The 57,493-nt window shown below is 65.6% G+C and carries 49 protein-coding genes and 1 other RNA gene (2 of these 50 only partly in view); 32 read left to right on the top strand and 18 right to left on the bottom strand.

Annotated features, from left to right (window positions below; genetic code table 11):
- Positions 1–323 carry the 3' end of an HAD family hydrolase gene (locus tag L2Y97_RS18575; protein ID WP_247429581.1) on the top strand. The gene continues 352 nt to the left of window position 1, outside the view, so 323 of the gene's 675 nt are visible here — the last part of the coding sequence; the start codon falls outside the window, past its left edge; the stop codon is at positions 321–323.
- A gap of 15 nt (positions 324–338) precedes the next feature.
- On the opposite strand, the gene L2Y97_RS18570 is transcribed toward L2Y97_RS18575, so the two are convergent.
- From L2Y97_RS18570 to rsmI, 5 genes are all read right to left on the bottom strand, one after another.
- Positions 339–710 carry a YraN family protein gene (locus L2Y97_RS18570; RefSeq protein ID WP_247429579.1) on the bottom strand — a complete coding sequence of 124 codons (372 nt, stop codon included), beginning with the start codon at positions 708–710 and terminating at the stop codon, positions 339–341.
- A gap of 35 nt (positions 711–745) precedes the next feature.
- A complete protein-coding gene (locus L2Y97_RS18565; protein ID WP_247429575.1) occupies positions 746–2,560 on the bottom strand; it encodes a penicillin-binding protein activator in 1,815 nt (604 codons plus the stop codon).
- A 230-nt stretch (positions 2,561–2,790) separates the two neighbouring features.
- Positions 2,791–3,612 carry an IS3 family transposase gene (locus L2Y97_RS18560; protein WP_247429573.1) on the bottom strand — a complete coding sequence of 274 codons (822 nt, stop codon included), beginning with the start codon at positions 3,610–3,612 and terminating at the stop codon, positions 2,791–2,793.
- Positions 3,609–3,935, bottom strand: coding sequence for a transposase (locus L2Y97_RS18555; RefSeq protein WP_247429570.1), 327 nt, complete (start codon positions 3,933–3,935; stop codon positions 3,609–3,611). The genes L2Y97_RS18560 and L2Y97_RS18555 overlap by 4 nt, the downstream gene beginning before the upstream one ends.
- 82 nt (positions 3,936–4,017) lie before the next feature.
- Complete coding sequence (rsmI, locus tag L2Y97_RS18550) at positions 4,018–4,845, bottom strand: 16S rRNA (cytidine(1402)-2'-O)-methyltransferase (RefSeq protein WP_247429568.1); 828 nt, start codon at positions 4,843–4,845, stop codon at positions 4,018–4,020.
- A gap of 159 nt (positions 4,846–5,004) precedes the next feature.
- On the opposite strand from rsmI, the gene rnpB reads away from it, so the two are divergent.
- The 16 genes from rnpB (at position 5,005) to lpxC (ending at position 22,707) form a co-directional block, all read left to right on the top strand.
- Positions 5,005–5,370: RNase P RNA component class A (gene rnpB / locus L2Y97_RS18545), an RNA gene on the top strand.
- Between the two features lie 435 nt (positions 5,371–5,805).
- Positions 5,806–6,252, top strand: a complete 447-nt coding sequence (mraZ, locus tag L2Y97_RS18540) for a division/cell wall cluster transcriptional repressor MraZ (protein WP_247429566.1) — start codon at positions 5,806–5,808, stop codon at positions 6,250–6,252.
- Between the two features lie 50 nt (positions 6,253–6,302).
- Positions 6,303–7,229, top strand: coding sequence for a 16S rRNA (cytosine(1402)-N(4))-methyltransferase RsmH (gene rsmH, locus L2Y97_RS18535; protein ID WP_247436902.1), 927 nt, complete (start codon positions 6,303–6,305; stop codon positions 7,227–7,229).
- Positions 7,226–7,498, top strand: coding sequence for a cell division protein FtsL (gene ftsL / locus L2Y97_RS18530; RefSeq protein WP_247429564.1), 273 nt, complete (start codon positions 7,226–7,228; stop codon positions 7,496–7,498). The genes rsmH and ftsL overlap by 4 nt, the downstream gene beginning before the upstream one ends.
- Positions 7,495–9,300, top strand: a complete 1,806-nt coding sequence (locus L2Y97_RS18525; RefSeq protein WP_247429562.1) for a peptidoglycan D,D-transpeptidase FtsI family protein — start codon at positions 7,495–7,497, stop codon at positions 9,298–9,300. The genes ftsL and L2Y97_RS18525 overlap by 4 nt, the downstream gene beginning before the upstream one ends.
- The gene (locus L2Y97_RS18520) at positions 9,297–10,796 is read left to right on the top strand and encodes a UDP-N-acetylmuramoyl-L-alanyl-D-glutamate--2,6-diaminopimelate ligase (protein WP_247429560.1); all 1,500 of its coding nucleotides are present in this window, start codon (positions 9,297–9,299) and stop codon (positions 10,794–10,796) included. Before L2Y97_RS18525 ends, L2Y97_RS18520 begins: the two co-directional genes overlap by 4 nt.
- The gene (locus L2Y97_RS18515; RefSeq protein WP_247429558.1) at positions 10,793–12,160 is read left to right on the top strand and encodes a UDP-N-acetylmuramoyl-tripeptide--D-alanyl-D-alanine ligase; all 1,368 of its coding nucleotides are present in this window, start codon (positions 10,793–10,795) and stop codon (positions 12,158–12,160) included. The genes L2Y97_RS18520 and L2Y97_RS18515 overlap by 4 nt, the downstream gene beginning before the upstream one ends.
- Entirely contained in the window at positions 12,150–13,232 is a 1,083-nt protein-coding gene (mraY, locus tag L2Y97_RS18510) for a phospho-N-acetylmuramoyl-pentapeptide-transferase (protein WP_247429556.1), read from the top strand. Before L2Y97_RS18515 ends, mraY begins: the two co-directional genes overlap by 11 nt.
- A gap of 4 nt (positions 13,233–13,236) precedes the next feature.
- Entirely contained in the window at positions 13,237–14,457 is a 1,221-nt protein-coding gene (ftsW, locus tag L2Y97_RS18505) for a putative lipid II flippase FtsW (protein WP_247429554.1), read from the top strand.
- A complete protein-coding gene (gene murG, locus L2Y97_RS18500) occupies positions 14,454–15,536 on the top strand; it encodes an undecaprenyldiphospho-muramoylpentapeptide beta-N-acetylglucosaminyltransferase (protein WP_247429552.1) in 1,083 nt (360 codons plus the stop codon). Before ftsW ends, murG begins: the two co-directional genes overlap by 4 nt.
- Entirely contained in the window at positions 15,533–16,972 is a 1,440-nt protein-coding gene (gene murC / locus L2Y97_RS18495) for a UDP-N-acetylmuramate--L-alanine ligase (protein ID WP_247429550.1), read from the top strand. The genes murG and murC overlap by 4 nt, the downstream gene beginning before the upstream one ends.
- On the top strand, positions 16,972–17,943 hold the full coding sequence (locus L2Y97_RS18490; RefSeq protein WP_247429548.1) for a D-alanine--D-alanine ligase: 972 nt from the start codon (positions 16,972–16,974) through the stop codon (positions 17,941–17,943). The genes murC and L2Y97_RS18490 overlap by 1 nt, the downstream gene beginning before the upstream one ends.
- Entirely contained in the window at positions 17,943–18,683 is a 741-nt protein-coding gene (locus tag L2Y97_RS18485) for a cell division protein FtsQ/DivIB (protein WP_247429546.1), read from the top strand. Before L2Y97_RS18490 ends, L2Y97_RS18485 begins: the two co-directional genes overlap by 1 nt.
- A gap of 8 nt (positions 18,684–18,691) precedes the next feature.
- Positions 18,692–19,930: a cell division protein FtsA gene (ftsA, locus tag L2Y97_RS18480; RefSeq protein ID WP_247429544.1), complete on the top strand. Its 1,239-nt coding sequence runs from the start codon at positions 18,692–18,694 to the stop codon at positions 19,928–19,930.
- Between the two features lie 139 nt (positions 19,931–20,069).
- A complete protein-coding gene (gene ftsZ, locus L2Y97_RS18475; protein WP_247429542.1) occupies positions 20,070–21,257 on the top strand; it encodes a cell division protein FtsZ in 1,188 nt (395 codons plus the stop codon).
- 538 nt (positions 21,258–21,795) lie between these two features.
- Entirely contained in the window at positions 21,796–22,707 is a 912-nt protein-coding gene (gene lpxC / locus L2Y97_RS18470) for a UDP-3-O-acyl-N-acetylglucosamine deacetylase (RefSeq protein WP_247429541.1), read from the top strand.
- Positions 22,708–24,007: 1,300 nt separating this feature from the next.
- Here the strand turns inward: lpxC and L2Y97_RS18465 are convergent.
- Positions 24,008–24,466: a DciA family protein gene (locus L2Y97_RS18465; RefSeq protein ID WP_247429539.1), complete on the bottom strand. Its 459-nt coding sequence runs from the start codon at positions 24,464–24,466 to the stop codon at positions 24,008–24,010.
- 31 nt (positions 24,467–24,497) lie between these two features.
- Between L2Y97_RS18465 and L2Y97_RS18460 the strand changes: the two genes are divergently transcribed.
- The 3 genes from L2Y97_RS18460 (at position 24,498) to L2Y97_RS18450 (ending at position 31,111) form a co-directional block, all read left to right on the top strand.
- Positions 24,498–25,412, top strand: coding sequence for a M23 family metallopeptidase (locus L2Y97_RS18460; RefSeq protein WP_247429537.1), 915 nt, complete (start codon positions 24,498–24,500; stop codon positions 25,410–25,412).
- Between the two features lie 132 nt (positions 25,413–25,544).
- Complete coding sequence (gene secA / locus L2Y97_RS18455) at positions 25,545–28,250, top strand: preprotein translocase subunit SecA (protein WP_247429535.1); 2,706 nt, start codon at positions 25,545–25,547, stop codon at positions 28,248–28,250.
- Between the two features lie 1,271 nt (positions 28,251–29,521).
- On the top strand, positions 29,522–31,111 hold the full coding sequence (locus L2Y97_RS18450) for a Fic family protein (protein ID WP_247429534.1): 1,590 nt from the start codon (positions 29,522–29,524) through the stop codon (positions 31,109–31,111).
- A gap of 57 nt (positions 31,112–31,168) precedes the next feature.
- Here L2Y97_RS18450 and L2Y97_RS18445 read toward each other — a convergent pair whose 3' ends face one another.
- The 7 genes from L2Y97_RS18445 to L2Y97_RS18415 all read right to left on the bottom strand — a co-directional run bounded on the left by L2Y97_RS18445 (position 31,169) and on the right by L2Y97_RS18415 (position 38,928).
- Positions 31,169–32,020: a symmetrical bis(5'-nucleosyl)-tetraphosphatase gene (locus L2Y97_RS18445; RefSeq protein ID WP_247429532.1), complete on the bottom strand. Its 852-nt coding sequence runs from the start codon at positions 32,018–32,020 to the stop codon at positions 31,169–31,171.
- Positions 32,021–32,076: 56 nt separating this feature from the next.
- The gene (gene apaG / locus L2Y97_RS18440; RefSeq protein WP_247429530.1) at positions 32,077–32,460 is read right to left on the bottom strand and encodes a Co2+/Mg2+ efflux protein ApaG; all 384 of its coding nucleotides are present in this window, start codon (positions 32,458–32,460) and stop codon (positions 32,077–32,079) included.
- A 52-nt stretch (positions 32,461–32,512) separates the two neighbouring features.
- Positions 32,513–33,292: a 16S rRNA (adenine(1518)-N(6)/adenine(1519)-N(6))-dimethyltransferase RsmA gene (rsmA, locus tag L2Y97_RS18435; RefSeq protein WP_247429528.1), complete on the bottom strand. Its 780-nt coding sequence runs from the start codon at positions 33,290–33,292 to the stop codon at positions 32,513–32,515.
- Positions 33,289–34,284: a 4-hydroxythreonine-4-phosphate dehydrogenase PdxA gene (gene pdxA / locus L2Y97_RS18430; RefSeq protein ID WP_247429526.1), complete on the bottom strand. Its 996-nt coding sequence runs from the start codon at positions 34,282–34,284 to the stop codon at positions 33,289–33,291. The genes rsmA and pdxA overlap by 4 nt, the downstream gene beginning before the upstream one ends.
- 6 nt (positions 34,285–34,290) lie before the next feature.
- Positions 34,291–35,667: a peptidylprolyl isomerase gene (locus L2Y97_RS18425; protein WP_247429524.1), complete on the bottom strand. Its 1,377-nt coding sequence runs from the start codon at positions 35,665–35,667 to the stop codon at positions 34,291–34,293.
- A 30-nt stretch (positions 35,668–35,697) separates the two neighbouring features.
- A complete protein-coding gene (locus tag L2Y97_RS18420) occupies positions 35,698–38,220 on the bottom strand; it encodes an LPS-assembly protein LptD (protein WP_247429522.1) in 2,523 nt (840 codons plus the stop codon).
- A 147-nt stretch (positions 38,221–38,367) separates the two neighbouring features.
- The gene (locus L2Y97_RS18415) at positions 38,368–38,928 is read right to left on the bottom strand and encodes a cob(I)yrinic acid a,c-diamide adenosyltransferase (protein ID WP_247429520.1); all 561 of its coding nucleotides are present in this window, start codon (positions 38,926–38,928) and stop codon (positions 38,368–38,370) included.
- Positions 38,929–38,998: 70 nt separating this feature from the next.
- On the opposite strand from L2Y97_RS18415, the gene ubiH reads away from it, so the two are divergent.
- The 3 genes from ubiH (at position 38,999) to L2Y97_RS18400 (ending at position 42,368) form a co-directional block, all read left to right on the top strand.
- The gene (gene ubiH, locus L2Y97_RS18410; RefSeq protein ID WP_247429517.1) at positions 38,999–40,207 is read left to right on the top strand and encodes a 2-octaprenyl-6-methoxyphenyl hydroxylase; all 1,209 of its coding nucleotides are present in this window, start codon (positions 38,999–39,001) and stop codon (positions 40,205–40,207) included.
- Positions 40,208–40,278: 71 nt separating this feature from the next.
- Positions 40,279–41,415: a UbiH/UbiF/VisC/COQ6 family ubiquinone biosynthesis hydroxylase gene (locus L2Y97_RS18405; RefSeq protein ID WP_247436900.1), complete on the top strand. Its 1,137-nt coding sequence runs from the start codon at positions 40,279–40,281 to the stop codon at positions 41,413–41,415.
- Positions 41,416–41,573: 158 nt separating this feature from the next.
- Positions 41,574–42,368, top strand: coding sequence for a dienelactone hydrolase family protein (locus L2Y97_RS18400; RefSeq protein ID WP_247429514.1), 795 nt, complete (start codon positions 41,574–41,576; stop codon positions 42,366–42,368).
- 62 nt (positions 42,369–42,430) lie between these two features.
- On the opposite strand, the gene L2Y97_RS18395 is transcribed toward L2Y97_RS18400, so the two are convergent.
- Complete coding sequence (locus L2Y97_RS18395) at positions 42,431–43,429, bottom strand: polyprenyl synthetase family protein (RefSeq protein WP_247429511.1); 999 nt, start codon at positions 43,427–43,429, stop codon at positions 42,431–42,433.
- Positions 43,430–43,561: 132 nt separating this feature from the next.
- On the opposite strand from L2Y97_RS18395, the gene L2Y97_RS18390 reads away from it, so the two are divergent.
- Positions 43,562–44,782, top strand: coding sequence for an MFS transporter (locus L2Y97_RS18390; RefSeq protein WP_247429509.1), 1,221 nt, complete (start codon positions 43,562–43,564; stop codon positions 44,780–44,782).
- A gap of 234 nt (positions 44,783–45,016) precedes the next feature.
- Positions 45,017–45,637, top strand: a complete 621-nt coding sequence (gene ssb, locus L2Y97_RS18385; RefSeq protein ID WP_247429508.1) for a single-stranded DNA-binding protein — start codon at positions 45,017–45,019, stop codon at positions 45,635–45,637.
- A gap of 83 nt (positions 45,638–45,720) precedes the next feature.
- Here ssb and L2Y97_RS18380 read toward each other — a convergent pair whose 3' ends face one another.
- Positions 45,721–46,281, bottom strand: a complete 561-nt coding sequence (locus tag L2Y97_RS18380) for a hypothetical protein (protein WP_247429506.1) — start codon at positions 46,279–46,281, stop codon at positions 45,721–45,723.
- A gap of 240 nt (positions 46,282–46,521) precedes the next feature.
- Between L2Y97_RS18380 and L2Y97_RS18375 the strand changes: the two genes are divergently transcribed.
- From L2Y97_RS18375 to L2Y97_RS18365, 3 genes are all read left to right on the top strand, one after another.
- On the top strand, positions 46,522–46,821 hold the full coding sequence (locus L2Y97_RS18375; RefSeq protein WP_247429504.1) for a DUF2251 domain-containing protein: 300 nt from the start codon (positions 46,522–46,524) through the stop codon (positions 46,819–46,821).
- Between the two features lie 113 nt (positions 46,822–46,934).
- Positions 46,935–47,618, top strand: coding sequence for a type 1 glutamine amidotransferase domain-containing protein (locus L2Y97_RS18370; RefSeq protein WP_247429502.1), 684 nt, complete (start codon positions 46,935–46,937; stop codon positions 47,616–47,618).
- A 216-nt stretch (positions 47,619–47,834) separates the two neighbouring features.
- Complete coding sequence (locus L2Y97_RS18365; RefSeq protein ID WP_247429500.1) at positions 47,835–49,193, top strand: epoxide hydrolase family protein; 1,359 nt, start codon at positions 47,835–47,837, stop codon at positions 49,191–49,193.
- Here the strand turns inward: L2Y97_RS18365 and L2Y97_RS18360 are convergent.
- Positions 49,174–50,706, bottom strand: a complete 1,533-nt coding sequence (locus L2Y97_RS18360; RefSeq protein ID WP_247429498.1) for an FAD-dependent oxidoreductase — start codon at positions 50,704–50,706, stop codon at positions 49,174–49,176. The two genes, L2Y97_RS18365 and L2Y97_RS18360, sit on opposite strands and share 20 nt — an antisense overlap.
- Positions 50,707–50,840: 134 nt before the next feature.
- On the opposite strand from L2Y97_RS18360, the gene L2Y97_RS18355 reads away from it, so the two are divergent.
- Complete coding sequence (locus L2Y97_RS18355; RefSeq protein WP_247436897.1) at positions 50,841–51,281, top strand: MarR family winged helix-turn-helix transcriptional regulator; 441 nt, start codon at positions 50,841–50,843, stop codon at positions 51,279–51,281.
- On the opposite strand, the gene L2Y97_RS18350 is transcribed toward L2Y97_RS18355, so the two are convergent.
- Positions 51,237–52,121, bottom strand: a complete 885-nt coding sequence (locus L2Y97_RS18350; RefSeq protein WP_247436894.1) for a LysR family transcriptional regulator — start codon at positions 52,119–52,121, stop codon at positions 51,237–51,239. The genes L2Y97_RS18355 and L2Y97_RS18350 overlap by 45 nt on opposite strands.
- Before the next feature lie 114 nt (positions 52,122–52,235).
- Here L2Y97_RS18350 and L2Y97_RS18345 point away from each other — a divergent pair, with 114 nt between their 5' ends.
- Positions 52,236–53,111: an aldo/keto reductase family oxidoreductase gene (locus L2Y97_RS18345; protein WP_247429497.1), complete on the top strand. Its 876-nt coding sequence runs from the start codon at positions 52,236–52,238 to the stop codon at positions 53,109–53,111.
- A 102-nt stretch (positions 53,112–53,213) separates the two neighbouring features.
- On the opposite strand, the gene L2Y97_RS18340 is transcribed toward L2Y97_RS18345, so the two are convergent.
- Entirely contained in the window at positions 53,214–54,338 is a 1,125-nt protein-coding gene (locus L2Y97_RS18340) for an aminotransferase class I/II-fold pyridoxal phosphate-dependent enzyme (protein WP_247429495.1), read from the bottom strand.
- Positions 54,339–54,461: 123 nt separating this feature from the next.
- On the opposite strand from L2Y97_RS18340, the gene L2Y97_RS18335 reads away from it, so the two are divergent.
- The gene (locus tag L2Y97_RS18335) at positions 54,462–55,337 is read left to right on the top strand and encodes an EamA family transporter (RefSeq protein WP_247429492.1); all 876 of its coding nucleotides are present in this window, start codon (positions 54,462–54,464) and stop codon (positions 55,335–55,337) included.
- A 934-nt stretch (positions 55,338–56,271) separates the two neighbouring features.
- Positions 56,272–57,493, top strand: partial view of a CocE/NonD family hydrolase gene (locus L2Y97_RS18330; RefSeq protein WP_247429491.1) — the 5' portion only. Its footprint extends 683 nt past the window's final position; only the first 1,222 of its 1,905 coding nucleotides appear in the window; its start codon is at positions 56,272–56,274; its stop codon lies beyond the right edge, outside the window.

The following is a 57,493-nucleotide window of genomic DNA, read 5'->3' as shown; positions in this document are numbered from 1 at the left end:
TCCAGCCGCGCAAGATCCGCCGTGCCGGGCTATGGGATGCGTTCCGTGGCGATGTGCTGATCTATGTGCACAAGGAAGAGATGCTGGATCACATGCAGGCGACGTACCCCGCCGACCACTACGTGATGGTGGACGACAAGCCGCGCATCCTGGTGGCGATGAAGAAACTGATGGGCGATCGCGTCACCACCGTGTGGGTGAAGCAGGGCCATTACGCGGCTGCCGCCGGCAAGGAGCTGGAAGAGACGCCGCCGGATATCACGATCGACGGCGTCGGCGAGCTGGCTGCGCTGGGGCGTGAGGCGTTCCTGGCGGCGGCGTAAGCGGCCCGGTGCACCTCAGGCATCGAACGCGCCGCGCACCCATTCAACGGTATCGCCCTCGAACGCCATGACATCGAACCGGCATGGCCGCCCGGCATCCCACGGATGCGCGGCGAACCACACGTGCGCGGTGCTGATCAGCCGCTGCTGCTTGGCCTTGGTGACGGACGCCAGTGCGCCACCGTAACTGCCGCTGCGCCGGTAGCGCACCTCGATGAACACGAGGACCTCGCGCTCGAGCATGACCAGGTCGACTTCGCCGAAGCGGCAGAGGAAGTTGGCCCGCACGAAGCGCAGGCCGTGGTCTTCCAGATACAAGCGCGCCGCGTCTTCGTAACGATCTCCGATGACGCGGCGCGCGAGGGTGGAACGTATGTTTTCGTGCACGCGGACTCCTTTTCCGCGCCGGGGTGGGGGAGGGATTAACCGCCGCCGCCGCTCTCCACGGTCGGCGCGGTGGCCGGCGCTTCGAGTTCAAGGCTACCGGCCACCGGATGGGCCACGCCGTCAGCGAAACGCGCCCAGATGAGTACGCGCCGGACCCGGCCGAACTCATCCGCGACCAACTGCCCCGTGGCGCCTGGCAGGTAGCTGCCCGCGTGGCCGCGCATCCAGTCGATGTACGGCACCAGGCCCCACGCATCCATGCCGAAGGCGAACAGGCGCGCGGCGACACCACGCGTTGCAGGCAATGCGGTGGCGAGGTCGGCACGGCGCGGCAGGCCCGGCTGCGCATCGAACAGCCACGGCGCGTCGCAGAATTCCACGCCTTCCAGGTCGCGATCGGAGGTCGGGTCGTCACCACCGGAGTACACGTGCGAGGTGGCGAACACCGGCAGGTTGTTCTTCGCCAGGCGCAGCTGCGGCAGCAACAGTCGGGCCTGCTGCGGCTTCATGCTGATGAAGATGCCGCTGGTCATGGCGTCTTCTTCGGTCGGCACCGCCAGCGCGGCAAGCTGCGACGCGAAGTCGATGCTGTTGGCATCGAGCGTGACCTGGTTGGCCAGCGTGCCACCGCGTGCCTGCCATTCGGCCTTGAAGGCATTGCCGGCGCGGCGGGCAAAGTCGTCGGTGGAGACGATGATCGTGGCCGTCTTCATGCCCTTGTCGGCCATGTGGTCCGCGACCTGCGCGCCTTCGGTTTCCGGCACCAGGCCGAACTCGTTCGCGCCAGCGGGCGGCAGGTTTTTCGTATCGCTGGGGTAGTTCAGCGTGAGCATGGGTGCGGGCAGGGCACCCTTCGCGAAAATGGCGCTCACGCCATCGCGGTTGAGCGGGCCCACCACGAACTTCGCGCCTTCGGCGACCGCCTTGTCGTACGCCGCCACGGCGTGCGCGGCATCGTTGCCGGCATCGTAGACGACCACGTCGGGACGCGGCGCGTTGGCGTGCGCGGAATCGACATAGTGGGTGAAGAAGCCATCGCGGATGGCGGCGCCTGCACCGGCCAGCGGGCCGGTGAGCGGCAGCAGCAGGGCGACCTTGCCGGGCACCTTGTAGCCTTCGCGCACGCCCTGCGCGCCGGTAACCGTGCCGACCGCCTGGTCGAGCACGGCCGGCCCACGGCTCACGGTGCCCAGCTGGGCCTGGGCTTCGGTGACCCACGGCTTCATGGAGTCGTTGGCGCCCAGGTCGTTGCTGCGCGCGGTGAGTTCGCTGCCGCCGATGCCGGTCAGCAGGGCCAGGATCTCGCGGCGGTTCTGCTCGCGATCAATACCCCGCAGCTGTCCATCGAGTTCGACACGCGTCTGCGCGGCGCTCCACGGATCGCCCGCGGCGGCCTGTGCGCGGGCGCGCAGTTCGGCCAGCCGCTGGTCGATCTGCGGCGAAACGCGCGCGGAGGGCTTGCCGGTGAGCGAGAGCGCCGTCTTCGCATCGTTGTTCTTCAGGGCGATCTCGGCACGCAGGGCATCGAAGCGCAGCGCGTCTTCGCCTTCCAGGTGCGAGCGGCGCACATCGGCGATGGCGGGTGCGGCGCGATCGAGCGCGCCCTCCTGGCGGTAGGCCTCGCCGGCCAGCAACTTGTAGTAGTCGCGGTGGTCGGGGTCCTGCTGGGCCAGCGCAAGATAGGCCTGGGCGGCCTGGTCGAACTGGCCCTTGGTGTACATGGCCTGCGCGGCCTGCGTGGCTTCACCGGAGGGACTGTGGGCCTCGGGGCGCGAGGCGCCCGGCGTAACGCAGCCGGCGAGGGCGGCGGCGGTGAGGACACACAGGGCTGTGCTGCGGATCGATCGCATCGCAAGTTCCTTGGGGCGCAGTGGCGCCGCGCTGGCGCCGAAACGAGGGGATCATAGCCGATCGCTTCGCGAGGCCGGTGTGAGGCCGCGCGCGCCCGCGCGAACGAGAGCCCCCGTAGGAGCCCACCCTGTGGGCGACATCTTTCGCGAAGACGTACCAGGCCCTGTGGCGTTGTCGCGAACGGCGTCGCCCACAGGGTTGTAATGGCCGGCCTATTCTGGACCACCCACTAGGAGCGGATAGCCGCCCGCCGTTCGAATTCGGCGGGCGGAAGATAGTCGAGCGTGGAGTGTAGCCGCTCGTGGTTGTAGTACCGGGCCACGAAGTCGATCACGTCGGCCCGAACCTCATCCCTGGATAGGACGTCCTCCTCAAGCCACTCATGCTTGAGGGACCGGAATATCCGTTCCACGACGGCGTTGTCCCAGCAATTGCCCTTCCTGCTCATGCTTTGGATCGTGCCGCGTGCGGCCAGGTGCGAGACGAACGCATCGGACGTGTACTGACAGCCCTGATCGGTATGAAAAATCAGGCCAGGCGCGGGCTCGCGCGATGCGAAAGCCAAATGACTCGCTTCCAGCGCCAGTCGCGTGTCGGCCACGGTGCTGGTCGCCCAGCCGATGATTCGGCGGGAAAAGAGGTCAACGACAATCGCGAGGTACAGCCACCCCTGCCTGGTGGGGATGAACGTGATGTCCCCGGCCCAGACGACATTGGCGTGGGCAGGATCAAACTGCTGAGCCAGGACGTTGCCAGCCGGTGCGGGTTTGGTGTTGCGGGCATAGTGCTTGAAGCGCCTTTTTCGCCGAGGCAGATCCAGGCGACGCATGAGCGTTGCCGCCTTTTCCCGTCCCAGATCAAAGCCCTTCTCACGCAGGTGCTTGGACATCATTCGTGCGCCCAGGTGGCCGCGGCTCGCGCGATGAATCCTGCGCGCGGCCTTGGCCAGCGCGTGACTCACGGGTGCCGGAGGCCTGGGCTTGGCGTAAAAACTGCTGCGCGGCCAGCCCAGAATCGCCAGCGTGCGTCGAATCGACAGCGTCCCTCTCACCTTCTTGATGACCTGCGCGGCTTCAAGATTTTTGCGAGGTGAGAGGGCAACTGTTTTTTTAGGACATCGCGCTCCTCGGCAAGGACCTCGCGCGCTCTTTCTGAAGCCGCCAGTTGCTCCCTGAGCTCTTCGATGAGGAGCGCCTGGGCGGCTGTCGTGGCCGGGATCGCGGCCTGCTGCTGTCGCCACTCCTCCACCCAGCGCCTTAACGCTGTGGGACCCACACCGGTTATTTGCGCGGCCTGAGGCGCGCTATAGCCCGCCTCAACCACCAGTCGAATAGCCTCAGCCTTGATGGCCGGCGAAATTATCTTGAAACCCATGGATCACCTCGCAGGAAATTTTGCTCCTACTGGGTGGTCCAGAAAAGGCCGGCCATCACAGGTGGGCTCCTACCGGGGCGGGTTATGCGCCGTAGAGTGCCTTGCGTGGGGCGCCGGTAATGGCCGCCGCCATCTTCGCCGCCTTGGCCGGCGGCAGTTCCTCTTTGAGGATGCCGAACACACGCAGCCCCTCGGCCAGCTTCTCGTCCTCGCCCGCCTCGCGCCCCGCGACCATCACCACGAACTCGCCCTTCTGCTGGTTCGCATCGGCCGCCACGGTGCCGACCAGTTCGCCGAGCGGCGCACCCAGCACGGTTTCGAACAGTTTGGTGAGTTCGCGGGCGACGACGGCCTCGCGATCGGCGCCGAACACATCACGCATGTCTTCAAGGCATTCGAGGATGCGGTGCGACGACTCATAGAAGATAAGCGTGCGCGATTCGCCCGCCAGTTCGGCAAGGCGCGCCTTGCGTGCACCGCTTTTTGCCGCGAGGAAGCCTTCGAAGACGAAGCGGTCGCTGGGCAGGCCGGCGACGGAGAGCGCAGCGATCACCGCGCTGGCGCCCGGCACCGGGCTGACCTTGAGCCCCGCGACGCGTGCTGCACGCACCAGCCGAAAGCCCGGATCGCTGATCAGCGGCGTGCCGGCATCGGAGACCAGCGCCACGTCGTCACCGTTGCGCATGCGCTCCACCAGGCCATCCACCGCGGTGCGCTCGTTGTGGTCATGCAGGGCGACCAGCGGCGTATCGATGCCCAGGTGCTGCAGCAACGGCCGGGTGTGCCGGGTGTCCTCGGCGGCGATCACCGCCACCTGGCGCAGCGTGGCCACCGCCCGCGCGCTGATGTCATCCCGGTTGCCGATCGGCGTGGCGACAACGTGCAGGATGCCGGTGCGGGAAGTGGGCATACGTGGGACCGGGTGCGTGGGCAATCGCAGAGTGTACCGCCCCGGTGCCCACCTGTAGGAGCGCGCTCGCGCGCGAAAAGCCGACAGGGCGGGGACGCGGCAAGACCCATCGCGCGCAAGCGCGCTCCTACAGGGGGCCGTGTGCGTATAATGGGAATTGGAGTCGGCCGGGCAGTCGCGTCGCGCCTTGTGCGCGTCGAGGAAAGTCCGGGCTCCACAGGGCAGGGTGCCAGGTAACGCCTGGGCAGCGTGAGCTGACGGCCAGTGCAACAGAGAGCAGACCGCCGATGGCCCCGCAAGGGGATCAGGTAAGGGTGAAAGGGTGCGGTAAGAGCGCACCGCGTACGGGGCTAACGTCGTACGGCACGGTAAACCCCACCCGGAGCAAGACCAAATAAGGGGACTATGACGCAGCCCGTGTCGTCCCCGGGTAGGTTGCTAGAGCCTGGCGGTGACGCCAGGCCGAGAAGAATGACTGCTACGCCGCAAGGCGCACAGAACCCGGCTTACAGGCCGACTCCATCTTCTTCGCGCTGGCGCGCTGCGCACCCGGCCAGGTGTGCAGCGCGCGCTGTCGGTAGGAGCCCACCCTGTGGGCGACAGCTTTCGCCTCGCGTTACAGGCCCTGTTCCGCTCTCGCGAAAGGATGTCGCCCACAGGGTGGGCTCCTACGAAAAGGGTGGCCGTGGGTTCCTGCGACAAACCCCCTGCGCGTGAATGTGAATTCAGTCACGAAGCCTGATTCCGCCCTCAGGCGCCACCTGACGCTATGCGTCACTTCACAAAAAATCCCTGCGATTCAACCACCTTGCGTGGATTGCTCAGAAATGGCTGGAATTAGTGATGAACAGGAGCTTTCTCCCTGATTCACAAGGAAAAATTCCTTGACAGTCTCAGACCCCGAGACTATCGTGGGCCCCAGTGTGAAATCGTGGGATTTGGTGGGGCGGGCAACCAGACATGTTCCAAGGCGAAACAGCCATCACGGTCGACGACAAGGGTCGTCTGACGATTCCGACCTCGTATCGGGATCAGGTGGCTGACGTCTGCAAAAACCGTCTGGTCGTTACCTATAACCCCTTCGAAACCGGTTGCCTGTGGATCTTTCCTTACGAGGAATGGGAACGGGTACGCGATGACGTCAACAAGCTTCCTTCCGTCAAGGCCGTGCACCGCAACCTGCAGATGAAGCTGGTAGGCGCCGCCGCCATCGTCGAGCCCGACGGTGCGGCACGCATCCTCCTGCCAGCGAGCCAACGCGCGGCGGCAGGCATAGAGAAAAAAGCCGTGCTGCTCGGCATGGGTAGCAAGTTCGAGCTTTGGAGCGAACAGGCCCACCTCGCGAAGATCCGCCAGACGATCACCGAGGATGAAATCAGCGACGACATGGCGGATCTGCGGTTGTAACGAACATTCATAAGAACAGGTTGTAAGTGGAACGGGAGCGGGATGTGGCGATGGCGGGGCGCGATGTGCACATCCCGGTGATGCTCGACGAAGTGGTGGAGGGCCTCGCCGTGCGCGAGAACGGGCGCTACCTGGATGGGACATTCGGCCGCGGCGGTCACGCCAGGGCGGTGCTTTCCCGTCTTTCGCCCGAAGGCCGCCTGTTCCTGATGGACCGCGACCCCACCGCCATCGCCGTGGCCGAAACAGGCCTCGCCACCGACCCGCGCGTTTCCCTGCGCCACGATAATTTCGCCACCATGGGCGAATGGGCTGAGCTCGCCGATGGCGGCCTCGACGGCATCCTGCTTGACCTGGGCGTGTCGTCGCCGCAGCTCGACGATGCCAGCCGTGGCTTCAGCTTCATGGCCGATGCCCCGCTCGACATGCGCATGGACACCACCCGCGGTATCAGCGCGGCCGATTTCCTGCGCGACGCGGAGGAAGCCGAGATCGCCGACGTGCTGTGGACCTTTGGCGAAGAGCGCTTCAGCCGCCGCATCGCCAAGGTGATCGTCGAGCGCCGCGCCACCGCGCCGATCACCCGCACCGGCGACCTCGCCGAGCTGGTGGCGCGCTGCGTGGGCCGCCGCGAGCCGGGCAAGAACCCTGCCACGCGTACGTTCCAGGCGCTGCGCATCCGTGTGAATGAAGAACTGACGTCGGTGGAGCGTGGCCTCGATGCCGCGCTCGAACTGCTCAACGTCGGTGGCCGCCTCGCCGTCATCAGCTTCCACTCGCTGGAAGACCGCATGGTGAAGCAGTTCATCCGCGGGCACGAAGGCCGCGTGCAGGGCAGCCGCCGCGCACCGCCGAAGGAAGCCCCGGCCGCCCGCCTGAAACCGGTGGGCAAGGCGATCTTCGCCTCCGATGCCGAAGTGGCCGCGAACCCGCGCTCGCGTTCCGCCGTGCTGCGCATCGCGGAGAAATTGGCATGAAGACCTTCGGCGCGATCTGCCTCTCGCTCTTGCTGCTGGCGGTGATCGCCAGCGCGATCGGCGTGGTGTGGACGCGCCACGAGAGCCGCGTGCTCTTTGTCGAACTCTCGCGCCTGCAGACGCAGAAAGACGACCTGGGCGTGGAATACGGCCGCCTTGAGCTGGAGCAGGCAACGTACGCCGAGCCCAGCCGCATCGACGGCGACGCGCGCGAGAAGCTCGGCATGTTCACGCCGAAGCCGCAAGATATCCAGTTGGTGCGCCGATGAGGGCGCGCCCGGGCAAGCTCGTCGTACCCAGCCGCCGCCGCGGCCAGGGCCCGAGCCCGCGCAAGCGCATGACCGTGATGGTGGCCGTGCTGTGCGTGGCTGCCTCGGGCCTGCTCGTGCGCGCGTTCGACCTGCAGGTGGTGCGCAAGCAGTTCTACCAGGACCAGGGCGATGCCCGCTTCCTGCGTGAGATGCCCATCGCCGTGTCGCGTGGCACGATCTTCGATCGCAACGGCGAGCCGCTCGCCGTGTCGACACCGGTCGCCTCGATCTGGGCGAACCCGCCGGAGCTGCTCGAGAACGCCGACCGCATCCCGGACCTGGCGAAGGCGCTGCACGTCGATGCCGACGACCTGAAGTCGAAGATCGAAGCGCGCGCCGACAAGGAATTCATGTACATCACCCGCCAGATGCGTCCGGAAGACGCGCAGGCGATCATGGACCTGAAGATCCCGGGCATTAACTCGCAGCGCGAGTACCGCCGCTACTACCCCTCGGGCGCGGTGAACAGCCATATCCTGGGCTTCACCAATATCGATGACCACGGCCAGGAAGGCCTGGAGCTGGCGTTCGACGCATGGCTGGCCGGCAAGCCGGGCGCCAAGCGCGTCATCCGCGACCGCATGGGCCACGTGGTGGAAGATGTGGAACTGGTGCGCGAGCCGCAGCCGGGCCGCGACATCACGCTGTCGATCGATCGCCGCATCCAGTACCTGGCGTACAGCGCGCTGAAGGATACGCTGGACAAGAACAAGGCCGATTCCGGCAGCATCGTGGTGATGGACGTGCACACCGGCGAAGTGCTGGGCATGGCCAACCTGCCTTCGTTCAACCCGAATGCCGTGCGTGGCAGCAGCCCGGGCGACCGCCGCAACCGCGCGGTCACCGACGTGGTGGAGCCGGGTTCCACCATGAAGGCGTTCACCATGGCCGCGGCGCTCAGCAGCGGCAAGTACACGCCCACCGCGCCGCTGATCGAGACCTCGCCCGGCACGTGGATGATGGGCGGCCACCCGGTGCGCGATACGCATAACTGGGGCACGCTCACCCCGACCGGCGTCATTACCAAATCCTCCAACGTCGGCGCGGCGAAGATCGCGATGACGCTGGATACCGACCAGATGTACGACATGTTCAAGTCGTTCGGGATCGGTAACAGCACGGGCAGCGGTTTCCCGGGCGAAGCCTCGGGCTACCTGCCGGTGGGCCGCACGTGGAAGCCGATCGAGAAGTCTCGCATCGCCTACGGTTACAACCTCAACGTGACCCCGCTGCAGCTCGCCACGGGTTACGCCGCCATCGCCAATGGCGGCCAGTACCGCGCACCCAGCTTCATCAAGGGTGCGGATAACCCGATCAACCAGGTGGTCTCCCCGGAGATCGCGCACGAGCTCGTGCGCATGCTGGAAACCGTGGTCGCCCCGGGCGGCACCGGCTTCGGCTTCGCCTCGGTGGCCAACTACAGCGTGGCCGGCAAGACCGGTACCTCGCACAAGAACTCGGTGGGCGGTTACTACTCCAACAACTATATCTCGCTGTTCGTCGGCATGATCCCGGCCAGCAACCCGCGCCTGGTCACCGTGGTGGTGATCAACGATCCGAAGGGCGGCCGTTACTACGGCGGCTCGGTGGCCGGCCCGGCGTTCGCCAATGTCATGACCGGCGCAGTGCGCCTCCTCGATATCCCACCCGACAATGTCGGCCGCTGGTACGCCGGCGGACCCAGCCAGGGCGGGATGATCGGAACGACCAACGCACCACCGGCCGCCGACGATAGTGCGGCGGAAGAGGTGGTGCCATGAGCAGCATGAACCTCAACGAACTTCTACAAGGTTTCGCCGACGCCCAGGGTGCCGGCGAAATTGTCGTTTCCGGCCTGGCGCTGGATTCGCGCGAGATCGCCGAAGGCAACGCCTTCGTGGCCCTGCGCGGCACGAAAGGCCACGGCATGGATTTCGCGGCGAAGGCCGTGGAAAACGGCGCGGCCGTGATCCTGGCCGAGGCCCCGTTTGATGCGGCCGACCCGGGCGTGCCCGTCGTGACGGTGAAGAACCTGCGCGAGCACACGGGTGCCATCGCGGCGCGTTTCCATGGCGAGCCGACGAAGGCGCTGGACGTGGTCGGCATCACTGGCACCAACGGCAAGACCTCCACGGTGCAGCTGCTGGCGCAGGCGCTGGCGTTCCTGCAAAAGAAGCCGGCCACGGTCGGCACGCTGGGTGCCGGCATGCATGGCGCCATCGTGGAAGGCGAGCGCACCACGCCCGATGCGATCAGCATGCAGGGCCTGTTCGCCGGTTTCCGCGACGCTGGCGCGACCCACGTGGCGATGGAAGTGTCCTCGCACGCACTGGAGCAGGGCCGGGTGAATGCGGTCGCCTTCGATGTGGCGGTGTTCACCAACCTCACCCGCGATCACCTCGACTACCACGGCACGATGGAAGCCTACGGCGCCGCCAAGGCGAAGCTGTTCGCCTTCGATGGCCTGCGCGCCGCGGTGATCAACGTCGACGATGCCTTTGGCCTGAAGCTGGCCAAGGGCCTGCCCGAGGGCGTGCAGAAGCTGCGCACTTCGATGGCCCATGAGGCGACCGAGAAGGACGCCGAAGTCCGCGCCGATATCATCGTCACATCGGCCAAGGGCCTGTCGTTCAACCTGAACACGCCGTGGGGCATGCGCACCGTGCGCAGCGCGCTGCTCGGCCGTTTCAACGTCGCCAACCTGCTGGCTGTTGCCGCGGTGCTGGGCGCGCTGGGCGAGCCGTTCGAGCGCATCCACGCCGCGCTGGAAGCGCTGCAGCCGGTGAACGGCCGCATGAGCCGCCTGGGCGGCGATGGCAAGAAGCCGCTGGTGGTCGTCGATTATTCGCACACGCCCGATGCCCTGAAGCAGGCGCTGCTGGCGCTGCGTTCGCACACCAAGGGCAAGCTGATCTGCGTGTTCGGCGCCGGTGGCGACCGCGATGCGGGCAAGCGCCCGATCATGGCCGGTATCGCCGAGCGCCTGGCCGATGTGGTCATCGTGACGGACGATAACCCGCGCACCGAGAACGGCGACGATATCGTCGCGCAGATCGTCGCCGGCTTCGTCCACCCGGAAACCGTGGCCGTGGAGCGCGACCGCGCCAGGGCCATCGCACTGGCACTGAACGGTGCGAAAGCCGACGATGTGGTGCTGATCGCCGGCAAGGGCCATGAGACTTACCAGGAAGGCCCGGACGGCAAGGTGCCGTTCGATGACCTGGCCGTGGCGCAGGGCCTCATGGCCGCGCCGGCAGCGAAGGGGGCACGCGCATGATGCGTCTCTCCGCCGTCGCCCTGTGGACCCGCGGCCGCCTGCAGGGCGCCGACACCGAGGTCACCGGCTTCGCCATCGATACCCGCAAGCTGCAGAAGGGCGACCTGTTCGTCGCGCTCCCGGGTGAGCATGTCGATGGCCACGATTACGTCGCCGCCGCCGCCGCGAAGGGTGCCGCCGCCGCGCTCGTCACCCACCCGGTGGCCGTGGATCTCCCGCAGGTGATCGTCAACGACACGCAGCTGGCACTGGGCGACCTGGCCAGCGCCGTGCGTGCGCAGAACAACAAGGTGCGGGTGATCGGCATCACCGGCTCGAACGGCAAGACCACGGTGAAGACGCTCACCACGTCGATCCTGTCGCGCCACGGCCGCACCCACGTCAATGCCGGCAATTTCAACAATGAGCTGGGCATGCCGCTCACGCTGCTGGCCATGCCCGACGACACCGAATACGCGGTGCTAGAAATGGGCGCCGGCAAGCCGGGCGATATCGATTACCTGGCTGCCATCGCACGGCCCGATATCGGCCTCGTGAACTCCATCGCCGCCGCGCATCTTGAGCGCATGGGCACGATCGAAGGCGTCGCCGAAACCAAGGGCGCGCTGTACCAGTCGCTGCCCGCCGATGGCGTCGCCATCATCAATGCGGATGACGAGCGCTTCGCCGGCTTCTTCACCGGCCTGGCCGGCTCGCGCCGCGTGCTGCGTTATGCGCTGGAACACCGCGCGGACATCGGCGCCGACATTATCGAAGAGCGCATCGACGGCACCCATTTCGTCCTGTCCACGCCGCATGGCGACGGCGATGTGCACCTGCCCCTGGCCGGCCGCCACAACGTCGCCAACGCGCTGGCCGCCGCGGCCATCGCGACCGCGCTGGATGTGCCGGTGGAGACGATCGTGGAAGGCCTGGAACAGGTGCCGCATGTGGCCGGCCGCCTGAATCTCGAGCCGATGCCCGGCGGCTGGACACTGATCGACGACAGCTACAACGCCAACCCGGGTTCCGCCGCGGCCGCGATCGATACGCTGGCACTGGCGCGTGGTGAGCGCTGGCTGATCCTGGGCGACATGGCCGAGCTCGGCAACGACACGCTGAAGCTGCATGCCGGTATCGGCAAGCTCGCGCACCAGCGCGGCATCGAGCGCCTGCTCGCCACCGGCGTGAAAAGCGCCGAAGCCGCCAACGCCTTCGGTGCCGGCGCACAGCATTTCGCCACGCAGGAAGACCTCATCGAGGCGGCGTGCGCGCAGATCCACGAGGGCGTCACCGTCCTGGTGAAGGGTTCGCGATCCTCCGGCATGGAGCGGGTGGTCGCGGCGATGAAGAAGTACGCTGAAGGAGCATCCCATGCTGCTTGAACTGGCGGAATGGATGGCTCGGCACTTCACGTCGCTGCATCTTTTCCAATACATCACGTTCCGCGCGATCATGGCGGCGCTCACCGCGCTGGCCGTCTCACTGCTGCTTGGTCCCGCGCTGATCCGCAAGCTGGCCGCGCTGAAGGCCGGCCAGGTGGTGCGCAGCGACGGCCCGCAGACCCACCTTTCCAAGGCCGGTACCCCGACCATGGGCGGCACGCTGATCATTTTTGCGATCGGCATTGCCACGCTGCTTTGGGCCGACCTGAACAACCGCTACGTCTGGGTGGTGCTGCTCGTGACGCTGGCTTTCGGCGCCATCGGTTTCTACGACGACTACCGCAAGCTGGTGCTGAAGGACAGCCGTGGCCTCGCCAGCCGCTGGAAGTACTTCTGGCAATCGGTGTTCGGCCTGGCTGCCGCGCTGTTCCTCTACTACACGCACCAGCTGCCGGCGGAGACCGCGCTGTACGTGCCGCTGTTCAAGCAGGTGGCGCTGCCGCTGGGCCTGCTGTTCGTGGTGATTGGTTATTTCATCATCGTGGGCTTCTCCAACGCGGTGAACCTGACCGATGGCCTCGACGGCCTGGCGATCATGCCGAGCGTGCTGGTCTCCGGTGCCTTGGGCATCTTTGCCTACCTCGCCGGCAACAAGCTGTTCTCGGAATACCTCGGCATCCCGTCTATTCCGGGCGCGGGCGAGCTGGCGGTGTTCTGCAGCGCGCTGGCCGGCGCCGGCCTTGGCTTCCTCTGGTTCAACACGTACCCGGCCCAGGTGTTCATGGGCGACGTGGGTGCGCTGGCCATCGGCGCCGCGCTCGGCTGCGTGGCGCTGATCGTGCGCCAGGAAATCGTGTTGCTGGTGATGGGCGGTGTGTTCGTGATGGAAACCGCCTCGGTGATGTTGCAGGTGGGCAGCTTCAAGCTGCGCGGCAAACGCATCTTCCGCATGGCACCCATCCACCACCATTTTGAACTGAAGGGCTGGCCCGAGCCGCGGGTCATCGTGCGCTTCTGGATCATCAGCGTCGTGCTGGTGCTTATTGGTCTTGCTACGTTGAAGGTGCGCTAAGCAGATGTTCGGCTTCGGCAACAAGCAGGCACAGCGCCGCCAGGGCCCGCGGGGGAGTTTCGACATCCCGCTGCTCGTGGCTGCGCTCGCGCTCGCGGCGATCGGCGTGGTCATGGTCACGTCGAGCTCCATTGCCGTGGCCGATGGTTCGCATGTCGGTGCCTTCTACTACCTCAAGAAGCACATTGGCTTCCTCGTGGGTGGTTGCATCCTGGCCGGCATCGCCATGCGCACCGAGCTGAAGCTGATCGAGAAGCACAGCACGCTGCTGCTCCTGCTGGGCGTCGTGGGCCTGCTGCTGGTGTTCGTGCCCGGCTTCGGCATGCGCATCAATGGCGCGCGCCGCTGGATCAACCTGTTCGTCACCAGCTTCCAGCCGGTGGAAGCCATGAAGGTGATCCTGGTCGCTTACCTGTCCAGCTACCTCGTGCGCCACCGCGAAGGCGTGGAATACGAACTGTTCGGCGTGGTGAAGCCGATCGGCGTGGCGGGCTTCATCGTGCTGTTGCTGCTGGCCCAGCCGGACTTCGGCTCGGCCGCGCTCGTGGTCGCCACCACGGTCGGCATGGTGTGGCTGGCCGGTGCGCGCATGCGCAACCTTGTGCTGCTTGCGCTGCCGCTGGTGCCGCTGCTGATCTACGCGGCGACCGCCGAGGATTACCGCATCAAGCGCCTCACCTCGTTCCTGGATCCGTGGAAGGATCCGTTCAACGACGGTTTCCAGCTGACCCAGGCCTTGATCGCCGTGGGCCGTGGCGAATGGCTGGGCGTAGGGCTGGGCTCCAGCGTACAGAAGCTGTTCTACCTGCCGGAGGCGCATACCGACTTCATCCTGGCCGTGCTCGCCGAAGAACTCGGCCTGGCAGGCATCGCCACCGTCATCGGCCTGTACGTCGTGCTGGTGGGCCGTGGCCTGTACATCGGCCTGAAAGGCGTGGAGCTTGGCCACCGCTTCTCTGGCTATGTGGCCTACGGCATCTCGCTGATGCTCGGTTTCCAGGCCATGGTCTCCATTGGCGTGAACCTGGGCGTGCTGCCGACCAAGGGACTCACCCTGCCGCTGATCAGCTCGGGCGGCTCGTCGGTGCTGATGACCTGCTGCATGGTGGGTGTGCTGCTGCGCGCCACCTTTGAAATCAACCGCGCCGAGGATGCTCGCCAGACGGCGGTGCGCAACCCGGCTGCCGCCGTGCCCACGGCCAACGCCATCGGGGGGATCGCATGAGCGGCCCCGTGCTGATCATGGCCGGTGGAACCGGCGGCCACATCTTCCCCGGCCTGGCCGTGGCCGATGAGCTGCGCGCGCAGGGCGTGCCGGTCGCGTGGCTGGGCGCCGAGGGTGGCATGGAAACCCGCGTGGTGCCGGCGCACGACATCGCGCTGCACACCGTGAAGGTGGGTGGCCTGCGTGGCAAGGGCCTGAAGACCCGCGTGCTCGCGCCGCTCATGCTGGTGCGCGCCCTGTTTGATTCGCTGGCGCTGCTGCGCAAGCTGCGCCCGCGTTGCGTGCTCTCGATGGGCGGGTATGTCGCCGGCCCCGCCGGTGTCGCCGCGCGCCTGGCCGGCATCCCGCTGGTGGTGCACGAGCAGAATGCCGTGGCTGGCTTCACCAACCGCAAGCTCGCATCGTTCGCGAAGCGCGTGCTCACCGGCTTCCCCAACGTACTGCCCGGCGCGGAGTGGGTGGGTAACCCGGTGCGCGCCTCGATCGCTGCGCTGCCGGCGCCGGCCGTGCGCTTCCACCATCGCCAGGGCGCGCCGCGCCTGCTGGTACTCGGCGGCAGCCTGGGTGCGCGTACGTTGAACACCAGCGTGCCGAAGGCGCTGGCCCTGCTGGCTGCGCACGATGTGCGCCCGGAAGTCGTCCACCAGACCGGCGAGCGCGGCTTGCAGGAAGCGGTGGATGCCTACACCGCCGCCGGTGTCGCTGCCAACGTCGTGCCGTTCATCGAAGACATGGCCGGTGCGTACGAATGGACCGACGTGGTGCTCTGCCGTGCCGGCGCGCTCACCGTGGCCGAACTGTGCGCCGCCGGCCTCGAAGCCGTGCTGGTGCCGTTCCCGCACGCCGTGGATGACCACCAGACGGCCAACGCCCGCGCCATGGTCGATATGGGCGGCGCGCGCATCATCACCGATGCCTCGCTCAACGAGGCCGAATCGCCGCGCGTGCTCGCGCAGCTGCTTGTCGATCTGTTCGCCGATCGCGAGCAGATCCTTTCCGCCGCGAACGCCTCGCGTTCGCTTGCCAAACCCGACGCTGCATCAACGATTGCCCGTCACTGCATGGAGGTTTCCGCATGACGCCCGGTCGTTTGCGCGCCCACGATGATTTCATGACCTCGTTCCGCCGCGTCCATTTCATTGGCGTGGGTGGCGTGGGCATGAGCGGTATTGCCGAAGTGCTGGCAAACCTTGGCTACAGCGTGTCCGGTTCCGACCGTGCGCCGTCGCCCACCACCGAGCGCCTGGCCAAGCTGGGCGTGGAAGTGCACATCGGCCACGAAGCCAGCAACATCGATGGCGCCGACGTGGTGGTGATCTCCAGCGCCATCCGCCAGGACAACCCGGAACTGGTCGCCGCGCGCGCGTCGCGTATCCCGACCGTGCCGCGCGCCGAGATGCTCGGCGAGCTGATGCGTTTCCGCCGTGGTATCGCCATTGCCGGTACGCACGGCAAGACCACGACCACCAGCCTCGTCGCCAGCGTGCTGGCCGAGGCCGACTACGATCCGACCTTCGTGATCGGTGGCCAGCTCAACGCCGCCGGCGCGAACGCGCGCCTGGGCACCGGCCAGTACCTGGTGGCCGAAGCCGATGAATCCGATGGCTCGTTCCTGATGCTCTCGCCGGTCATGGCCGTCGTCACCAACATCGACGCCGACCACCTCGAGAACTACAACGGCGATTTCGCCCAGGTGAAGAAGGCCTTCGGCGATTTCCTGCACCGCCTGCCGTTCTATGGCGTGGCCGTGCTGTGCATCGATGACGACGAAACGAAGAAGCTGGCCGAGGACACCTCGCGCCGCCTCATCACCTACGGTATCGACAACGCCGCCGCTGACGTGACGGCGAGCAACGTGCGCCAGGTCGGTTTCCAGATGCATTTCGACCTGCACCTGCCGGGCCTGGTCGACGCCGTGGCGGTGACGCTGAACCTGCCGGGCCGGCACAACGTGCAGAACGCGCTGGCCGCGGCGGCCGTGGGCTGGCAGCTCGGTGTCGAGCCTTCCGCCATCGCCCACGCGCTCGCGGGTTTCGAAGGCGTGGGTCGTCGCTTCCACCGCCGTGGCGAGATCGCGCTGGACCAGGGTTCCGCGTTGCTGGTGGACGATTACGGCCATCACCCGCGCGAACTCGCCGCCGTGTTCGCCGCCGCCCGTGGTGGCTGGCCGGATCGACGCCTGGTCGTGGCATTCCAGCCGCACCGCTACAGCCGCACGCGCGATCTGCTCGACGACTTCGCCAACGTCCTGGCCGAAACCGATGTGCTGGTGCTGACCGAGGTGTACCCGGCCGGTGAATCGCCGATCGCGGGCGCCGATGGCAAGGCCCTGGCCCGCGCTATCCGTGCGCGCGGCAAGACCGACCCCGTGCTGGTCGACCACCCGCGCGACCTGCGCGCCACGCTTTCCGCGCTGGCCCGCGATAACGATCTGATCCTGCTGCTCGGCGCCGGCGATATCGGTGCCGCGGCGGTCGAGCTTGGCAACAGCGGCAACCTGAGGACCTCGAAGTAATGAGCAGCACCCGTTTCCCCCGCCGAGTGACCGATGCCGCCGATTTCGGCCGCGTCGCCGTGGTCATGGGCGGCAATTCGGCCGAACGCGAGGTATCGCTGAACTCCGGCAAGGGCGTGCTCGAGGCACTGAAGGGCGCGGGCGTGGATGCCCACGCGATCGACGGCATCCCGGCGCTGCTCGATGCCGTGCGCTCGGGCCACTTCGCGCGCGTGTTCAACATCCTGCACGGCGCCGGTGGTGAAAACGGCGAGCTGCAGGGCGCGCTGCAGTCGCTGGGTATCCCGTACACCGGTTCCGGCGTGCTCGGCTCCGCGCTCTCGCTCGACAAGGTTCGCGCCAAGCAGGTGTGGATCGCGCTCGGCCTGCCCACCCCGAAGTTCAAGGCGCTGCCGCGCGGTGCCGATGTGCACGCCGCGGCGCGCGAGATCGGCTTCCCGCTGATCGTGAAGCCGGCGTGGGAAGGCTCGAGCGTGGGTGTCACGCGCGTGTTCAAGGAAGAAGACCTCGATGAGGCGGTCGCGCTCGCCCAGCGGTACCCGGGCGACATGCTGATGGAAACGCTGATCGAAGGCGACGCGAACGAAGGCGGTGAGTTCACCGTCGGCGTGGTGGGCCGCGAAGTGTTGCCCACCATCAAGATCGTGCCGGCCGGCGAGTATTACGATTACAACGCCAAGTACATCTCGGATGAAACGCAGTACCTCTGCCCGGGCCTTTCCGGTGCGGCGGAAGATGAGATGCGTACGCTCGCGCTGAAGGCGTTCGATGCCCTCGACTGTTTTGGTTGGGGCCGCGTCGATGTCATGCGCGATCGCCATGGCAAGAACTGGCTGCTCGAGGTGAACACCGCCCCGGGCATGACCTCGCATTCGCTGGTGCCGAAGGCCGCCGCCGTTGCGGGCCTGGATTACCCGGGCCTGTGCTGGCGCGTGCTGGAAACCTCCATGGAACGGGAGGCCGTGAAGTAATGAAGGGAGCCGCCGCCACGCGGATCGTCGCATGGGCTATCGCCATCACCCTGGTGGCGTTGCCTGTCGTGGGCGTGATGCAGGGCTGGTTCGCGTCGGGCCGTTGGCCGGTGACCCAGCTGAAAGTGGAGGCGGAGTTCACCCATGTGAGCGCTGAACAGATTCGCAGCGCCGCGATCCCGCACCTGGGCAAGGGCTTCTTTGCCACGGACCTGGAAAGCGTGCGCAAGGCGATCGGCGGCCTGCCGTGGGTGGAATCGGTGGAAGTGCGCAAGCGCTGGCCCGATACGTTGCTGGTGCGTATCTACGAACGCCAGCCATTCGCGCGCTGGAACGAGGATCGCCTCATCAGCCGCCAGGGCCAGGTGTTCGATGCACCGGGCGCTGACCAGATGGGCGACCTGCCGCGGCTTTCGGGCCCGGACTCGCGCCTGGCCGAAGTGGTGAGCTTCTACGCCCAGGTGCGCAAGTCGTTCGAGGGCAGGGCGGGTATGTCGGTCACCGGCGTATCGCTCACCCAGCGCGGTAGCTGGAGCGTCATCACCGATAGCGGGGCCGAGATCGTGATCGGCGACCGTGAACAGGCCGATCGCCGCCTCGCTCGCTTCCTTGATGTGTACCCGCAACTCATTGCCGGTCATCGTGGCGGTTTCGCCTACGCCGACCTGCGTTACACCAACGGATTCGCCATCCGGTGGCCGCCATCGGACAACACGGCCACACCCAAGGTCGGAACCTGAGCTAGAACATGAGAAACAAGAACGACAAACAGCTCGTCGTCGGCCTCGACATTGGCACCTCCAAGGTCGTCGCCATCGTGGGCGAATACGAGCCGGGCGAGCCGATCGAAGTGATCGGTATCGGCACCCATGTCTCGCGCGGCATGAAGCGCGGCTCGGTCGTGGATATCGAATCGACGGTGCATTCGATCCAGCGCGCGGTGGAAGAAGCCGAGCTGATGGCCGGCTGCGATATCCGCTCGGTCTACGCCTCCATTTCGGGCAGCCACCTGGAAACCCGCAACTCCCACGGCACCGCGGCGATCCGCGACCGCGAAGTGATGGCGGGCGACCTGGAGCAGGTGCTGGAAGCCGCGAGCGCGGTGGCCATCCCGGCCGACCGCAAGGTGCTTTACAAGGAATCGCAGGAATACCGCATCGATGGCCAGGATGGCATCCGCCACCCGGTGGGGATGAGCGGCGTGCGCCTGGAAGCCAGCGTGCACCTAGTGACCGGCGCGGCGAGCGCGGTGCAGAACATCTCCAAGTGCATCCAGCGCTGCGGCCTGTCGGTCGATGAACTGGTGCCGGCGGCGGTGGCCAGCGCGAAGTCGGTGCTGACCGAAGACGAACTCGAACTGGGCGTGTGCCTGGTCGATATCGGCGCGGGTACGACCGACATCGCGATCTACACGCAGGGTGCCATTCGCTACACCAAGTCGCTGCCGGTAGGCGGTGACCAGGTGACGAACGACATCGCGTATGGCGTGCACACACCTACCGCTCACGCGGAAGAGATCAAAATCAAATACGCGTGTGCGCTGGCCCAGCTCGCGCATGCCGAAGAAACGATCCAGGTGCCGAGCGTGGGCGATCGTCCGCCGCGTCGCCTGGCCCGCCAGGCCCTCGCCCAGTCGGTGCAGGCGCGCTACGAGGAAATCTTCGAGATGGTGCAGGACGAACTGCGCCGCTCGGGTTACGAGAGCCTCGTCGCGGCCGGCATCGTGCTCACGGGTGGCGCGGCGCGCATGGAAGGCGCGCTGGAACTGGCGGAAGAGATTTTCCACAAGATGGTCCGCGTCGGTGTGCCCCAGCACGTCTCCGGCCTGGGCGATGTCGTATCCAGCGAACTGCATTCCACGGGTGTTGGCCTGCTGCTGCACGGCGCGCGTGCCAGCAGTGGCGGCGCGCGGCATAGCAATTCGCCGGTAGGCAATGTGGGTAGCGTCGTCGAGAAGTTCCGTAGCTGGTTTACCAAGAACTTCTGAAGCAACACAGGATTTTCGATCGGTGCCCGATGGAAGGGGGGCGCCGGGGCAAGAGGAAGGCCCGCCACCCATGGTCGACAGGAGTTGTCGCCCACGGGACATAAACCAAAAAAACTACAAGTTCTGCGGAGGACGGGAAATGTTTGAACTGATCGAAAAACTGGCACCGAATGCGGTTATCAAGGTGATCGGCGTGGGCGGCGGTGGCGGCAATGCCGTGGCGCACATGGTGAACTCCAACATTGAAGGCGTCGAATTCGTCGTCGCCAATACCGATGCACAGGCCATGAAGACCTGCGGCGGCCGTACGCACCTGCAGCTTGGTGGCAATGTCACCAAGGGCCTGGGCGCGGGCGCCAACCCGGAAGTGGGCCGCCAGGCCGCACTGGAAGATCGTGAGCGCATCGAGGAAATGCTCGAAGGCGCCGACATGGTGTTCATCACCTGCGGCATGGGTGGCGGCACCGGCACCGGCGCTGCGCCGGTGGTGGCACAGCTGGCGAAGGAGAAGGGCATCCTCACGGTCGCCGTGGTGACCAAGCCGTTCCCGTTCGAAGGCCGCCGCCGCATGCAGGTCGCCCTGAAGGGTATCGAAGACCTTTCGCAGCACGTGGATTCGCTGATCACCGTGCCGAACGAAAAGCTGCTCTCCGTGCTGGGTCGTGAAGTCACGCTGCTGAACGCCTTCAAGGCGGCCAACGACGTGCTGCTCGGCGCGGTGCAGGGCATCGCCGACCTGATCACGGCCCCGGGCCTGATCAACGTCGACTTTGCCGACGTGCGCACGGTCATGAGCGAGATGGGCATGGCGATGATGGGTTCGGGCACCGCCCGCGGCGATGACCGCGCGCAGGCTGCCGCCGAATCCGCCATCAACAACCCGCTGCTGGAAGACGTGAACCTGGCCGGTGCCTGCGGCATCCTGGTGAACGTCACCGCCGGCCCGAACCTGACCATGCGCGAGTTCGACGAGATCGGCCGCGTGATCCACGATTTCGCTTCGGAAGACGCGACCGTGGTGATCGGCACCTCGCTCGACCCGGACATGCAGGACGACGTGCGCGTGACCGTGGTCGCCACCGGCCTGAACCGCGGCGTGGCTGCCAAGCAGCCGGTGCGCCAGCCGGTGCAGCAGCAGGTGGAAATGCGCCAGCGTCCGCGTCCGGTCGTGCTGCGTACGGGTACCGGCAACGAAGTGGTCGACTATGCCCACAGCGAGCCGGTTCCGTCGGTGCGCAGCGAGGCAGCGCCGGCCCCGGCGAAGAGCAGCGAGCCGGCGATCGATTACCTCGATATCCCGGCCTTCCTGCGTCGCCAGGCCGACTAAGCGGCACTAACGCACTGAACCAGGCACGTTAAGGAAGACGTGGGGACGACCCGGCACGATGCCGGGCCGCCCGGGTACCCCGCCGCCGTTCCCGTCCGGGCGGCGGGGTACCCCCGTGCCGCCGACGGGAGGCCGCCCACCTGGGCTGGCCCGGGAACTTATGCACGACGTACACGGTCCTGTTATCAGCCTGTTACGGGCGAGGTGGTCCGCTGTATGTGTTCGACCAGCGCTACCCACTAAGGAAGGGGGCCATGCGTGGCGTTTTATGGCTTTGCCGGGGGTACCGGCTGTGCCGCGTTTTGTAGGAGCGTGCTTGCGCGCGATTTCCTGCGGAGCGTGGAAGCCGCTTTCTTTCGGTCAACCACCCGGCTTTCCAGCCGTTTGGTCTCTGTCCAGATGAGAACGGATCTCAGCTGTTTCTGAAGGCTTGGTGAAAGCAATGCTGAACTGTACCAATCGGTTTATTTATTCCGAGGTTAAGACTGTGTTAGCATCTTCAATACACCTGGCTGCTGCCACCAAGGTTTGACCCATCATGATCAAGCAGCGCACCCTTAAGAACGTCATTCGCGCCACCGGCGTCGGCCTCCACACGGGCGACAAGGTGTACATGACGCTCCGCCCCGCCGCCCCTAATACGGGCATCGTGTTCCGCCGTACCGATCTCAACCCGCCGGTTGAGCTGAAGTCGCGTCCGGAAAACGTGGGCGATACCCGTCTTTCCACCACGCTTATCAATGGCGATGTCCGCGTGTCCACGGTCGAGCACCTGCTCTCGGCGATGGCGGGGCTCGGTATTGATAATGCGTACGTCGACCTGTCGGCTCCCGAAGTGCCCATCATGGATGGCAGCGCCGGCCCGTTCGTGTTCCTGATCCAGTCCGCTGGTATCGAGGAGCAGGAGGCCCCGAAGCGCTTTATCCGGATCAAGAAGCCGGTGGTGGTTCGCGACGGCGACAAGTGGGCGAAGCTCGAGCCGTTCGACGGCTTCAAGGTGGGCTTCTCGGTCGAGTTCGATCACCCGCTCTTTAATAAGCGTAATTCGCAGGCCGAGATGGATTTCTCGACCACGTCGTTCGTCAAGGAAGTCAGCCGCGCCCGCACCTTCGGTTTCATGCGTGATATCGAGGCCCTGCGCGAGCGCAACCTGACCCTGGGCGGTTCGATGGATAACGCGGTGGTGCTGGATGACTACCGGGTGCTGAACGAAGATGGCCTGCGTTACGACAATGAGTTCGTGAAGCACAAGATCCTCGACGCGATCGGCGATATCTACATGCTCGGCCACAGCCTGATCGGTGCGTACAGCGCGCACAAGTCGGGTCATGAGCTGAACAACAAGCTGCTCCGCCAGCTGATGGCAGACGCCACGGCATGGGAAGAGGTGAGCTTCAAGGATCCGGCCAAGGCCCCGATCAGCTACGCCCACCCGGCGCAGGCTGTCTAAGCCACCCGGTTACCTGATACGAAACGAAAAGGCCGCGAGCGATCGCGGCCTTTTCTTTGTCTGGCGCTCACGATACGGCTCGCCTTCGGCCTCGCGGGGCTCGGCTTCGCCATCGCGTCCTACACTTGAGCGTTGAGTCAGCGAGCCTCCGGCGCCCACCCTCGCGTCGATGCCGCGGCTGCGCCGCCGTGTCTTTGATTCGCGCACAAGGTGCGCTCCTACAACCGCGGCTCCGTCAGTCGGCAATGGCCCAGTACGATCAAAGGCTGGCCTACGGCCGCGAACCGGGTGCCGAGAGGGGCTTTTCGACGAGACATCCGTGTCTCGTCAAAAAGGAACGGCCATCCATGGCCGTCCCCCCTGCGGGGCTGTTCCCTCCCGTCCCCCTCGCCTCCGAAACTCGCCTCGAGGGTGGGCGCCGAAGACTCGTTTGATCACTGAGGTGAATTGGCAGGAGAGCGAGGGTGTGGCGCGATGCCTTGCCCGGCCAGCCACCACGCAACGCCCTGTAGGAGCCCACCCTGTGGGCGACATCTTTTAGCGAGCACGCCACAGGCCCTGCTGCGGTGAGGCGAAAGCTGTCGCGCGCAAGGCGCGCTCCTACAGAAAGAAGGTCATCGCATGGCCTCAGATTGACGTGCGCACCCGTGTGGCCTGAAAAGCCGCGCACAGCGTGAACGTATGCCGAGACAAGGTGTGTCGTGCCACCACGCCAGGCGTACCGGCTCGTCCATCAACCCACCTCATGGGTCAAAAGAGCCCTCGGTGCCCACCCTCGAGGCGAGTTTCGTAGGCGAGGTCGACGGGAGGGAATAGCCCGCAGGGGGACGGCCATGGATGGCCGTTCCTTTTTGACGAGACACGGATGTCTCGTCGAAAAGCCCCTCACGGCGGCCGGTTCGCGGCCGTAGGCCAACCTTTGATAGTACTTGCCCATCGCGGGCTGACGGAGCGGCGGTTGTAGGAGCGCACCTTGTGCGCGAATCGAAGACACGGCGGCGCAGCCGCAGCTTCGACGCGAGGGTGGGCACCGAGGGCTCTCCGCCTCAAGGCTCAAGTGTAGAACGCGATGGCGAAGCCGAGCACCCGCGAGGCCGAAGGCGAGCCCTCTCGAACCCCACCTAAGTACCTCTACGTAACGTCTTAACCGGCAATGCCCGCAGCACAGGTGACCGCCGTCACGATAGTGAACTTTACGTGCACTTTAGGTGTTCCTTACCCTCATGCGTGCTATAAAGTCCGCCCACCACGGTTCCGGTGGTGCTTACGCAATCGGCAAGGGCCACGCGTAAGTAGCGGATTACTCAGGCTTATCGGCCACGGAGGCCAAATCAAGGAAGAGATCCCGCAACGTGGGATCGGAAAGTGACGCCGCGGCAGCCCGCAGATGACGGGCCGCGCCGGCGGAAAGCGGTTTAAGCGGGTCAGGCCCTGGTGGCTCGACCGGCAGGGGGGCCACTTTCACGGCAACCGAGTAGGCCTTGGCGCCCATGGCGTTAGCGGCTTCAAGGATCTGCGCCTGGTACAGGCGCACCCGCGAAGCCCAGGCAGACGAGGGCGCAAGGAAGACGAGCCGGCCATTGCGAAGGTCCGCAAAGCGGACGTGGTCTCGCAACGGCGCAGGAAGCGTCGAGCGCAGCTGGCGGTCCAGCGTGTCGAGCTCGCGAGCCCTATGGGCAAGCTTGGCGACAGGCCCGACATCCGCGATGGATTTCAGTCCACGCGTACGAGGGCGAGAGTGCTGGGACGGCGGTGGCATAGACCGACTGAACTTATTCGATGAAGAACGTATGCAGATCATACTCGTACCACGCGGCCATAAAGGCCCCAAAACGCTAGACCTGGCCTGCCGGCGCATGCGCTGCAAGGTCGCGGTCATGGCGGTGGCCGGTGCCATCGGCATCGCCGGGGTAGGCGCCGCGCTCGCGCTGGCCATTACCGGCCCGCGCCACCCCGTCGCCGCGGCGGCCACCGATGCCGACGCCCGCGTCGCAAAGATCAAGGCCGATGCGCAGCGCGACATCGATGCCCTCGCCGTGAAGCTCGGCCAGCTCCAGGCCCAGTCGGTGCGCCTCAACGCCCTCGGCGAGCGGCTCACCCAGGTCGGCAAGCTCGACGATGGCGAGTTCAACTTCGACGAAGATCCCGGCCAGGGTGGCCCCGAGCTCACCACCGGCAAGGACGAAGGCGCCATGGCGCCCGCCGCGCTCAACCAGGGCATTGACGACCTGGCCGGCCAGTTCGATGTGCAGCAGGCCCAGCTCCAGGCCCTGAACGACCTGCTGCTCGATCGCAAGATCGAATCCAGCCTGCGCCCCACCGGTATGCCGGTGAACGGTTACATCTCCTCCTTCTTCGGTGGCCGCCCCGATCCGTTCAGCGGCCACAGCGCGCGCCACACCGGGATCGATATCGCCGCCCCCAAGGGCACCCCGGTCACCGCCGTGGCCGAGGGCATGGTCACCTTTGCCGGCCAGCGCAACGGCTATGGCGATGTGATCGAGATCGACCACGGCAACGGCTACATGACCCGTTACGCCCACAACAGCAAGCTCGTGGCCACCGTGGGCCAGCGGGTCCACGTGGGCGATGTGATCGCCCAGGCCGGCTCCACCGGCCGCTCCACGGGATCCCACGTCCATTTCGAGGTCTGGTACCACGACCGCGTGGTGAATCCGCTGGCGTTCGTTCGCAGCCACCGCTGAGACAGCCTTGAACGGCGGCAACCCGCCGCCATTAAAAGGCAAGTTGAGGGGCGCCCGTAGTATGATCGTCCCTTCGTGCCGGTCGGGTTTACCCGCGCGGCAGTCCCCTTTTGCTTCAGATCCGGATGATCGATGTTCAATCGTGCCCTGACGAGTATTTTCGGCAGCCGTAACGACCGCGTGCTGCGCGACCTTTCCAAGACGGTCAAGCGCATCAACGCCCTCGAGCCGGAGTTCGAAAAGCTTTCCGACGATGCCCTGCGCGCCAAGACGGACGAGTTCCGCCAGCGCATTGCCGCCGGTGAATCCCTGGACAAGCTGCTGCCCGAGGCCTTCGCGGTGACCCGCGAGGGTGCCAAGCGCGTGCTCGGCATGCGCCACTACGATGTGCAGATGATCGGCGGCATGGTGCTGCACAGCGGCCGTATCGCCGAAATGCGCACGGGCGAGGGCAAGACCCTGGTCGGTACGCTGCCGGTGTACCTGAACGCGCTGGAAGGCAAGGGCACCCACGTCGTCACCGTGAACGACTACCTGGCGCGCCGTGACTCGGCGCAGATGGGCAAGCTCTACAACTTCCTGGGCCTGACCGTGGGCGTGGTGTACCCGGGCATGGACCACGCCGACAAGCGTGGCGCCTACGCCGCCGATATCACCTACGGCACCAACAACGAGTTCGGCTTCGATTACCTGCGCGACAACATGGCGCTCAGCCGCGACCAGCGCTACCAGCGCGGCCTGCACTACGCCATCGTCGACGAGGTGGATTCGATCCTCATCGACGAAGCCCGTACCCCGCTGATCATCTCCGGCCCGGCCGAAGATTCCCCGCAGCTGTACATCGCGGTGAACAAGGTGGTGCCGCACCTCACGCGCCAGGAAACCGAAGAAGCCGCCGGCGATTACTACGTCGACGAGAAGCAGAAGCAGGTGCACATGTCCGAAGAGGGCATGGAGCACGCCGAGCAGCTGCTGCGCCAGGCGGGCGTGATCGATCCGGATACCGGCCTGTACGATTCGAAGAACCTGGCCGTCGTCCACCACATGAACGCGGCGCTGCGCGCCAACGCCATCTACCAGCGCGATGTGGATTACATCGTGCGCGATGGCGAAGTCATCATCGTGGATGAGTTCACCGGCCGTACGCTGGCGGGCCGCCGCTGGTCCGATGGCCTGCACCAGGCGGTGGAAGCGAAGGAAGGCGTGCCCATCCAGCGCGAAAACCAGACCATGGCAACGGTGACGTTCCAGAATCTGTTCCGCATGTACAAGAAGCTGGCCGGCATGACCGGTACGGCCGATACCGAAGCCTACGAATTCCAGTCGGTGTATGGCCTGGAAGTGGTGGTCATCCCCACCCACAAGCCGATGGTCCGCAAGGACAACCCGGATATGGTGTTCCTCGGCCCGGATGCGAAGTTCAAGGCGGTCATCGCCGACATCAAGGAATGCTTCGAGAAGGGCCAGCCGGTGCTCGTGGGTACCGCGTCCATCGATGTGTCCGAGCTGGTGTCGGGCCTGTTGAAGAAGGAACGCATCCCGCACGAAGTGCTCAACGCCAAGCAGCATGAGCGCGAAGCGCACATCGTTGCCCAGGCGGGCGCGCCGTCGGCTGTCACCATCGCCACCAACATGGCCGGCCGCGGTACGGATATCGTGCTGGGCGGCAGCCTGGAGGCGGCACTGACCGCGCTGCCGGCCGAAGCAACCGATGCCGATCGCGAAAAGCTCCGCACCGAGTGGAAGAAGCGCCACGAACAGGTGCTCGCTGCTGGCGGCCTGCACATTATCGGTACCGAGCGCCATGAATCGCGCCGTATCGATAACCAGCTGCGTGGCCGTTCGGGCCGCCAGGGTGATCCGGGCTCGTCCCGTTTCTACCTGTCGCTGCAGGATAGCCTCATGCGCATCTTCGGCGGCGAGCGTATCGGCCGCTGGATGCAGATGTTCGGCATGAAGGAAGACGAGGCGCTGGAAGATCGCCTGATCACGCGCCAGATCGAGAAGGTGCAGCGCAAGGTCGAACAGCACAACTTCGATATCCGCAAGAACCTGCTCGATTTCGATGACGTCGCCAACGACCAGCGCAAGGTGATCTACGCGCAGCGCGATGAACTGCTCGATGCGGAAGATATTTCCGACATGGTGGGCGATATCCGCGCCGACGTGATCGAGGGCCTGGTGCGCCGCTTCGTGCCGGCCGACAGCATCGATGACCAGTGGGATATCGCTGGCCTCGACCGCGAGCTGGCGAGCGAGCTGAACCTGCGCCTGGATGTGGCCCACTGGCTGGAAGGCCAGAAGGACGCCGACGCCGAGGCCATCTTCGAGCACGTGCGCACCGCCGTGGACCAGATGTTCGTCGAGAAGGAAGCCCAGGTCGGCGCCGAGACCATGCGTTCGCTGGAGAAGCACGTGATGCTCTCCGTGGTCGATAACGCCTGGAAGGAGCACCTGGCGAGCATGGATTACCTGCGCCAGGGCATCTACCTGCGCGGTTACGCGCAGAAGCAGCCGAAGCAGGAGTTCAAGCGCGAGTCGTTCGAGCTGTTCTCGGAGATGCTTGATCGCATCAAGACGGAAGTGGTGCAGATGCTTGCCCGCATCCGCATCCGCAGCGAAGAAGAAGTGGCGGCGATGGAAGCGGAGCAGCAGCGCGCGGCGGAAGCCCAGCGCCTGCAGTTCCAGCACGCTGATGCGCAGGCACTGGGTAACAACGCGGTGGCTGAGCAGGCGGTGCCGACGACGGTGGCGGAAGGCCCCAAGGTCGGCCGCAACGATCCATGCCCCTGCGGCTCGGGCAAGAAGTACAAGCACTGCCACGGTCAGCTGACCTGATAAAAACCCGGCGAAAGCCGGGTTTTTTTATGTCTGCCCGATAAGGCTCGCCTTCGGCCTCGCGGGGGCTCGGCTTACGCCATCGCGTTTTACACCTGAGCCTTGGGGCGAAGAGCCCTCGGTGCCCACCCTCGCGTCGATGCCGCGGCGGCGCCGCCGTGTCTTCGATTCGCGCACAAGGTGCGCTCCTACAACCGCCGCTCCGTCAGCCCGCGATGGGCAAGTACTATCAAAGGTTGGCCTACGGCCGCGAACCGGCCGCCGTGAGGGGCTTTTCGACGAGACATCCGTGTCTCGTCAAAAAGGAACGGCCATCCATGGCCGTCCCTCTGCGGGCTATTCCCTCCCGTCGGCCTCGCCTCCGAAACTCGCCTCGAGGGCGGGCACCGAGGGCTCTTTTGACCCATGAGGTGGGTTGATGGGCGAGCCGGTACGCCTGGCGTGGTGGTACGACACGCCTTGTCTCGGCATGCGTTCACGCGGTGCGCCGTTCGGTGCGCCGTTCGTTGCGCCAAGCCGGTGCGCCTGTCAACCAGAGGCCATGCGGTGACCCGCTCTGTGTAGGAGCGCGCCCTGCGCGCGACAGCTTTCGCCTTACCGCAGCAGGGCCTGTGGCGTGCTCGCGAAAAGATGTCGCCCACAGGGTGGGCTCCTACAGGGCGTTGCGTGGCGCTTGGCGGGGGCATGCATCGCGCCACGCCCCAGCTCTCCTGCCAATTCACCTCAGTGACCAAACGAGTCTTCGGCGCCCACCCTCGAGGCGAGTTTCGGAGGCGAGGGGGACGGGAAGGAACAGCCCCGCAGGGGGGACGGCCATGGATGGCCGTTCCTTTTTGACGAGACACGGATGTCTCGTCGAAAAGCCCCTCACGGCACCCGGTTCGCGGCCGAAGGCCAGCCTTTGATCGTACTGGGCCATTGCCGACTGACGGAGCCGCGGTTGTAGGAGCGCACCTTGTGCGCGAATCAAAGACACGGCGGCGCAGCCGCGGCATCGATGCGAGGGTGGGCGGCGAAGGCTCGCTGACTCGAGGTTCAAGTGTGGAACGCGATGGCGAAGCCGAGCCCCGCGAGGCCGAAGGCGAGCCGTATCCTGAGCACCAGGACTAAGAAATCTGCTTTCGCCGGGTTTTGCGTGGATCGGCGGGGACAGGGTTCACGTAGAAAAAAAGTTGATCAAAAGCCCGTTTTGTAAAGAAAAAGCAGGCGGCGTAGGAAAAAAGCGACTGGATGGCGGCTTTTGACGACTTTTGACCGCTTGACGTTTCTGGGTGTGTAAAGAAAAATCGCCGAAATGTCGATTTTGTAAAGAAATCACAGCCAGAGACAAAAAAATGTCGGTCGGGTACGCATTTCTTAAAGAAAAGTTGGGGCTGTCGGCGTTCGATCCTTCCCGACCCGCTCTTATCAAGCCTACGACCCGCCTTGAGCGAAACGTGGACCATCTGGCGGTGCCGGCGCGGATTGCTCCGAAATCCGACCACCCCGTCGACCACCTGCTTTTCGCCCTCAAGCATGAAGACATGGAGCTGGCCTTGCTCATGGAGGCCATGCGCAAGGTCTCCGGGAACGATGTGCTGGCCGAAGTTACCCGCACGCCCTCGGGTCAGTACACGCGCCAGCTCGGCTTCTTCTGGGAAGAGGCGCATGGGCGGCGGCTTGAAGGAGCGCCCGTAGCTACCGGTGCCGTCGTCGATATTTTCGACCCGAAGCGCTACGTGACGGTGCCGGGCGCCGCGTCCATGCCCTTTTGGCGGGTCCGCTGGAACGGACTTGGGACGACGCGCTGGTGTGCCACCGTTTCGCGTACGCCACTGATCGAGCGCGCGATGGCATCCGACTTGCCTGGGCGCGTGCGCGCGTACGCAGAGGGCCTGACCGGGGCCGTCAGGGAGCGAGCGCTGAGCTTCGCCTACCTCAGTGAGACCCGCTCAAGCTTTGCCATCGAAAACGAAGTGCCCAGCGAACAACGGCAAGCGGCGTTCGTCGCGCTGCTACACGCTGCCCACAAGGAGAACCCGCTCACCGAGGCGTACCTCACCGACCTGCAGCAGGCCACCATTTCGAACGTGCTGGACCGGGCCCTGGGGTTTCGGATTGAGCAGAACTACCTGGCGAACTCACTTCCAGGCGCGGCAGGCGTCACTTACGTTCCGCCACCGCCCGGCGCGGTCGGCGACCTGATGGCCGAGATGATGTCCTTCGCGAACGCGATGCCTGCCGCGATCGATCCGATCATCGCGGGAGCCATCAGCGCGTTCGGCTTCGTTTTCATCCATCCTTTCATGGACGGAAACGGAAGGCTCAGCCGCTTTCTTATCCATCACGCCTTGTGCCAGTCAGGCGCACTGAACAGCGGGCTGATCCTTCCCATATCCGTTGCCATGAAGAAGCACGAAAACGAATACCTTGATGCACTCAAGGCGTTCTCCGTGCCTGCGCGTGAGCGTTGGAACGTGACCTGGCTGGATGGCGACGACTTTGAATTCGAGTACCTGGGCAGCGATGGCCTGGAGTTGTATCGCTATTGGGACGCGACGCGCGCGGTAGAGTTTACTTACCAGATGGCTGAGCAAGCCCTGGCCGTCGAGTTGCGCACCAACGTCGAATACCTTGAGCGCTACGACTTTGTCAGCCGCAAGGTCAATGAGCTTGTCGATATCCGCGGTAGCGACCTGGCCGTGCTCATCCGCGGTGCCCTTGAGCAGCAAGGTGCGGTGTCGAAGCGGCGACGCGAGCAATTCGGTAGCCGCGTCGAAACCAAAGCCTTTGACCTGATCGAAGATTTTGCGAAGCAGGCGCTGGCACGAGATCCGGAAGCGTTGGCGGATGAGCCCGGAGACGACATGCCAGAAGGCTGACGGACTCACGCGCTGCTAGCCCAGCGCGCTTCTGCGAGCGCCGCCGGGCATGCACGTTCAGTCGCCGCCGCCCTTCGGCTTCTGCCTGTGCGGCTCGGCCTGCACGGTGATGTACTGCGGTTCTTCGCTATCCAGCCGCATGGCCGTGAGCTGGCCGCCCCACACGCAACCGGTATCGATTGCGTACACGCCCAGGCCCGCGAAGCGGCCCAGTGCGGACCAGTGCCCGCAGACGATCTTCGTCTCGCGCTTGCGCATGCCTGGTACTTCAAACCACGGGTACATCCCCGGTTTCTGAGTACCCGGCCGATCCTTGCCTTCGAAATCGATGCGGCCATTCACATCGCAGTAGCGCATGCGCGTAAGCGTATTGATCGTGGCGCGGTGCCGCTCCACACCCTGCAGGCGGTTGTTCCATGCCGCCGGGCGGTTGCCGAACAGGTTCTTCAGCAGGCGCTGGTGGCGCGGGCCGCCAAGCTCGCGTTCCACTTCCAGTGCGGCGCGCTGGGCCTGGCGCAGGGTCCAGATGGGCGCCATGCCGGCGTGGATCATGGTCCAGCCAAGGGTCTCGTCGTGGTGCAGCAGCTTCTGCATGCGCAACCACTCGAGCAGCACGGGTGCATCCTCGGCGAACAGCACTTCGCGCAGCTCGGGGTTCACCCGCTGCTGGGCGTCCTCACGGCGCTGGCCGATCGCCAGCAGTGACAGATCGTGGTTGCCGAGCGTGATGATGCTCCGCTCGCGCAGCGAGTGGATAAGGCGCAGCGTAGCGAGCGACTCGCCGCCGCGGTTCACCAGGTCGCCGCAGAACCAGAGCTGGTCGGCGGCGGGATCGAAGCGGATCTTCTCGAGCAGGCGCTGGAGTTCGGGGTAGCAACCTTGCACGTCGCCGATCGCGTAGACGGCCATCAGGTTGCTCGCTTCATGTCGCCCCACCGGGCATTGGCGCTATCCATGCGTAATTCCTAGTGCAGCGTGCGGGGGATGGAGAGGACGAACGCGGGGATCGGCGCATCGAAGTGCGTGCCATCGTCGGCGACCATGCGGTAACTGCCGGCCATGGTACCGACGGCGGTTTCAAGTACGGCACCCGAGGTGTACTCGTAGGTATCGCCCGGGCGCATCCACGGCTGCTCGCCGACCACGCCATCGCCGCGTACTTCTTCCACCTTGCCGTTCGCATCGGTGATGACCCAGTGCCGCGCGAGCAGCTGCGCGCCGGTCACGCCGGCGTTGCGCAGCGTGATCGTGTAGGCGAACACGTAGCGGTTATCACCGGGTTGCGACTGGTCGGGAACGAAGCGGGTTTCGACCTCCACGTCGATCGTGTGGGGAATTTTCGAGTTCATGCAGGGATTGTGTGGGACGCGGAGGGGGTGGGCAAGTATGCCCGCATCTTGTTCAGGTCGCGTTCGCGAGCTTCACGAAATCCCCCGGTGCGAGCGTCTCCGCGCGGGCCTTCGGGTCAATCCCCAGTTCGCGAATGGTGGCCTCGTCGACCAGGCCCTTCAGCGTGTTGGACAGTGTCTTACGCCGCATGGCGAAGGCGGCCTTCACGACGGCATGGATTTTCGCCGGATCGCCCTTCGGCAACTGCTCGGGCGGCAAGGGGACCATGCGCACGACGGCCGAATCGACCTTCGGTGGCGGCCGGAAGGCGCCGGGCGGCACCGTAAACAGCGGCGTCACCTTGCAGGCGAGCTGCAACATGACACTCAGGCGCCCGTAAACCTTGCTGCCGGGTTCCGCGGCCATGCGGTCCACCACTTCCTTCTGCAGCATGAAGTGCATGTCCTGGATGGCGGCCGCGTGTTCCACGCAGTGGAACAGGATGGGGCTGGAGATGTAGTAGGGCAGGTTGCCGGCGATGCGCAGGCGCTCCGCACCCAGTTCCTTCGCCAGCGCGCTGAAATCCACCTTCAGCACATCCGAATGCACGATGCGCAGGTCGCCGATCGGCGCGGCGCGTTCCTGCAGGCCCGGGATCAGGTCGGTATCGAGCTCGATGGCGGTCAGCTTCTTCGCCACGGCCAGCAGTGGCAGGGTCATGGCGCCCTCTCCGGGGCCGATCTCTACGACGGTATCGCCGTCCTTGGGCGAAATCGACGACACGATGCGCTCGATATAGCGCTTATCGTGGAGGAAATGCTGGCCGAAGCTCTTTTTGGGGCGTGCGTTCATACGGTGGCCCGCGGGCGGGCAAGCTCGATAGCGAGGCGCGTGGCGGCGAACAGGCTGGCCGGATCGGCCCGGCCGCTGCCGGCCAGGTCGAGCGCCGTGCCGTGATCGACGGACGTGCGGATGAAGGGGAGGCCGAGCGTGACATTGACGGTGCGGTCGAACGCTTCGCTCTTGAGCACCGGCAGGGCCTGGTCGTGGTACATGGCCAGCACCACGTCGTAGCGCGGCCGCATGGCCGGCACGAAGGCGGTATCGGCGGGCAGGGGCCCAATAAGGTCCATGCCATCGGCGCGCAGGCGCTCCAGCAACGGGATGATCGTATCGAGCTCTTCGCGGCCCATGTGCCCACCTTCGCCTGCGTGCGGGTTCAGGCCCAGCACCGCAATGCGCGGGTGGGCGATGCCGAAACGGCTGCGCAGCGCGCCATGCACGATGCCCAGGGTGCGTTCCAGCAGTGCAGGGGTGATGGCGGCGGGGACCGCCGACAGGGGCAGGTGGGTCGTCGCCAGCGTCACCCGGAGTTCCGGGCTGGCCAACATCATCACCACCTCGGCGCCGGCACGCTCGGCGAAGAACTCGGTGTGTCCGCTGAAGGGGACGCCTGCCTCGTTGATGCTGGCTTTCTGCACGGGGCCGGTCACGACGGCATCGAAGGTGCCATCCAGGCAGCCATCAGCCGCGATGCCGAGCATGTGGAGCACGTGTTGGGCATTCGCGGGATCGGGGGCGCCGAAACGCACCGGTGCGCCCAGCGGCACATGGCGGATGCGTACGTGGCCGGCCGGCCGGTGGGTGATGCCCAGGCCGTCGTCATCGGCGATATGCAGCGTAACGCCGCACGCTTGCGCGGCCTGCCTGAGCAGGTCGCGGTCGGTGATGGCGATGATATCGGCGGCCAGGTCGCTGGCCGCCAGGCGCGCAACGAGTTCGGGACCGACCCCGGCAGGCTCACCGGCGGTAACGGCGAGCCGCGGCAGGGTCGTCGCGTTCATGCGGCTTTATTTCGGCTGGAGGGCCGAAGCCTGCTTGTCGTCCGGGTCGCGCAGTTCCGGCACGCGGATGTCGACGAACGAGGACGAGCGCATTTCACGCAGGTAGCTCTCGTAAGCCTCGTCAGCCTTGCGGTTGCCGATGGCCTGGCGGGCCTGGTTGCGCTGCGATTCGTCGGTGACGTCGCTCTGGCGGGTGCCGAGCAGCTGCATGACGATCCAGCCGGCATCGGTCTGGAACGGCTTGGAGACCTCGTTGTCCTTCAGGCCATCGAGCTGGCTGGAGATGGCCTGGCCCCATGCGTCCTTCTGGAACCAGCCCATGTCGCCGCCGGCATTGGCAGTGGTGGTGTCCTTGGAGTCATCCTTCGCCAGCTTGGCGAAGTCTTCCTTCTTGTCGGTCACCTTGGTGTAGATCTCTTCCGCCTTCTTCTCCGCCTGTTCCGGCGTGACGATTTCGGACGGTTTGATGAGGATCTGGCGAGCGTGGTACTCGGTGACCACCTGGCGGCCCGGCTGGCGCGTTTCCACCAGCTTCAGGATGTGGAAGCCGGTGGGGCCGCGCAGCGCCGCGGTGGATTCGCCCGGCTTGAGCGAGCCCACGGCATCGGCGAACGCCGGCGGCACTTCGTCCAGGCGGCGCCAGCCCAGGTCGCCGCCATCGAGGGCGTCGGGGGCGTCGGAGTACTGGATGGCGACCGCGTTGAAATCCTTGCCGGCCTTGATGTCGGCAATGGCCTTCTCGGCCTTGGCCTGGGCCGCCGCGATATCGCTGGCGCCGCCTTCGGCCGGGGTGCTGATCTGGATGTGGGCCAGGTGCACTTCACCCGCCTTGTAGGTGGGGCTGGCCAGCAGGTTGTTCACTTCGGCATCGGTCACCGTGACCTGGTCGCGCACGACGCTCTCGTGCAGCTTCTGGGTCAGCAGCTGGTCGGAGATCTGCTGGCGGAAGCCCTGCCAGCTCATGCCGTCCTGGGTGACCGCCTGCTGCAGCTGTTCGGCGGACATCTTGTTCTGCTGGGCCACGTTGCCCACGGCCTGGTCGATATCCTGGTCGGTGACGTGGATATTCTGGTCGTTGGCGCGCGAGACCTGGAGCTTCATCAGGATGAGGCGATCGAGCACCTGGCGGGCGAGCACATCCGGCGGGGGCAGCTGGCCCGGGTTGGCCGCGTACTGCTTCTGGATGGCGGCGATGGCCGCATTCAGCTCGCTCTGGAGAATGATGTCGTCTTCCACCACCGCCACGATGCGGTCGAGCGAACCGTTGCCCATGGCGGCGCCACCGGCGGCCGGCTGGGCCTGCGGCATGAGCTGCGCGTGGGCGGTGGGCACCACTGCCAGGATGGCGGCGGCGAGCATGGAATAAGCGAGGATCTGCTTCATCGAATAGGGAGCCCGGGGCACCTGCCCCACTTATTGATAGCCAAGGATAGCACGCCGCAGGTACTCACCCGATTGGGGGTTCAGCGAGCCTAGCCCCTTGAATTCCAGCTCAAACATGATCGCGTTGTTCGTCCGCCGGGTGTAATCCATGACGTAGTGGCGGCCAAGGATCCGGAAGGCGACGCAGCAGCTGTCGTATTCGACGCCGGCGGCGGCTTCCAGGGTCCGGTGGGAGAACGTGAACGTGGTGAAGCTGGCACCGTTGTCGAGGGTGACCGGCACGATATCGCGGCGGGCGAACACCCAGCGCGCCAGCGCGCGCCAGCGCTCGGACACGGGGTAGACCACGGACGTGTCGAATTGTTCCATGACGTTCCGGCGGTACCGGTACGAGAAGTTGAAGATGCCGTCGCCCTTGATGCGGCGCTGGAAGGCGACGGTCGCCAGGTCGGTATCGTGGCCCTGGAGGCCGTACTGCCCGGTATCCGGGTCCGGGTACACGCGGGCCTTGTCGTTCGGGTTCCACTGGTACGAACTGTTTACACGCCACTTGTCGTTGAGCTGCACGGCGAACTGGGCAACGTAATCCGAACCGCTGTAGTCGGTCGGGAGAACGCCGTACATCTGGACCTTCTGGTCGCTCAGGTAACGGATCTGGCCGATGCTCGCCGACACGCGCTCAACGCCGTTATCGTCGAGCAGGCGTGTCGTGAGCGCGGCGGTGACGTTGTTCGCGTCCATCTGGCGATCGGCGCCCGCGAAACGGTTAGTGGTGAACAGCTGCCAGAAATCGAACGACATTTCGTTGGTGTCGAACGTGGGTAGCTTGTCCTGATTCCTGTAAGGCACATACAGGTAATACACGCGGGGCTCGAGGGTCTGCGTGTAATCGGTGCCGAACAGGTGGGTCGCCCTGTCAAAAATCAGGCCCGTATCGAAGCTGGCGATAGGAACCGATCGTGACGGCGTGCGGTCGGGAAACACGGACTTGTAGTAATCGTTCTTCAGCTGGTAGCCCGTGAACCGGTATTCGATGCGGGGCCTGGCGAACCAGAACGGGCCGCCGAAGTCGCCCGCCAGATAGGGCGCCAGGTCCAGGCGGTTGCCGTCGAGCTGGCGGCCCGTCGTATCCCGGTCCGACTTGCGGAAAGCCACCGCTTCGGAATCGATACCGGCATCGAGCCACGAATTGAGCGGGATTTCGGAGTTGAAGGTGGCGCGCGGCCAGCGCCTGTAAGGCTCGACGTAATCCGGCAGGCCCGGATCCATGTTCTGGTAATCATCCACGCCCAGCGAGGCGCTCCAGTACTTGCCGCCCTTGGAGATATAGGCGCTGGAAGTGAGGATGCCGACCGAGGAACTGTAGAGATCGTTACCGAAATCGCGGAAGTATTCGTTATCCGAGGCGCGGTTGATGTTCACGCTCAGGTTGAAGCCATCGCCCAGGTTGGTGGCATTGGTGATTTTTGCCAGCCAACGCTGCTTGGAGCCGTCTCGGTCGCCGTACTGCAGGAATTCCGGATCTTCCGCGCCGCGATCGTGGCTGAGGTAGTTGATATCGAACGTACCGTTCGATTTCGGCAGGAGGTAGCGGAACTCCGCGCCGAGCATGGGGCCACGCTCGGTGTAGTAGCTGGGCGTGATCGTCGCATCGTAATTAGGTGCGAGGTTCAGGTAGTACGGCAGCGTGAGGTACGTACCCGAATGGCTCGATGAGCCGAAGGTCGGGTACAGGAAGCCGCTCTTGCGCCGGTCATCCAGCGGGAAGGTGAAGTAGGGCAGGTACATGAACGGCACGCCCTTGAAGCGCATGGTGCCGCTGTGTGCCGTACCGACGCCGGTGTCCTTGTTCAGGTCCACCGTCTTCGCGCGGAACTCCCACTGGTGCTTGCCCACGTCGCACGTGGAATACGTGGCCAGGCGCATGCGGCCGTGGGTCGGGTCGGTGATCTTGGCGTGGTCGGCCACGCCGTTGCCGCGCGATTGCAGCAGCTGGTAGGTGACATGGTCGGCATCGCCCTGGTTGGGCGTGGTCGTGCCGGTCATGCGATCGGCGCGCAGGAGCATGCCGGCTTCCTGGTAGCGTACGTTGCCCTGGGCATCGTACGCCGTGGAATCGGCGTTATAGGTGACGTCCTCGGCTTGCAGCACCTGGTCCGCACGCTGCAGGCGGACGCCGCCGGTCATGTGGTAGATGTTCGGTTCGGGGCTCTCGACCTTCACGCCTTCGGTGCCATTGATGTTCGACACCGTATCGGTGACCGCCGTGTCGCGCAGCGTGGTGTCCTTCGTGATCGTGGGATCGTAGAAGTCCAGCATGGCATTGGGGCTGCACAGCAGGTAGCTGACGGGGCGGGGTGCGCAGATGAACGAGCCGAGCTTGCAGGTCTCGACTTCCGATGCCGGATGGCCGGTGGTTACCGCGGGTGTCGGCGCTGTGCTGGCGGCCGGCGCGGACTGGGCCTGGGTTTGCCAGGCGGTGCCGGTGACGACGAGGGCGACGGCGGTCGCCAGCAGGCGGCGTTTAGGCAGGATGCTGTTGCGGGGCGTCACGGGCGGGGTCTTGTCCGTTCGAAAGGCGGCCAACTTAGCAGAATCACCGCCTGCATCGCACGATGGCACTCCACGCATAAGCTCCAACCCCTGGCGAGGGCACGGCGGCGATCGCCGGGCCAGTGCCCTTGAGCTTACACCGCCCGCTCAGCCGCGCGGGCGGCGCTCGTGCTGCCACAGCACTTCGCCATGGCCGCTGCGCCGCGCCAGGACGCGCGCGAGCACGAACAGCAAGTCTGAAAGCCGGTTCAGGTAACGCTGCGCTTCAGGGCGCACTTCCTCGACGCGGCCCAAAGCCACCACCTCGCGCTCGGCGCGGCGGCACACGGTGCGCGCAAGGTGGCAGGTCGACGCGGCCATGCCGCCGCCCGGGAGGATGAAGTCCTTCAGCGCGGGCAGGTCGGCGTTGAACGCATCGAGCACCGTCTCGAGCCGGTCGATGTCCTTGCCCTGCACCATGGCCATGCCCGGGATGCACAGTTCGCCGCCCAGGTCGAACAGCTCGTGCTGCACCTGGACCAGCACCTCGCGGATGTCCTCACCCACGCCGTCGCTGGCGATGACCATGCCCAGCGTGCTGTTGAGCTCATCGACCGTGCCATAGGCGGCCACCCGCAGGGAATCCTTGCCGGTGCGGCTGCCATCGCCCAGGCCGGTGCTGCCGTCATCGCCGGTACGTGTGTAGATCTTCGAGAGTCGGTTACCCATCGGCCGATTCTAGCGTGCGGCGGGCCGCCGCACCCACGGCGCCTGCACCTTGCGGCGTTATCATCGGCGGATGAGCCCTGCATCTCCCATCCTTATTGTCGGCGGCGGCCTGGTCGGCGCCAGCCTTGCCATCGCCCTGGATACCGCCGGCATCCCCGCCATGCTGGTGGAGGCCGCCGCACCCCGGGTAGGCGACCAGCCCAGCTACGACGAGCGCAACCTCGCGCTCGCGCGGGCCACTGTGAACGGCCTGGCGTCGATTGGCGTGTGGGACCTGGCCCGCCAGCGGGCCACGCCCATCACGCATATCCATACGAGCCGGGCCGGGGATTTCGGCAGCGTGCGCATGGATGCCGCCGCCGAAGGCGTGGATGCGCTGGGCTGGACCTTGCCCGCCCGCGAATTGGGCGAGGCGTTGCTGAACCGGCTGGCCACGTGCCGCCTGCTGGTGCGCCGCGCCCCGGCGCGGGTGGAGCAGATCGAGCCGGTGGACGGCGGGTGGCGGGTCACCATCGCAGGCCCGGAGGGCACGACGCAGGTCACGACGCCTTTGCTGGTCGGTGCCGACGGCACCACCTCGGGCATTCGCGCGCAACTGGGCATCGGCACGCGTGAACACGATTACCAGCAGGCGCTGTTCGTGAGCACCATGACCCCCGAGCGAGATCCGCGTGGCCGGGCGTTCGAGCGCTTCACCGATGACGGCCCGGTCGCGGTCCTGCCGCTGGCCGAGCGGCGTGTTGGCGTGGTCCTCACGGTGAATGCTGAGCGCGCCGACGAGGTGGCCGGCATGGATGACGCCACGTTTGCGGCCTTTGCCCAGAAGCGGTTCGGCTGGCGGCTCGGTCGTCTTACCCGGCCAGGCAAGCGTGTGCCGTACCCCATCCGACGAGTCGCGGCGGAGGCCCTCACCGGCCCGCGCGCGGTGCTGGTAGGCAATGCCGCGCAGACCGTGCATCCGATTGGCGCCCAGGGCTTCAACCTGGGCCTGCGCGATGCGCTCACCCTGGCGGAGCTTGTCGCCGCGGGTGGCGACCCGGGCGATGCCGGCCTGCTTGCTGAGTACGTACGCCGCCGAACCCCCGATCGTGAGGGCACCATGGCGATGAGTCACGGCCTGGTCCGGTTGGCCTGCCTTGACCAGCCCCTGCTGGGGCCGTTGCGTTCGCTGGCCATGCTGGCGCTGGACCGTGTGCCGCCCCTTCGCCATGCGTTGAGCCGCCGTGGCATGGGCTTCCGCGCGAACGCGCCCTTTGCCGTGCGGGAGAAGACACCGTGAGCGATGCCTGGGCCAACGAAACATCCCGTCGTCGTGGCGGCTTGCTCGATGTCGCCATCGTGGGTGGTGGCATGGTCGGTGCGGCGGCCGCGCTTGCGCTGGCCCGTGCCGGCTTCAGCGTTGCGTTGGTCGATGCCCGTGAACCGGCCGCATGGGCCGCAGCCCATGACGTAGACCTGCGCGTGGTCGGGCTGGCCCCGTCGTCGATCCAGTTGCTGGACCAGCTGGGTGTCTGGCAGCGCATTCGTGAAGGCCGTGCCTCGCCGTATGAGCGCATGGTGGTGTGGGATGCCGAAAACGGCGCGACCCTGCATTTCGACGCGGCCGATGAGGGCCGCGACGTGCTCGGCTACATCGTCGAGAACAACCTGGTTCAGGCAGTGCTCTGGCACGCGCTCGATGATGCCGGCGTACGCCGCGTGGTACCCGCCGAGGTGACCGGCTACAGCATGCGCGAGGATCGCGCGCAGCTGGAGCTGGCCGATGGAGAGGTGCTTGCGGCGAGGCTGGTCGTGGCGGCGGATGGCGCGGAATCGCCACTACGCGCCATGGTCGGCATCGGTACGCATGGGCGCGATTATGCGCAGCGCGGCGTCGTGGCCCATGTGGGTACCGCGCGCCCGCACGAACGCACGGCATGGCAGCGTTTTCTTCCCGGCGGCCCGCTGGCCTTCCTGCCCTTGGCGGACGGGCGCAGTTCCATCGTGTGGTCGCTGCCCGAACCCGAGGCGCAGCGTGTGCTGGCGCTGGATGATGACGCGTTCCGCGCGGCGCTCGGCGTCGCCAGCGATTTCCGCCTGGGTCCGATCGAAAGCGTCACCCGCCGCGCAGCATTCCCGCTGCGCCTGAAGCTGGCCGATCGCTACGAAGTGGGGCGGCTGGTGCTGCTGGGCGATGCCGCCCACGCGGTACACCCGCTCGCGGGGCAGGGCGTGAACCTGGGCCTGCGCGACGTGGCCGAACTGCGCGACACGCTGGCCGAAGCGCGTGCCGCCGGCCGGGACTTCGCCGCCACCCATGTGCTGCGCCGCTACGCCCGCCGCCGCCGTAGCGCCGATGAACTGGATGCTCGCTCCTTCGATGCGCTTGCGCGAATCTACAGTTGGAGCGCGTCACCGCTCGTCACCGCCCGCGGCCTGGGCGTACGCCTGCTCGACCGCCTGACGCCCCTGAAACGCAAACTGTCCCAACACGCCGCCGGCCTCTAGTTAAGTCGCAACCGATCGCAGGAGCCCACCCTGTGGGCGACATCTTTTCGCGAGGCGAGCAGGCCCTATGGCGGCGATGCAAAGGGCAACGCCCACAGGGTGGGCTCCTACGCACGCGTTAGCTATATGCTTCGGCCACTTCCTGAAGGAGAACGCCGATGCGCCGTACGTTGCTTGCCTTGTCACTCCTCGTCATGGGCGCCGCGGGTAGCGCCCACGCAGCCATGGTCGCCAAGCCGGTCCAGTGGACCGAGGGCGGCGTGACCTACAAGAGCTTCCTCGTCTACGACGACGCGGTGAAGACCAAGCGCCCCGGCCTGGTCATGGTCCCGAACTGGTACGGCATCAACGATATGGCCGTGGCCAAGGCCAAGGAGATCGCCGGCAGGGATTACGTGATCCTGCTGACCGACATGTACGGTGGTGATACGCGGCCGAAGAGTGCTGACGAAGCCGGTGCCGCGGTGAAGCCGCTTTACGGCGATCGCAAGCTCATGCGCGCCCGCGTCACGCGTGCGCTCGATGAATTGAAGGCGCAGGAGAAAAATGCGCCGATCGATCCCGCCCACCTCGCGGCGATCGGCTTCTGCTTCGGCGGTTCCGCCGTGCTCGACCTGGCCCGCACCGGTGCGGATGTAGCGGCGGTGGTGACCTTCCACGGCCTGCTTTCCGATGACTCGAAGCTCGGCTCGAAGATCCAGCCCAACACGCACGTGCTGGCGCTCAATGGCGCCGATGATGCGAACGTGCCGCCGGAACAGCGCGCCGCCTTCGAAGCGGAAATGCGCGCCGACAAGATCGACTGGGCCTCGGTGGACTATGGCAATGCCGTGCATTGCTTCACCGAGAAAGAAGCTACCGACGCCACGGGCAACTGCCGCTACGACGCCAAGGTAGCCACACGCGCCTACGCTGCCATGAAAGCCTGGCTAACCGAAGCCTTCAAGAAATAACCACCGACGTCGCCGGGTGGGCTCCACCATGGGTAGGAGCCCACCCTGTGGGCGACATCGGCTTAGAACCGGCGCTCGACGGAATAATCCGCCAGCGTCGCCAGCGCATCGCGGAATGCGGATGCAGGCAACACGGCCAGCGCTTCACGCGCGGCCACCGCATGCGAAACCGCCTTCTCGTGCACGCGATCCAGCGCACCCGAATCGCGAATGGCCGCAATGATGCGATCCAGTGAATCCAGCCCACCGTGCTCAATGGCATGGCGCAGCGACTTCAGCTGGTCCGGATCCGCCGTCTGCATCGCGTAAATAAGCGGCAGGGTCGGCTTGCCCTCCGCCAGGTCGTCGCCAATGTTCTTGCCCAGCGTATCGGCATCGGAGACGTAATCGAGCAGGTCGTCCGCGATCTGGAACGCGTAGCCCAGCTCCATGCCGTAGCGGCGCAGCGCGGCCACCTGGTCATCGGGCAGCCCGCCCAGCACGCCGCCCAGCTCGGTCGCCGCGGCGAACAGCACGGCGGTCTTGCGTTCGATCACGGCCAGGTACGCCGCTTCATCCACATCGGCATTACCGATATTAAGCAGCTGCAGCACCTCACCCTCGGCGATGGTGTTCGTGGTGTTGGCCAGGATGCGCATGATCCGCATGTCGTCCAGCTCCACCATCAGCTGGAACGAACGCGAATAGAGGAAATCGCCGACCAGCACGCTGGCGGCATTACCCCACAGCGCATTGGCGGTTTTCCGGCCGCGGCGCATATCCGATTCATCCACCACATCGTCATGGAGCAGGGTGGAGGTGTGGATGAATTCGATAATGGCCGCTAGCTTGGCGTGCTCGATGCCCTGGTAACCCGCGGCGCGGGCCGCCAGAACGTGCAGCATGGGCCGCAGCCGTTTGCCGCCACCGGCAATGATGTGTTCGGCGATCTGGTTGATCAGCACCACATCGGACGACAGCCGGTGCCGGATGAGTGCATCCACCTCCCGCATGTCGTCAGCGGCCAAGGCGCGGACGCTGGCGAAATCAATAGGGGTCTGGCTTTCGGCAATGGATGGCATGGGCCCGTCATGGATGCGGCAAATCAGCCCATATTATGAAGGATGCGGCGGTGCTTTGAATCGTCACGGTAGCGCGATCCGTATAATCACGCCCGGCACTGGCCCCGGTGCCGCCCTTGGATCGAACCGTCGGTGCCCCAGCTCAGTCCCCTGGAACGTCGTAGCGCCCTGACCCTGGCCCTCGTGATCAGCCTCCGGCTGTTCGGCCTGTTCCTGATCCTTCCCGTGTTTTCCGTGTACGCCCGGGCCATGCCCGATGCGACCCCGTGGCTGGTTGGCCTGGCCTTGGGCGTGTACGGCATCGGCCAGATGCTGCTCCAGGTGCCACTGGGCATGCTCTCCGACCGCATCGGCCGTAAGCCGGCCATCACGCTGGGCCTCGTCGTGTTCGCGGCGGGCGGCCTCGTGGCTGCGACATCGCATACCCTCATGGGCATTGTGCTGGGCCGGGCCCTGCAGGGTATGGGCGCCGTGGCAGGCGCCGGTACGGCGTTGGCCGCCGACCTGACGGCCGATGCGAACCGCAGCAAGGTCATGGGCATCATCGGTGTATCCATCGGCCTTTCATTCCTGTTGGCGCTGATCCTCGGGCCACCGCTGGAATCGGTGGCTGGGCTGGGCGGCCTGTTCGGGCTGACCTCCGTGCTGGCGCTCGTGGCCATGCTGATGCTGTGGTGGCTGGTACCGACCCCGACCCCGGCGCAGGCCGTTCGCCCGGCGACCGGCACCTTCCGCGACATCCTGGCCATGCTGCGCGACCGGCGCATGCTGGTGCTCAATGGCTCGGTGTTCTTCCTCCACGCGCTGCTCACCGCCAGCTTCGTCGGCCTGCCCATCCTGCTGACCGATACCTTTGGCGTGCCGGTGGCGCGGCACTGGACCCTGTATCTGCCGGTGATGGTGATCGCCGCGCTGGTCATGGGGGCCTTCATGCCGCGCATGCGCGATACGGCCCGCAGCGCTCGTGTGGTCGTGGGTTGCGTGGTGGCGCTGGGCCTGGCGATGGCCGGGATGGCCCTCGCGACCACCCATGAATGGTTGTTGGGCTTGGCCGCCGCGGTGTTCTTCTCCGCCTTCAACCTGCTCGAGGCGGCGCTGCCCAGCCTGGTCTCCCGCATCGCCCCGGCCCACCTGCGTGGTGCGGCCATGGGCGCGTACTCCACCAGCCAGTTCTTCGGCGCCTTCGTCGGCGGTGCCATCGGCGGCCTGGCGCTGGGCGCCCTTGGCCTGCACGGCGTCTTCGGCGCCGCCGCCGCGCTCACACTGGCCTGGCTCCCTCTGGTCCTCTGGAACGCCAACGCCCTTGTAGGAGCGCGCTCGCGCGCGATCGGCGACGCGCCGGCATCGGACTGAGCGGGTACCCCTAATCGCGCGCAAGCGCGCTCCTACAAGGGCATCTCAGGCGATGCGACGCCCGACCGGCAGGATCGCGGCGGGTGAGACGGGCGCCGACATCAAGTCGCGGCGCCGACCGCTTGCTACATGATTGCCGAAGGCCGCACCATCGCCCACACTATCCGGTCCGCTCTTCCGGTGGCCCCCTGGCTGCCTGGTGCGAAGGGCGCATCACGTACTCGAGGAAAATCAATGGCACGCGGCATCAACAAGGTCATCATCGTCGGCAACCTCGGCGCGGATCCGGAAACCCGTTACACCGGCAGCGGCACGGCGATCACCAGCCTGCGCATCGCTACATCGGAAGCCTGGAACGACAAGCAGAGCGGCGAGAAGCAGGAACGCACCGAGTGGCACCGCGTGAAGCTGTTCGGCAAGCTGGCCGAGATCGCCGGCGAATACCTGAAGAAGGGCCGCCAGGTCTATATCGAAGGCTCGCTGCGTACCGACAAGTACACGGATAAGGATGGCGTCGAGCGCTACAGCACCGACATCATCGCGAACGAAATGCAGATGCTCGGCGGTCAGGGCGGCGGCGAAGGCGGCGGTGGTGGCGGCTTCGGCGGCGGCAGCCGTCCGCAGCAGGCCCGCGGCGGCCAGGGCGGCGGCAACTACGGCGGTGGCGGCGGTGGCGGCGGCAACTGGGGCGGCGGTGGTGGCGGTGGCCAGCAGCGCGGCGGCCAGGGTGGCGGCTACGGCGGTGGCAACCGCGGCGGCGACGACTACGGCCAGCAGCGCGGTGGCGGCAACGCCCCGCAGCGTTCGGCCCCGCCGGTCAACGAAGGCTTTGATGACGACGATATTCCGTTCTAGACAACCAGCACGTGCACGATGTGGCCGGGATTGCGACGAAGGCGGCATCGCACTAGCGATGCCGTGCCCCGCTCCGCTTCCGACTACTGCGCGGCTGCGGACAGTTTCGATCGCACCGTCGTTCCGAACGTGGCGTCGGCAGGGGAAGGATCGAGAAGGATCTTACCGTCCTCCGCCTTGTTCGCTGCGGCAAGGAAAGCTGCGCCGATAGCGCCACCGGCCTGCATGGCATCGCCGTAATTATCGTTATCGCCACCATAGTGGTACATGCGTGGCGACTTTGATGCATCACGCGGCAGCCATATGCCTCCCGTGTGGTGCCAGGTCGGCCCCTTGGGATCACCCATGTGCACGGCGACCGAACCGGGCGGCCCCCGGAAGTATGTACCGCCGGCGTCTTCCTTCTCGGCGGTATACACGCCTGGCTGCAGTGTGTAGCTCCATGGCACTTTAAAGAGCCCGGCCAGAACGGTGTAGCTCGCCACCTCGGTCAGCGTGACCCTATCGGCGTGAGCGGGCGTCCTGAGCGTGGCGGGCGACAGCCCGGTGGCGCATCCCGTCAGCGCAAGTATTGAAATCGCCAGCGACGCGCGTAGCGCGCGAAAACCGCCAGATAGACTGTGGCGCAAGATGTTCTTCTCCATTCCCCACATAAGGCCCCCTGAGCCCGTCCATTGGTATTTGCGCGGATTGTAGGGGGGACCCGTGCATCAGGGGAACGGGTCCGCCCGCCGGATCAGGGCGCGGCCCGAAAACGCACTGGGCGGAGGCATCGAATCCGTGAAGACGGCGTAGGACGAACGCATCCCTGGATCAGACGCACGATCGCGCCAACATCATCTACGGCGGGTCGCGCTGGACTTACTTTCATCCGTGGTCATTCGATGGCAACCAACGATATCTTTGAGTACCGGGCAAACTCGGATGGAAGTCTCGCTGGAGTGTATGAGCATGACGACGATGCAGGCTACTTCTACCTCTATGATCTCAGACGTCACGAAGGTCAGAGAATCATCGGTGCAGTGCGTGTATTCGTTGGTCCGTTTCGATACGACCGTCACGATCTGGCTATTCGATGGAGCGGCGATGAACGTGTCGTGGAGCTGATCGTGAATGGCATGATTCGCGCGGCATTTGATGTGAGTGGTCAGCAGGAGGCGGCACCCTCGATCCCCTCGAACTAACACACGCCAAACTGCCGCGGCAAAAATTCGCAAGTACGCGTGAAAATCGGCAATCCACTGGCCGGGTGGGAGGCAAACGATTCCGCTTCTCCTTCCTGTGACGAGGTGCGCCCATGAAAATCCTGATGGTGATCACGTCCCACGACCAGCTTGGCAACACCGGCAAGAAAACCGGCTTCTGGCTGGAGGAATTCGCCGCGCCGTACTACGTGTTCAAGGAAGCGGGCGTGGAGATGGTGTTGAGTTCGCCCAAGGGTGGGCAGCCACCGTTCGATCCGAAGAGTGACGAAAAGGAATTCCAGACCGAGTTGACCACGCGCTACAAGCAGGACAAGGAAGCGCAGGCGGCGCTGGCCAATACCGTGAAGCTTGCGGGCGTGACCCACGATGGTTTCGATGCGGTGTTCTATCCCGGCGGCCATGGGCCGATGTGGGACCTGGCGGAAGACCCGGATTCCATCGCGCTGCTGGAGGCGTTCTACGCTGCCGGCAAATACCTTGCGCTGGTGTGCCATGCGCCCGGCGTCTTGCGCCATGTTAAGGCGCCCGATGGCAACTGGCTGGTGAAGGGTAAGAAGGTCACCGGCTTCACCAATACCGAAGAAGAAGCGGTGCAGCTCACCAAGGTCGTGCCGTTCCTGGTCGAGGATGAGCTGAAGGCGAAGGGCGGGGTGTTCTCGAAGGCCGATGACTGGAAGCCCTACGTACTCATCGACGGCAAGCTGGTGACAGGCCAGAACCCGGCTTCTTCCGGGCCCGGCGCCACCGTATTGCTCGCGCTGCTGCGTTCGCGTTAAGGCCAGGAACTTGCCTTTTATTGCGCGTTCTTGCGCCATCGTGTCGGCCTTACGGCGTAGTGTCTCGCCTGTGCACCGCGCCTAGACTCGTGAGTTACTGCCGCCCATGCACGGATGCGCAGGGGTTACAAATCACGGAGGGATTGCCTCTATCGACGATGCACCGCCGGCCAGGCAGGGCGGGTGCATGAGGGTTCCACGATGATGCACGGGGCCATGGGTTCGAAACGTGGGGTGCTGTTGGCCCTTGCGGGGTTGCTGGGCGTACTGATGACCACGCCGTTGCTGGCGCTGGGCGGCTCTGCGCCGGCAGGGTACGCGGCGGATGCGTCACCGCCATCGACGCCAGCGGCAGAACCGGGCGGCAGCGGCATGCTGCTGGACATGACCGACGATGCGTCGATCCGCCCGTTCCCCGGGCTGCACGTATCCGATGACGATCTGGCCGACCTGATCCGCCGGGTGAAGGCCACCAAGTGGCCCGACAAGGAAATCGTCGCCGACGATACGCAAGGCGTGCAGCTGGCCACGATGAAGAAGCTCGCCGAGTACTGGGGTACGAGCTACGACTGGCGCAAGTTCGAAAAACGCCTGGACGCGATCCCGATGTTCGTCACGACCATCGATGGCGTGGATATCCAGTTCATCCACGTGAAGTCGAAGAACAAGAACGCGCTGCCGTTGATCATTACCCACGGCTGGCCCGGTTCGATTGTCGAGCAGCTGAAGGTGATCGATCCGCTCGTGAACCCCACCGCGCACGGTGGCAAGGCTTCCGATGCGTTCGATGTGGTGATTCCATCGTTGCCGGGCTATGGCCTTTCGGGCAAGCCCACCGCCTTGGGTTGGGATCCGCAGCACATCGCCCGCGCCTGGACCGTGTTGATGAAACGCCTTGGCTATAAGCATTTCGTAGCCCAGGGCGGTGATTGGGGTAATGCGGTATCCGAGCAGATGGCCGTGCAGGCACCACCGGAGCTGCTGGGCATCAGCACCAATATGGCGGCCACGGTACCGGACGATATCGCCAAGCTGCTCGCGGCGGGTGCGCCACCACCGGCAACCCTCAACCCCGATGAAAAGAAGGCCTACGAGCAACTGGATGACTTCTACAAACACGGCCTGGGTTACGCGCAGGAGATGGCGGGCAGGCCACAGACACTTTATGCGCTTGCCGACTCACCCATTGGCCTCGCTGCATGGATGATCGATCACGACATTCGCAGCTACCGCATGATTCGCCGTGTGTTCGACGACCAGAAGGAAGGCCTGTCGAAGGACGACATCCTCGATAACGTCTGCTTCTACTGGTTCACCAACACGGCGGTGTCGTCCGCGCGGTTGTACTGGGAAAGCAAGCTGCCCTTCTTCGCGCCGAAGAATATCCAGATCCCGGTGGCGGTAAGCGCGTTCCCGGATGAGATCTACCAGGCGCCGGAGAGCTGGGCAAAGGCAGCCTATCCCAAGCTGATCCACTACAAGCGCCTGCCCGCGGGTGGCCACTTTGCCGCGTGGGAGCAGCCCGATGCCTTCGTCACCGAGCTGCGTGAATCCTTCAGGCCGCTGCGGAAGTAGTGGCCGTGGCGTGGCGCGGGCTCAGTCCCGCGCTACGCATGTACGCGCGAAGGTCAGGGAGGTGTGCGCTATCGACGATCGCGCCGACATAGCCGTCCGGCCGGACCAGCACCCAGTCGCCTGATTTCAGCCCATAGGCCGCATGAAAGTGGCCTTCGCTGTCGCGCAGTTCGTCGCGTTCACCGATCACGTGCGTGTCGACACCATCGCATGGCTCGACCGACGTACGCGAGGTGTCGACGCCTAGCAACGTCCAGTGCGGTCCGCGGTACAGATCGAACAGACGCACGGGTTGGCCACCGGCACCGCGCAACATGGCATCGGGTGCACGATCGCCGGCCAGCAACGAGGTTTCGACACGAGCCGGCGCGTCCAGCGCGATCGAACTGCCGGCATAGCCAAGATCGAGCTGTTGCACCTCGCGTGTGCGGCGCAGGCTGCCTTGTTTCATGGCATCGAGCATGCGTGTGGAAAGGCCGAGCATGCCGGCGGCGACGGGGCGGCGTTCTTCTTCATACGTATCGAGCAGCGGCGCGGGCGCGCCCTGGATGACGGCCGCGAGCTTCCAGCCCAGGTTGTACGCATCCTGTGTGCTGGTATTGAGGCCCTGGCCACCGGTGGGCGGGTGCACGTGGGCAGCGTCACCCACGAGGAATACATCGCCCACGCGGTACCGATCAGCCAGGCGCGCACTCATTTTGTAGGCAGAGGCCCAGTGCACCGCGTGCACATGAATATCGTCGCGCCCGCTGCGTTCACGCACGAACCCGGCGATGCCGTGCACCGAGAGATCGACATCGCCCTCCAACGGCACAGGCGCCTGGATCTGGAACAGGTCGGTGCCGGCGAGCGGGCAAACGGCAAGCTGGCGCTGCATATCGCCATCGCCGAAGCGATGCCATGCGTCACGATCGAGCCCGCTTAACGTCACGTCGGCAACGACGGCGCGTACGCCGAGTTCCTTGCCGGGGAAATCGATATCAAGCGCTTTGCGAATGGCGCTGCGTCCGCCATCGGCCGCGATGAGGTAGCGGGCACGCACGGCCTCTGGCCCTGATGGCCCTTCCACCGTTGCCACGATGCCACCGGCTTCCTGGGTAAAGGCCGACAGGGCGTGGCCGAACTCGACCTGGCCGCCCAGCTCGGCCAGGCGGTCGCGCAGGATGCCTTCGGTGAGGAACTGGGGAAGCATCAATGGCGTGCCGTAGGGTTCGGCTGGACTGGAGGCGGCGGCTTCAATCGCGGCAGCATCGCTCCAGCTGCCATCGGCGGCGTGCGCCCGCACGTGCGGGTAGGGCCCACCAGTGGCGAGCATGCGGTTCACCACACCCAGGTCCTCGTAAATCTCGAGGGTGCGTGGCTGGATGCCCTTGCCGCGCGAGCCGCGGAAGGGCGCGGGTTCCTTTTCGATCACGCGGAAGCGGATCCCACGGCGGGCCAGTTCAATGGCGAGGGTGAGGCCGGACGCACCGGCGCCACAGATCAGGACATCAACGGAAACATGGGGGGACATGGCGGGCTCCATATAGGTGTAATATGCACATATCGCGGGAGCATCCTATGCCAATCAAAAAACATGTGCAAGATGCACATATTCACGACCAGCTGCGTACCCTGCACGGGTCGATGATCAGTCTGGTGAGCACCATGAACCGGCCGCAGAACGACGAGGCCCTGATCCGGGAGGCGGGGATCAAGCTCGACAGGGCCCTGTTTCCGCCCCTGGTACTGATCGAGCGGCTCGGCCCGATTGGCGTGGTGGATCTGGCCGAGCGGGTGGGTCGCGACTACACGACGGTGAGCCGGCAGGTGGCCCGGCTGGAAAGCCTGGGCCTTGTACGCCGGCAACCCCAGCCGGGCGATCGGCGCGTGCGCGAATCGGTCATCACCGACGAAGGCCGGGTGATGACCGACATGCTCGACGCCGCGCGCTTCCGCATGGCCGAGCAGGTGTTCGAGGACTGGGACCGAAAGGATTTCGATGATCTGGTGCGCTTGATGCGCCGGTTCACCGATGCGATCGAAGCCCGTGTCGGCAGCGACTCAGCCGACGGGGCCCTCGCGGATGAAATCGACGAAGGCACGTAGCGGCGAGGGCAGGTGCTTGCGCCCGGGGTAGTACAGGTACGGCCCGCTGAACGCCTGGATCCAGTCGTCGAGCACGGTGACCAGCGCACCACTTTCAAGGTGCGGTCGTAGCCAGTCGTCGAACAGGTGGATGATCCCGAGCCCGGCCACCGCGCCTTCGGCCGCCAGATCGAAGGCGGCCCCTTGTCGCACCAGCAACGGCCCCTGTGGATCCACGCGAACCACCTCGCCGTCGCGTTCGAACTCCCACAGCGGTATGCGCCCACCCGAGAACTGGCCGCGCATGCAGCGGTGTTGCAGGAGATCGCGCGGGTGCGTGGGCGTACCGTGTTCGCGCAGGTAGGCGGGCGATGCGGCGGTGACCAGACGCTGGGTTCGCGGGCCGATCGGCAGCGCGATCATGTCCTGTTCCAGCCGCTCGTCGTAGCGGATGCCCGCATCGCAGCCCGCGGCGAGCAGGTCGACGAAGCTGTCTTCCACGACGATCTCGAGGTGGATATCCGGGTAGCGCTTAAGGAACGGGAAAATGATGGGCGAAAGGACGGTCCGGGCCACGTTCGCCGGCACGTTGATGCGCAGCGTGCCCGCCGGGCGGTCGCGGAAGTGGTTCACCACATCCAGCGCCGCTTCGACTTCGCCAAAGGCCGGGGCCAGCCGCTCGGCCAGCCGGGCGCCCACCTCGGTGGGCGCGACAGACCGGGTGGTGCGGTTGAGCAGCCGCACGCCCATGGCGGCTTCGAGCCGGCGCACGGCTTCACTCAGGCTGGACGCCGATTGGCCCGCCATACGCGCCGCCTCGCGAAAGCCGCCGGCGCGAACCACGGCGAGAAAGGCGGACAGATCCTGGAAGTCGGTCATTGTTCGGAAAGCCGTACGGCCCGTGCCGGTTTGAGCGGATTATCGCGCAAACGCCCAGCCCCTATAGTTCTCGCAACCCAACGTGGAGCGACCCCCATGATCGATATCTCGAAGTCTGGCAGCTGGACCCTCGGCGACCGCCCGGTACACCGCATCGGCTACGGCGCCATGCAGCTGGCGGGGCCCGGCGTGTTCGGACCGCCCAAGGACCGCGCCACCGCCCTGGCGGTATTGCGCGAGGCGATCGAATCCGGCGTGAACCATATCGATACCAGCGACTTCTACGGTCCGCACATCACGAACCAGCTGATCCGCGAAGCGCTGAGCCCGTATCCCGATCACCTCACCATCGTGACCAAGGTGGGTGCGACGCGCGGCGACGATGCCTCGTGGCTGCCGGCGATGAAGCCCGCCGAATTGCAGAAGGGCGTGCACGATAACCTTCGCAACCTGGGCGTCGATGTGATCGATGTGGTGAACCTGCGCCTCATGGGTGATATCCACGCGCCGAAGGAAGGTTCGCTGGAGCGGGAATTCACGGCGCTCGCCGAACTGCAGCAGAAGGGCCTGATCCGCCACCTTGGCCTGAGCAATGCCACGCTGGCGCAGGTTCACGAAGCCCAGCGCATCGCGCCAGTGGTCTGCGTGCAGAACCAGTACAACCTGGTGCAGCGCCAGGACGACGCGCTGGTCGACGAACTGGCGAGCCTGGGCATCGCCTATGTGCCGTTCTTCCCGCTCGGCGGTTTCAGCCCGCTGCAGTCCGATCGCCTCGCGGCCGTGGCAAAGCACCTGGATGAAACGCCGATGCAGGTGGCGCTGGCGTGGCTGCTGCACCGCTCGCCGAACATCCTGCTGATCCCGGGCACGTCCTCGCTTTCCCACCTGCGCCAGAACCTGAGCGCCGCCACCATCGTGCTCCCGCACGAGGTGCTGGATGAGCTGGAAGCAATCGGCATGAAAGCGGCCTGACCAACCCACGTAGGAGCCCACCCTGTGGGCGACATCTTCTCGCGAACAAGCCGCAGGACCTGTCGCGATGTGGCGAAGAGATGTCACCCACAGGGTGGGCTCCTACACCAGGTGTGCTTCGAGGGCCGCGACGGCCTCCGCACCATCCGCGCGGCCAAAGCCGATGCGGAAGCGTTCCGGCGGTGTGGGCCCCAGTGACGATACGTAGTTCGATGCCGGCAACAGCAACACGCCACTGCGCTCGGCAAGGCCCGCGGAGAATGCTTCGACCCCTTCCGCCCCGAGATACCGCGGATACGCCACGCAACCCCCATCGGGCCGGTACCACGTGAACCGGTCGGTGTGCCGCGCGAAGAATGCATCCAGCATCGCCAGGTTGGCATCGATGATCGCCGTGTTCCGCGCCAGGATCCGCTCGCGCGCTTTCAGCGCGATAAGGGCCAGCTGTTCCGACGGGCCGGCGTTACATATCGACAGGTAGTGCTTATACCGCTCCATGCGCTGCAGCAGCCCGCGATCGGCACAGGCGATCCAGCCGATACGCAGGCCGGGTAACCCGTACGCTTTCGACATCACGCCCAGCGAAAGCCCGCGCTCGTAAACATCGGCGGCCTGCGGCAGGAACACGGTGCCGGTCGGGCCGAGCGGCCGGTACACCTCATCACTGAACAGCCACAGGCCGTGTTTGCGGCAAAGGGCGACCAGCGCATCGAAGCGGTCACGCTCGAGGATCTTGCCGGTGGGGTTGTGCGGAAAGTTGATGGACACCAGGCGGGTGTTCGGGCGGATCGCGGCGGCCACCCGGTCGATATCCAGCGACCAGTGGTCATCCGGATCCAGTGGCACACCCGTTACCTCGCCGATGGCGAGCGGCAACGTCTCCGCCGATTGGTAGTTGGGGGTGACCACGATCGTATGGTCGCCGTGCTCCAGCAGCACGCGCATGGCGATGTACAGGCCTTCCTCGGCGCCCGCGAAGCAAAGAATGTCATCCGCGGTGCGCTGCTCGTACGTGCCTGCGATGGCCTCGCGCAGTGCGGGCGCGCCGTACGTCGGCGTGTAGCCCAGGTGCAGTTGTTCAAATGCCTCGCGGTCACCGGGCGACGCCATGGCCAGAAGCTCTTCGATACGCAGGCTTTGTGCATCCGAGGCGGTGAGGTTGTAGCGCGCGGCAAATTCCCAGCGCGAGAACCAGGTTTCGAGGTTGAAGTCGGGGAGGGTGGTCATGGATAGACTATATGTCCATATGAAACACAATGTCTACACTGGCGGCAGCCGTTGCCTGCGGAGAAAAACAGCTCGTCCCGAATGGCATAAGCCTGCGCCACGTGCGTCGGATACAGTGCATGGATGGAAGCCCACAAATCCCCCTGGCTGCCCGCGCTTGCCGTGCTCGGGTCGGTCACGTCGCTGTGCATCGGCACGTCATTCGCCAAGAAGCTGTTCCCGCTGGTCGGCGCGGAGGGCACCTCGGCCCTGCGCGTTGGCTTTTCCGCCCTGGTGCTGCTGGCGTTCTGGCGGCCGTGGCGCTGGCCGCTGAGCCGCCGCGATGCCGGCTTCGTCATCCGCTATGGCCTGACGCTGGGCGTGATGAACCTGCTGTTCTACATGGCCCTGCGCACCATTCCCTTCGGCCTGGCCGTCGCCATTGAATTCAGCGGCCCGCTGGCCGTGGCCATGTTGTCATCGCGGCGCGCGGTGGATTTCGTGTGGTTGGCAAGCGCGATCACGGGCCTGGCCATGCTGTTGCCGCTTGGCCAGCAAAGCACGCTGGATCCCACTGGCGTCATGTTCGCCCTGGGCGCCGCGGTGTGCTGGGCGTTGTACATCCTGTTCGGCAAACAGGCCGGACACCTGCACGCCGGGCATTCGGTGTCGCTGGGCCTGGTGGCGGCGAGCCTCGTCGTGGTGCCGTTTGGCGTGGCACACGCCGGTGCCAGCTTGCTCGATCCGGGCATCCTCGCGGCTGGCGTGGGTATCGCCATCGTTTCCAGTGCGATTCCCATGTCGCTGGAAATGATGGCCCTGAAGCGGCTGCCCAGCCAGACGTTCGGGATCATGGTGAGCCTGGAGCCCGCGGTCGCGTCGCTGCTGGCCATGCTGTTGCTCGGTGAGCACCTGACCGGCCACCAGTGGCTCGCGATCGGGTTCATTGTGCTGGCCTCCATCGGCAGCACGATCACGGCCCGCCGGGCCCGCCCCGAAGCCGTCGAACTCGCTGGCTAGGCGTGACGCCCTTCGCGGACGGCCAGTTTGTCAACCATCACGTGTCGTGTGCTGTGACCTCGTTCATAGGAATTCAGCCGCCGTTGCCGACGTTCCCCGGCGTGTTCGGTGCTTTTCCTGCGAGATCGCGGGGTGGGCGCATTTCACCAAATGACGCGCTTTTAGGCATATGCGTTCAGTTTGCCGGTCGGGCTGGCCCGCGCCGTGGGGACGCTCGGCGTATACGGCATGTCATAATGCCAACTTAACCATGACAAGTCTGGGGGCTAGCCCCGTGCGTGAAGACGCGTTTATTCTGAAAATGGCTGGGAACGCGTCTGCGCCGGGTAGCCTGCAGGACTCGCTTCGCCATTGTCGTTGAACCCTAGACGCGGTTATCTTCGGATAGGTACGTCCAGGGTGTTAGATCGATAAATCCGCAAATGCGGTGGTAGCCGTGGAGGGTTCCGCCTTTGGTGGTGGGGTATCCACTACCGCATTTGCTTCATAAAAACATTTTGAGGAGCCACACACCATGAAGTTTGCCCCGATTGCCGCTCTCGCCCTCATCGCCGTCGCCGCCCTCTCGGGCTGCAACAAGAGCGAAGACAACGCTGCTGCCCCGGCTGCTGACACCGCCCCGGCTGCTGCTGCTACCGCTCCGGCTGCTGCTCCGGCTGCTGAGGCTCCGGCTGCTGCTTCGACCGCTCCGGCTGCTGACGCTGCTGCCCCGGCCGCCGCTTCGACGGCTGCTCCGGCTCCGGCTTCGACCGCTGCTGGCCAGTAATGGCTGACGACCTGGGTGCCGCAAGGCGCCCAGGTCGACAAGAAGACGCCGCCCCCGTGCGGCGTTTTTTTTTGCCCGCGGCCGGTGTGACCACTGGGCATGGTGTGCGTGGCGTGGATCGGGCAGGCTAGGGCGGTTGTGTCGTCCCACTGCCACAGGAACCGCTCCATGACCCGTCGCACGCTGCCGTACTCGCTTCTTGCCCTTTCCCTCGCTGTCGCCGCTGGCCTTGCCGCCGCGCAGACGGCGCCCATGACCCCGGATATCCCGGCGAAGTACGAGGCGCCGACCGCGGCGAACGACTTCATCAAGCGCGTCGTGGAAATCCCCATGCGCGATGGCGTGACGCTGCACACCGTCATCGTGATCCCCAAGGGCGCGAAGCACGCTCCCATCCTTCTGACCCGCACGCCGTACAACGCCGATGGCCGCGCGGCCCGCAGCGACGCCCACACCATGCGCGACCTGCTGCCCCAGGGCGATGAGGTGTTCGTGGATGCCGGCTACATCCGCGTGTTCCAGGATGTCCGCGGCAAGTACGGCTCCAAGGGCGATTACGTGATGACCCGCCCGCTGATCGGCCCGCTCAACGACACCAAGGTGGACCACTCCACCGATGCGTACGACACGATCGACTGGCTGGTGAAGAACCTGCCCGAATCCAACGGCAAGGTCGGCATGCTCGGTTCCTCGTACGAGGGCTTCACCGTGGTCATGGCGCTGGTGAACCCGCACCCGGCGCTCAAGGTAGCGGCCCCGGAAAGCCCCATGGTGGATGGCTGGATGGGTGACGACTGGTTCCACTACGGCGCCTACCGCCAGACCAACTTCGATTACTTCACCGGCCAGACCGCGAAGACCGGCAAGGGCAGCGAGATCACCCGCGCCGGTTACGATGATTACGAGAACTTCCTGCGCGCCGGCTCCGCGGGCGACTACGCGCGTGCCGCAGGTCTCGACCAGCTGCCCTACTGGCGCAAGGTGAGCGAGCACCCGGCCTACGACGCGTTCTGGTCCAACCAGGCGCTGGACAAGGTCATGGCGCAGCAGCCACTGAAGGTGCCGACCATGTGGCTGCAGGGCCTGTGGGACCAGGAAGACATGTGGGGCGCGATCCACAGCTACGAAGCCGTGGAGCCGAAGGACAAGGCCAACGACAAGAACTACCTGGTGATGGGCCCGTGGCGGCACAGCCAGGTGAACTACGGGGCGGATTCGCTCGGCGCGCTGAACTGGGATGGCGATACCGCCCTGCAGTTCCGCCGCGATGTGTTGCTGCCCTTCTTCAACCAGTACCTGGTGGATGGCGCGCCCAAGGCGAACACGCCGCCGGTCTTCATCTACAACACCGGCGAAAACCACTGGGATCGCTTCAAGTCGTGGCCGCAGG

Source organism: Luteibacter aegosomatissinici (assembly GCF_023078495.1).
GTDB lineage: Bacteria > Pseudomonadota > Gammaproteobacteria > Xanthomonadales > Rhodanobacteraceae > Luteibacter > Luteibacter aegosomatissinici.
This window is presented reverse-complemented; position numbering and strand designations above follow the sequence as displayed.

Bases quoted from the DNA above. Each gene is read 5' to 3' on its own strand.
- L2Y97_RS18340 (WP_247429495.1), bottom strand. From the start codon at position 54,338: ATGACCACCCTCCCCGACTTCAACCTCGAAACCTGGTTCTCGCGCTGG.
- ftsW (WP_247429554.1), top strand. From the start codon at position 13,237: ATGTTCGGCTTCGGCAACAAGCAGGCACAGCGCCGCCAGGGCCCGCGG.
- L2Y97_RS18425 (WP_247429524.1), bottom strand. From the start codon at position 35,667: ATGAAGCAGATCCTCGCTTATTCCATGCTCGCCGCCGCCATCCTGGCA.
- lpxC (WP_247429541.1), top strand. From the start codon at position 21,796: ATGATCAAGCAGCGCACCCTTAAGAACGTCATTCGCGCCACCGGCGTC.
- L2Y97_RS18365 (WP_247429500.1), top strand. From the start codon at position 47,835: ATGGGTTCGAAACGTGGGGTGCTGTTGGCCCTTGCGGGGTTGCTGGGC.
- L2Y97_RS18375 (WP_247429504.1), top strand. From the start codon at position 46,522: ATGGCAACCAACGATATCTTTGAGTACCGGGCAAACTCGGATGGAAGT.
- L2Y97_RS18400 (WP_247429514.1), top strand. From the start codon at position 41,574: ATGCGCCGTACGTTGCTTGCCTTGTCACTCCTCGTCATGGGCGCCGCG.
- L2Y97_RS18465 (WP_247429539.1), bottom strand. From the start codon at position 24,466: ATGCCACCGCCGTCCCAGCACTCTCGCCCTCGTACGCGTGGACTGAAA.
- L2Y97_RS18525 (WP_247429562.1), top strand. From the start codon at position 7,495: ATGAGGGCGCGCCCGGGCAAGCTCGTCGTACCCAGCCGCCGCCGCGGC.
- L2Y97_RS18490 (WP_247429548.1), top strand. From the start codon at position 16,972: ATGAGCAGCACCCGTTTCCCCCGCCGAGTGACCGATGCCGCCGATTTC.
- L2Y97_RS18460 (WP_247429537.1), top strand. From the start codon at position 24,498: ATGCAGATCATACTCGTACCACGCGGCCATAAAGGCCCCAAAACGCTA.
- ftsA (WP_247429544.1), top strand. From the start codon at position 18,692: ATGAGAAACAAGAACGACAAACAGCTCGTCGTCGGCCTCGACATTGGC.
- L2Y97_RS18395 (WP_247429511.1), bottom strand. From the start codon at position 43,429: ATGCCATCCATTGCCGAAAGCCAGACCCCTATTGATTTCGCCAGCGTC.
- L2Y97_RS18515 (WP_247429558.1), top strand. From the start codon at position 10,793: ATGATGCGTCTCTCCGCCGTCGCCCTGTGGACCCGCGGCCGCCTGCAG.
- L2Y97_RS18405 (WP_247436900.1), top strand. From the start codon at position 40,279: ATGGTCGGTGCGGCGGCCGCGCTTGCGCTGGCCCGTGCCGGCTTCAGC.
- L2Y97_RS18555 (WP_247429570.1), bottom strand. From the start codon at position 3,935: ATGGGTTTCAAGATAATTTCGCCGGCCATCAAGGCTGAGGCTATTCGA.
- L2Y97_RS18380 (WP_247429506.1), bottom strand. From the start codon at position 46,281: ATGGAGAAGAACATCTTGCGCCACAGTCTATCTGGCGGTTTTCGCGCG.
- L2Y97_RS18370 (WP_247429502.1), top strand. From the start codon at position 46,935: ATGAAAATCCTGATGGTGATCACGTCCCACGACCAGCTTGGCAACACC.
- mraY (WP_247429556.1), top strand. From the start codon at position 12,150: ATGCTGCTTGAACTGGCGGAATGGATGGCTCGGCACTTCACGTCGCTG.
- pdxA (WP_247429526.1), bottom strand. From the start codon at position 34,284: ATGAACGCGACGACCCTGCCGCGGCTCGCCGTTACCGCCGGTGAGCCT.
- ftsL (WP_247429564.1), top strand. From the start codon at position 7,226: ATGAAGACCTTCGGCGCGATCTGCCTCTCGCTCTTGCTGCTGGCGGTG.
- L2Y97_RS18520 (WP_247429560.1), top strand. From the start codon at position 9,297: ATGAGCAGCATGAACCTCAACGAACTTCTACAAGGTTTCGCCGACGCC.
- L2Y97_RS18360 (WP_247429498.1), bottom strand. From the start codon at position 50,706: ATGTCCCCCCATGTTTCCGTTGATGTCCTGATCTGTGGCGCCGGTGCG.
- murG (WP_247429552.1), top strand. From the start codon at position 14,454: ATGAGCGGCCCCGTGCTGATCATGGCCGGTGGAACCGGCGGCCACATC.
- L2Y97_RS18485 (WP_247429546.1), top strand. From the start codon at position 17,943: ATGAAGGGAGCCGCCGCCACGCGGATCGTCGCATGGGCTATCGCCATC.
- apaG (WP_247429530.1), bottom strand. From the start codon at position 32,460: ATGAACTCGAAAATTCCCCACACGATCGACGTGGAGGTCGAAACCCGC.
- mraZ (WP_247429566.1), top strand. From the start codon at position 5,806: ATGTTCCAAGGCGAAACAGCCATCACGGTCGACGACAAGGGTCGTCTG.
- L2Y97_RS18345 (WP_247429497.1), top strand. From the start codon at position 52,236: ATGATCGATATCTCGAAGTCTGGCAGCTGGACCCTCGGCGACCGCCCG.
- ssb (WP_247429508.1), top strand. From the start codon at position 45,017: ATGGCACGCGGCATCAACAAGGTCATCATCGTCGGCAACCTCGGCGCG.
- L2Y97_RS18415 (WP_247429520.1), bottom strand. From the start codon at position 38,928: ATGGGTAACCGACTCTCGAAGATCTACACACGTACCGGCGATGACGGC.
- rsmA (WP_247429528.1), bottom strand. From the start codon at position 33,292: ATGAACGCACGCCCCAAAAAGAGCTTCGGCCAGCATTTCCTCCACGAT.
- L2Y97_RS18565 (WP_247429575.1), bottom strand. From the start codon at position 2,560: ATGCGATCGATCCGCAGCACAGCCCTGTGTGTCCTCACCGCCGCCGCC.
- rsmH (WP_247436902.1), top strand. From the start codon at position 6,303: ATGGCGGGGCGCGATGTGCACATCCCGGTGATGCTCGACGAAGTGGTG.
- L2Y97_RS18355 (WP_247436897.1), top strand. From the start codon at position 50,841: ATGAACCGGCCGCAGAACGACGAGGCCCTGATCCGGGAGGCGGGGATC.
- L2Y97_RS18445 (WP_247429532.1), bottom strand. From the start codon at position 32,020: ATGGCCGTCTACGCGATCGGCGACGTGCAAGGTTGCTACCCCGAACTC.
- murC (WP_247429550.1), top strand. From the start codon at position 15,533: ATGACGCCCGGTCGTTTGCGCGCCCACGATGATTTCATGACCTCGTTC.
- secA (WP_247429535.1), top strand. From the start codon at position 25,545: ATGTTCAATCGTGCCCTGACGAGTATTTTCGGCAGCCGTAACGACCGC.
- ubiH (WP_247429517.1), top strand. From the start codon at position 38,999: ATGAGCCCTGCATCTCCCATCCTTATTGTCGGCGGCGGCCTGGTCGGC.
- ftsZ (WP_247429542.1), top strand. From the start codon at position 20,070: ATGTTTGAACTGATCGAAAAACTGGCACCGAATGCGGTTATCAAGGTG.
- rsmI (WP_247429568.1), bottom strand. From the start codon at position 4,845: ATGCCCACTTCCCGCACCGGCATCCTGCACGTTGTCGCCACGCCGATC.
- L2Y97_RS18335 (WP_247429492.1), top strand. From the start codon at position 54,462: ATGGAAGCCCACAAATCCCCCTGGCTGCCCGCGCTTGCCGTGCTCGGG.